The sequence below is a fragment of the Pantoea sp. VS1 genome, from assembly GCF_002207995.1.
Classification (GTDB): Bacteria; Pseudomonadota; Gammaproteobacteria; order Enterobacterales; family Enterobacteriaceae; genus Pantoea; species Pantoea dispersa.
The window spans coordinates 1-57,671 of sequence record NZ_NHZE01000008.1 but is presented as its reverse complement, the minus strand read 5'-3'; the positions used below and the strand labels follow the sequence as shown (position 1 = coordinate 57,671).

At 58.1% G+C, this 57,671-nt stretch carries 50 protein-coding genes, 4 tRNA genes and 2 rRNA genes (1 of these 56 running past the window's edge); 24 read left to right on the top strand and 32 right to left on the bottom strand.

All coding sequences use genetic code 11. The annotated features are described in order from the left end of the window. The 11 genes from CBW22_RS04265 to nnr all read right to left on the bottom strand — a co-directional run. Positions 1-1,114, bottom strand: the 5' portion of a protein-coding gene (locus CBW22_RS04265) for an adenylosuccinate synthase (RefSeq protein ID WP_058759868.1). The gene continues 185 nt to the left of window position 1, outside the view; only the first 1,114 of its 1,299 coding nucleotides appear in the window; the start codon lies at positions 1,112-1,114; its stop codon lies off the left edge, out of view. Between the two features lie 175 nt (positions 1,115-1,289). Continuing rightward, positions 1,290-1,490, bottom strand: a complete 201-nt coding sequence (locus CBW22_RS04260) for a DUF2065 domain-containing protein (protein ID WP_031280157.1) — start codon at positions 1,488-1,490, stop codon at positions 1,290-1,292. Positions 1,491-1,547: 57 nt separating this feature from the next. Next, positions 1,548-2,552 (bottom strand): protease modulator HflC, encoded by a 1,005-nt coding sequence (gene hflC / locus CBW22_RS04255; protein WP_021509761.1) that lies wholly within the window; start codon positions 2,550-2,552, stop codon positions 1,548-1,550. A gap of 3 nt (positions 2,553-2,555) precedes the next feature. After that, on the bottom strand, positions 2,556-3,791 hold the full coding sequence (gene hflK, locus CBW22_RS04250) for an FtsH protease activity modulator HflK (RefSeq protein WP_021509762.1): 1,236 nt from the start codon (positions 3,789-3,791) through the stop codon (positions 2,556-2,558). A gap of 79 nt (positions 3,792-3,870) precedes the next feature. Continuing rightward, entirely contained in the window at positions 3,871-5,151 is a 1,281-nt protein-coding gene (gene hflX / locus CBW22_RS04245; protein ID WP_021509763.1) for a ribosome rescue GTPase HflX, read from the bottom strand. An 80-nt stretch (positions 5,152-5,231) separates the two neighbouring features. Beyond that, entirely contained in the window at positions 5,232-5,546 is a 315-nt protein-coding gene (gene hfq / locus CBW22_RS04240) for an RNA chaperone Hfq (RefSeq protein ID WP_010618006.1), read from the bottom strand. 110 nt (positions 5,547-5,656) lie between these two features. Then, positions 5,657-6,598 (bottom strand): tRNA (adenosine(37)-N6)-dimethylallyltransferase MiaA, encoded by a 942-nt coding sequence (gene miaA / locus CBW22_RS04235; protein WP_031280158.1) that lies wholly within the window; start codon positions 6,596-6,598, stop codon positions 5,657-5,659. Next, the gene (gene mutL / locus CBW22_RS04230; protein WP_088516107.1) at positions 6,591-8,450 is read right to left on the bottom strand and encodes a DNA mismatch repair endonuclease MutL; all 1,860 of its coding nucleotides are present in this window, start codon (positions 8,448-8,450) and stop codon (positions 6,591-6,593) included. The genes miaA and mutL overlap by 8 nt, the downstream gene beginning before the upstream one ends. A gap of 42 nt (positions 8,451-8,492) precedes the next feature. After that, positions 8,493-10,148, bottom strand: a complete 1,656-nt coding sequence (amiB, locus tag CBW22_RS04225; protein WP_371824683.1) for an N-acetylmuramoyl-L-alanine amidase AmiB — start codon at positions 10,146-10,148, stop codon at positions 8,493-8,495. Continuing rightward, on the bottom strand, positions 10,148-10,624 hold the full coding sequence (tsaE, locus tag CBW22_RS04220) for a tRNA (adenosine(37)-N6)-threonylcarbamoyltransferase complex ATPase subunit type 1 TsaE (RefSeq protein WP_058771343.1): 477 nt from the start codon (positions 10,622-10,624) through the stop codon (positions 10,148-10,150). Before tsaE ends, amiB begins: the two co-directional genes overlap by 1 nt. 3 nt (positions 10,625-10,627) lie before the next feature. Next, a complete protein-coding gene (gene nnr, locus CBW22_RS04215) occupies positions 10,628-12,145 on the bottom strand; it encodes a bifunctional ADP-dependent NAD(P)H-hydrate dehydratase/NAD(P)H-hydrate epimerase (protein ID WP_031279820.1) in 1,518 nt (505 codons plus the stop codon). Here nnr and queG point away from each other — a divergent pair. After that, positions 12,144-13,283 (top strand): tRNA epoxyqueuosine(34) reductase QueG, encoded by a 1,140-nt coding sequence (gene queG, locus CBW22_RS04210; protein ID WP_088516106.1) that lies wholly within the window; start codon positions 12,144-12,146, stop codon positions 13,281-13,283. The two genes, nnr and queG, sit on opposite strands and share 2 nt — an antisense overlap. A 431-nt stretch (positions 13,284-13,714) precedes the next feature. Here queG and CBW22_RS04205 read toward each other — a convergent pair. The 4 genes from CBW22_RS04205 to orn all read right to left on the bottom strand — a co-directional run bounded on the left by CBW22_RS04205 (position 13,715) and on the right by orn (position 14,968). Then, positions 13,715-13,790: transfer RNA gene (locus CBW22_RS04205), tRNA-Gly, on the bottom strand. Positions 13,791-13,940: 150 nt separating this feature from the next. Further along, positions 13,941-14,016 (bottom strand) — tRNA-Gly (locus CBW22_RS04200). Between the two features lie 91 nt (positions 14,017-14,107). Next, a tRNA-Gly gene (locus CBW22_RS04195) sits at positions 14,108-14,183 on the bottom strand. Positions 14,184-14,419: 236 nt separating this feature from the next. After that, a complete protein-coding gene (gene orn / locus CBW22_RS04190; RefSeq protein WP_021508132.1) occupies positions 14,420-14,968 on the bottom strand; it encodes an oligoribonuclease in 549 nt (182 codons plus the stop codon). Between the two features lie 102 nt (positions 14,969-15,070). On the opposite strand from orn, the gene rsgA reads away from it, so the two are divergent. The 3 genes from rsgA to mscM all read left to right on the top strand — a co-directional run bounded on the left by rsgA (position 15,071) and on the right by mscM (position 20,463). Next, positions 15,071-16,120, top strand: a complete 1,050-nt coding sequence (gene rsgA / locus CBW22_RS04185) for a small ribosomal subunit biogenesis GTPase RsgA (protein WP_031279822.1) — start codon at positions 15,071-15,073, stop codon at positions 16,118-16,120. A gap of 93 nt (positions 16,121-16,213) precedes the next feature. Further along, positions 16,214-17,110 carry an archaetidylserine decarboxylase gene (asd, locus tag CBW22_RS04180; RefSeq protein ID WP_088516105.1) on the top strand — a complete coding sequence of 299 codons (897 nt, stop codon included), beginning with the start codon at positions 16,214-16,216 and terminating at the stop codon, positions 17,108-17,110. A gap of 17 nt (positions 17,111-17,127) precedes the next feature. After that, complete coding sequence (mscM, locus tag CBW22_RS04175) at positions 17,128-20,463, top strand: miniconductance mechanosensitive channel MscM (protein WP_088516104.1); 3,336 nt, start codon at positions 17,128-17,130, stop codon at positions 20,461-20,463. Between the two features lie 46 nt (positions 20,464-20,509). Here mscM and mdh read toward each other — a convergent pair whose 3' ends face one another. Beyond that, a complete protein-coding gene (gene mdh / locus CBW22_RS04170) occupies positions 20,510-21,445 on the bottom strand; it encodes a malate dehydrogenase (protein WP_021508136.1) in 936 nt (311 codons plus the stop codon). Between the two features lie 420 nt (positions 21,446-21,865). Here mdh and argR point away from each other — a divergent pair, with 420 nt between their 5' ends. The 4 genes from argR to yhcN (CBW22_RS04150) all read left to right on the top strand — a co-directional run bounded on the left by argR (position 21,866) and on the right by yhcN (CBW22_RS04150) (position 23,819). Then, complete coding sequence (gene argR / locus CBW22_RS04165; RefSeq protein WP_021508137.1) at positions 21,866-22,336, top strand: transcriptional regulator ArgR; 471 nt, start codon at positions 21,866-21,868, stop codon at positions 22,334-22,336. 492 nt (positions 22,337-22,828) lie between these two features. Then, positions 22,829-23,092, top strand: coding sequence for a peroxide/acid stress response protein YhcN (yhcN, locus tag CBW22_RS04160; protein ID WP_021508138.1), 264 nt, complete (start codon positions 22,829-22,831; stop codon positions 23,090-23,092). 90 nt (positions 23,093-23,182) lie between these two features. Beyond that, entirely contained in the window at positions 23,183-23,449 is a 267-nt protein-coding gene (locus tag CBW22_RS04155; protein WP_021508139.1) for a YdgH/BhsA/McbA-like domain containing protein, read from the top strand. 103 nt (positions 23,450-23,552) lie between these two features. Then, positions 23,553-23,819: a peroxide/acid stress response protein YhcN gene (gene yhcN / locus CBW22_RS04150; RefSeq protein ID WP_021508140.1), complete on the top strand. Its 267-nt coding sequence runs from the start codon at positions 23,553-23,555 to the stop codon at positions 23,817-23,819. A gap of 59 nt (positions 23,820-23,878) precedes the next feature. Here the strand turns inward: yhcN (CBW22_RS04150) and CBW22_RS04145 are convergent, their stop codons facing one another. From CBW22_RS04145 to aaeX, 5 genes are all read right to left on the bottom strand, one after another. Continuing rightward, the gene (locus CBW22_RS04145; protein ID WP_021508141.1) at positions 23,879-24,148 is read right to left on the bottom strand and encodes a barstar family protein; all 270 of its coding nucleotides are present in this window, start codon (positions 24,146-24,148) and stop codon (positions 23,879-23,881) included. A 15-nt stretch (positions 24,149-24,163) separates the two neighbouring features. Beyond that, the gene (locus CBW22_RS04140) at positions 24,164-25,618 is read right to left on the bottom strand and encodes an NAD-dependent succinate-semialdehyde dehydrogenase (RefSeq protein ID WP_088516103.1); all 1,455 of its coding nucleotides are present in this window, start codon (positions 25,616-25,618) and stop codon (positions 24,164-24,166) included. Between the two features lie 111 nt (positions 25,619-25,729). Beyond that, entirely contained in the window at positions 25,730-27,682 is a 1,953-nt protein-coding gene (gene aaeB / locus CBW22_RS04135; protein ID WP_088516102.1) for a p-hydroxybenzoic acid efflux pump subunit AaeB, read from the bottom strand. 11 nt (positions 27,683-27,693) lie between these two features. Further along, a complete protein-coding gene (aaeA, locus tag CBW22_RS04130) occupies positions 27,694-28,623 on the bottom strand; it encodes a p-hydroxybenzoic acid efflux pump subunit AaeA (RefSeq protein WP_058759877.1) in 930 nt (309 codons plus the stop codon). Between the two features lie 8 nt (positions 28,624-28,631). Next, positions 28,632-28,835, bottom strand: coding sequence for a p-hydroxybenzoic acid efflux pump operon protein AaeX (gene aaeX, locus CBW22_RS04125; RefSeq protein ID WP_021508145.1), 204 nt, complete (start codon positions 28,833-28,835; stop codon positions 28,632-28,634). A gap of 258 nt (positions 28,836-29,093) precedes the next feature. On the opposite strand from aaeX, the gene aaeR reads away from it, so the two are divergent. Next, the gene (aaeR, locus tag CBW22_RS04120) at positions 29,094-30,011 is read left to right on the top strand and encodes an HTH-type transcriptional activator AaeR (protein ID WP_058771467.1); all 918 of its coding nucleotides are present in this window, start codon (positions 29,094-29,096) and stop codon (positions 30,009-30,011) included. Positions 30,012-30,337: 326 nt separating this feature from the next. On the opposite strand, the gene tldD is transcribed toward aaeR, so the two are convergent. From tldD to csrD, 8 genes are all read right to left on the bottom strand, one after another. Further along, positions 30,338-31,783, bottom strand: coding sequence for a metalloprotease TldD (gene tldD, locus CBW22_RS04115; protein WP_021508147.1), 1,446 nt, complete (start codon positions 31,781-31,783; stop codon positions 30,338-30,340). A 64-nt stretch (positions 31,784-31,847) separates the two neighbouring features. Then, complete coding sequence (yhdP, locus tag CBW22_RS04110) at positions 31,848-35,666, bottom strand: AsmA2 domain-containing protein YhdP (protein ID WP_088516101.1); 3,819 nt, start codon at positions 35,664-35,666, stop codon at positions 31,848-31,850. A gap of 47 nt (positions 35,667-35,713) precedes the next feature. Continuing rightward, on the bottom strand, positions 35,714-37,183 hold the full coding sequence (rng, locus tag CBW22_RS04105) for a ribonuclease G (protein WP_021508149.1): 1,470 nt from the start codon (positions 37,181-37,183) through the stop codon (positions 35,714-35,716). Then, positions 37,173-37,766 carry a Maf family protein gene (locus CBW22_RS04100; protein ID WP_088516100.1) on the bottom strand — a complete coding sequence of 198 codons (594 nt, stop codon included), beginning with the start codon at positions 37,764-37,766 and terminating at the stop codon, positions 37,173-37,175. The genes rng and CBW22_RS04100 overlap by 11 nt, the downstream gene beginning before the upstream one ends. Positions 37,767-37,774: 8 nt before the next feature. After that, positions 37,775-38,263, bottom strand: coding sequence for a rod shape-determining protein MreD (mreD, locus tag CBW22_RS04095; RefSeq protein ID WP_031279826.1), 489 nt, complete (start codon positions 38,261-38,263; stop codon positions 37,775-37,777). Further along, entirely contained in the window at positions 38,260-39,294 is a 1,035-nt protein-coding gene (gene mreC / locus CBW22_RS04090; RefSeq protein ID WP_021508152.1) for a rod shape-determining protein MreC, read from the bottom strand. Before mreC ends, mreD begins: the two co-directional genes overlap by 4 nt. Positions 39,295-39,562: 268 nt before the next feature. Then, the gene (gene mreB / locus CBW22_RS04085; RefSeq protein WP_003855260.1) at positions 39,563-40,606 is read right to left on the bottom strand and encodes a rod shape-determining protein MreB; all 1,044 of its coding nucleotides are present in this window, start codon (positions 40,604-40,606) and stop codon (positions 39,563-39,565) included. A 311-nt stretch (positions 40,607-40,917) separates the two neighbouring features. After that, positions 40,918-42,864, bottom strand: coding sequence for an RNase E specificity factor CsrD (gene csrD, locus CBW22_RS04080; protein ID WP_088516099.1), 1,947 nt, complete (start codon positions 42,862-42,864; stop codon positions 40,918-40,920). A gap of 306 nt (positions 42,865-43,170) precedes the next feature. Here csrD and msrP point away from each other — a divergent pair, with 306 nt between their 5' ends. The 15 genes from msrP to CBW22_RS04005 all read left to right on the top strand — a co-directional run bounded on the left by msrP (position 43,171) and on the right by CBW22_RS04005 (position 57,169). After that, positions 43,171-44,175, top strand: coding sequence for a protein-methionine-sulfoxide reductase catalytic subunit MsrP (gene msrP / locus CBW22_RS04075; RefSeq protein WP_088516098.1), 1,005 nt, complete (start codon positions 43,171-43,173; stop codon positions 44,173-44,175). Then, on the top strand, positions 44,176-44,778 hold the full coding sequence (gene msrQ, locus CBW22_RS04070) for a protein-methionine-sulfoxide reductase heme-binding subunit MsrQ (RefSeq protein WP_088516097.1): 603 nt from the start codon (positions 44,176-44,178) through the stop codon (positions 44,776-44,778). A gap of 232 nt (positions 44,779-45,010) precedes the next feature. Next, positions 45,011-45,463 carry a type II 3-dehydroquinate dehydratase gene (gene aroQ, locus CBW22_RS04065; protein WP_021508156.1) on the top strand — a complete coding sequence of 151 codons (453 nt, stop codon included), beginning with the start codon at positions 45,011-45,013 and terminating at the stop codon, positions 45,461-45,463. 21 nt (positions 45,464-45,484) lie between these two features. Continuing rightward, positions 45,485-45,952 carry an acetyl-CoA carboxylase biotin carboxyl carrier protein gene (gene accB, locus CBW22_RS04060; RefSeq protein ID WP_058759883.1) on the top strand — a complete coding sequence of 156 codons (468 nt, stop codon included), beginning with the start codon at positions 45,485-45,487 and terminating at the stop codon, positions 45,950-45,952. Between the two features lie 11 nt (positions 45,953-45,963). Beyond that, positions 45,964-47,313 carry an acetyl-CoA carboxylase biotin carboxylase subunit gene (gene accC, locus CBW22_RS04055; protein ID WP_088516096.1) on the top strand — a complete coding sequence of 450 codons (1,350 nt, stop codon included), beginning with the start codon at positions 45,964-45,966 and terminating at the stop codon, positions 47,311-47,313. Between the two features lie 71 nt (positions 47,314-47,384). Further along, positions 47,385-47,627 (top strand): YhdT family protein, encoded by a 243-nt coding sequence (locus CBW22_RS04050; RefSeq protein ID WP_021508159.1) that lies wholly within the window; start codon positions 47,385-47,387, stop codon positions 47,625-47,627. Next, entirely contained in the window at positions 47,617-49,062 is a 1,446-nt protein-coding gene (gene panF / locus CBW22_RS04045; protein WP_088516095.1) for a sodium/pantothenate symporter, read from the top strand. The genes CBW22_RS04050 and panF overlap by 11 nt, the downstream gene beginning before the upstream one ends. A 12-nt stretch (positions 49,063-49,074) precedes the next feature. After that, positions 49,075-49,956 (top strand): 50S ribosomal protein L11 methyltransferase, encoded by an 882-nt coding sequence (prmA, locus tag CBW22_RS04040; RefSeq protein WP_021508161.1) that lies wholly within the window; start codon positions 49,075-49,077, stop codon positions 49,954-49,956. Between the two features lie 195 nt (positions 49,957-50,151). Then, positions 50,152-50,880, top strand: coding sequence for a carbonic anhydrase (locus tag CBW22_RS04035; RefSeq protein ID WP_031279827.1), 729 nt, complete (start codon positions 50,152-50,154; stop codon positions 50,878-50,880). A 308-nt stretch (positions 50,881-51,188) separates the two neighbouring features. Next, positions 51,189-52,154: a tRNA dihydrouridine synthase DusB gene (gene dusB / locus CBW22_RS04030; RefSeq protein WP_040679767.1), complete on the top strand. Its 966-nt coding sequence runs from the start codon at positions 51,189-51,191 to the stop codon at positions 52,152-52,154. 24 nt (positions 52,155-52,178) lie between these two features. After that, positions 52,179-52,475, top strand: coding sequence for a DNA-binding transcriptional regulator Fis (gene fis / locus CBW22_RS04025; RefSeq protein ID WP_003855228.1), 297 nt, complete (start codon positions 52,179-52,181; stop codon positions 52,473-52,475). Positions 52,476-53,012: 537 nt separating this feature from the next. Further along, a complete protein-coding gene (locus CBW22_RS04020) occupies positions 53,013-54,038 on the top strand; it encodes an amino acid ABC transporter substrate-binding protein (protein WP_058759887.1) in 1,026 nt (341 codons plus the stop codon). A 66-nt stretch (positions 54,039-54,104) separates the two neighbouring features. Continuing rightward, positions 54,105-55,283, top strand: a complete 1,179-nt coding sequence (locus CBW22_RS04015; RefSeq protein ID WP_088516094.1) for an amino acid ABC transporter permease — start codon at positions 54,105-54,107, stop codon at positions 55,281-55,283. A gap of 15 nt (positions 55,284-55,298) precedes the next feature. Then, a complete protein-coding gene (locus CBW22_RS04010) occupies positions 55,299-56,399 on the top strand; it encodes an amino acid ABC transporter permease (RefSeq protein ID WP_088516093.1) in 1,101 nt (366 codons plus the stop codon). A gap of 8 nt (positions 56,400-56,407) precedes the next feature. Beyond that, positions 56,408-57,169 (top strand): amino acid ABC transporter ATP-binding protein, encoded by a 762-nt coding sequence (locus tag CBW22_RS04005; protein WP_088516092.1) that lies wholly within the window; start codon positions 56,408-56,410, stop codon positions 57,167-57,169. Between the two features lie 151 nt (positions 57,170-57,320). Here the strand turns inward: CBW22_RS04005 and rrf (CBW22_RS04000) are convergent. The 3 genes from rrf (CBW22_RS04000) to rrf (CBW22_RS03990) all read right to left on the bottom strand — a co-directional run. Further along, positions 57,321-57,436: ribosomal RNA gene (rrf, locus tag CBW22_RS04000) — 5S ribosomal RNA — on the bottom strand. A gap of 32 nt (positions 57,437-57,468) precedes the next feature. Then, positions 57,469-57,544 (bottom strand) — tRNA-Thr (locus CBW22_RS03995). Between the two features lie 14 nt (positions 57,545-57,558). Continuing rightward, positions 57,559-57,671 (bottom strand): 5S ribosomal RNA (gene rrf, locus CBW22_RS03990); the annotation flags it as partial.

Below are 57,671 nucleotides of genomic sequence, written 5' to 3'. Positions count from 1 at the left end.
TCGGCTCGATGCCTTCCCAGCCTTCTGCCGCCAGCGGCGTGGTGGTCATCTCGCGGCCATCCGGCATACGGTAACCAACGCAGATTTTCACCTCTTTCAGGCCATCCAGCACGTCCAGTTTGGTCATGCAGAAGCCGGACAGGGAGTTGATCTGCACCGCGCGGCGCACAGCTACCGCATCCAGCCAGCCGGTACGACGACGACGGCCTGTGGTGGCACCGAACTCATTACCTTTCTCACACAGGAACTCGCCGGTTTCATCAAACAGTTCGGTCGGGAATGGACCGGCACCAACGCGGGTGGAGTAAGCTTTGACGATGCCCAGCACGTAATCCACGTAACGTGGACCGATACCTGAACCAGTCGCCACGCCACCGGCAGTGGTGTTGGACGAAGTCACGTACGGATATGTACCGTGGTCAATATCCAGCAGCGTACCCTGTGCGCCTTCGAACATGATCAGGTCGCCACGCTTACGCGCGCCGTCCAGCAGTTCAGACACGTCAACGACCATGCCAGTCAGGATGTCGGCCACCGCCAGCACATCGCTCAGCACTTTATCGTAGTCTACTGCATCTTCTTTGTAGTAATTCACCAGCTGGAAGTTGTAGAAATCAACGATCTCTTTCAGCTTCACGGCGAAGGTTTCTTTGTTGAACAGGTCGCTGACGCGCAGACCGCGACGGGCAACTTTATCTTCGTAGGCTGGGCCGATACCACGACCGGTGGTACCGATAGCTTTGGCACCGCGCGCTTTTTCACGCGCCAGGTCCATCGCTACATGGTATTGCAGAATCAGCGGACAAGCTTCAGAGATCAGCAGACGTTCACGTACCGGCACACCGCGCGCTTCCAGACCGTTCATCTCTTTCATCAGGGCTTCAGGCGACAGCACAACACCATTACCAATGATGCTGGTGACGTTTTCACGCAGGATGCCAGAGGGAATTAAGTGGAGGACGGTTTTCTCACCGTTGATGACAAGTGTATGGCCTGCATTGTGGCCACCCTGGTAACGCACAACATATTTCGCGCGTTCAGTCAGAAGGTCTACGATCTTACCTTTACCTTCATCACCCCATTGGGTGCCCAGTACGACGACGTTCTTACCCATTTTCTAAAATCACCGATTGCTTAAAAATGGATTCTACCATCGGATTTTCACTCTTTCAGCACTTTTAGCATACGATTGCGCTGTTTTTTGCCTGAGTTTTGATCACTACAACATGTTGGGGGCAATGCTCTGCAGCAGACACAATTTAGCCGTGCGGCAGCGCGCAGATTTTTGCTCAGCCATTCGCGTGCGTGCTCAGCATGGCGTAAATCACCACGCCCGCCACCACCAGCCCGCCGCCAAAACGGTGCAGTATACGGTCCGGTAACTGCGTCATCGCCAGAATCATGCGACGCCACAGGCGCGGCAGCAGCATCGGTCCTAACCCCTCCAGCACCAGCACCAAAGCCAGCGCCATCCAGACGGTTGTGTTCATTCTGTTTTCCCAAAAAAAAGGCCGACATCAGTGTCGGCCTCAAGGTTATAACAGTTATTAACGCGAGACGTTAGTTGGCGCCTTCATATAGCGGAAGAAATCGCTATCCGGGCTCAGCACCATCACGTCCTGATTGTCCGCGAAGCTGTTCTCATAGGCACGCAGGCTGCGGATAAAGGCGTAGAAATCAGGATCCTGGCTGAAGGCGTCAGCGAACAGCTTGGCCGCTTCACCATCCCCTTCACCACGGCTGATCAACGCCTGACGCTGCGCTTCTGCCAGCGTACGGGTTACCTGATAATCGGCCTGAGCGCGCAGTTTTTCCGCCTCTTCCTGACCCTGTGAACGCTGGCTACGTGCTACTGCTTCACGCTCGGCGCGCATACGGTTGTAGATCGCGTCCGAAACTTCGGTCGGCAGGTTGATCTGCTTGATGCGCACGTCGACCACCTGAATACCCAGCGCCGCCATACTGTTCGGGTTTGGCGCCGGCTCATTGCTGTTGGTCTCGCGCTCAACGCGGGCAGCCGCGCTGGCAATCGCATCGTCAGCGGCTGGCGTCTGCACTTCGTCGTCATTGCCGGCACTGCCGGTGTTCAGCGCATCGCGTACGTCGGTAGTCAGACGGCCACGCGAGTCGGTGACGATATCTTTCACATCAAGACGGCCCATTTCTGAACGCAGACGGTCGCTGAACTTACGTTTCAGCAGTACTTCCGCCTGAGATACATCGCCACCGCCGGTCGCGAGGTAGTAACGGCTGAAATCGCTGATGCGCCACTTGATGTAAGAGTCCACAATCAGGTCTTTCTTCTCTTTGGTGACGAAACGATCGGCCTGGTTATCCATGGTCTGGATGCGCGCATCCAGCGACTTCACGGTTTCGATAAACGGAATCTTGAAGTGCAGACCCGGTGCGTACACCTGCGGCTTGTTCTCATCATCACGCAGTACTTTACCAAAGCGCAGCACGATACCGCGCTGGCCTTCCTGCACCACGAACAGTGAGGCGTACAGCACCACCAGAACAACAATAATTACGGCGATGATTGGCTTACGCATCGATTACTCCCTCCCTTCGCGCTGGGTATCGTTACGCAGCGCATTGGCGCGACGCTGATCCATGATGCTGTCCGGACTATAGGATGAAGTGTCGCCGCGGCCGGCATTGCTGCCCGGTGACGACGGTAACTTCATCAGATTGGCATTGTTCTGACCGCTCTGGCCGCCTGCCTGGCCGCCACGCATCAGCTGATCCAGCGGCAGCACCATCAGGCTGTTGCCACGGTCGTTAACCAGCACTTTGCGGGTATGGCTGAGCACGCGCTCCATGCTTTCAATGTAGAGACGTTCTTTGGTGATCTGCGGTGCGGCTTTGTACTCCGGCAGCAGACGCGCGAACCGCGCCACTTCACCCTGCGCTTCCAGCACAGTACGCTCTTTATAGGCGCGCGCCTCTTCAAGAATACGCTGCGCCTGGCCGTTAGCACGCGGCTGCACTTCGTTGGCGTACGCTTCAGCTTCACGCACGTACTGCTCGCGGTTTTCGCGGGCGGCAATCGCATCGTCAAACGCGGCTTTGACCTCTTCCGGTGGACGCGCCGCCTGGAAGTTGACGTCAAGCAGCGTAATACCCATGTTGTAAGGACGAATGGTTTCGTCGATTTCACGCTGGGTATCGCTACGCACGACGGTACGGCCTTCGGTGAGGATACGGTCCATGGTCGAGCGGCCAATCACGCCGCGCAGCGCGCTGTCAGTGGCCTGACGCAGGCTGTCATCGGCACTGGTCACCGCATACAGGTAGCGCTCCGGATCGGTCACGCGGTACTGCACGTTCATCTCCACGCGCACCACGTTCTCGTCTGAAGTCAGCATCACGCCAGATGCCGCCAGCTCACGCACCGCTTCGACGTTGACGGCACGTACCTGATCGATAAAGGTCGGTTTCCAGTTGAGGCCAGGCTCAACCAGATGGCTGAATTTGCCGAAACGCGTCACGACCCCGCGCTCCGCTTCTTTAATGGTGTAGAAACCACTGGCTGCCCAGATGACCACTGCCGCCACGGCGACAATGCCAACCAGTTTGCCACCGCTGCCGCCGCTGCGCTGGCCGTTATCGCTCTGTTTGCCACCGCCCAGTCCGCCGAGTTTTTTACTCAGCTTACGGAAGATATCATCCAGATCAGGAGGTCCCTGATCGCGACCTCCTTTATTTCCCCCAGAGTTGCCGCCTTGGTTATTGCTGCTTCCCCACGGGTCGCGGTCCTGTCCGTTATTTCCGGGCTGATTCCACGCCATGTCTCTACTCCATTTATTGTATATAAGTTTACCCTGCCACGTGCCGGGCACGTCTTGGGGTAAATGAGTTGGGCAACGGTCAAACAATATAACTGGCGAGCTGCGGTTCCTGCTTGCACAAGCGGCGCCAGTCAACAATCGGCATTCGCACCTGCAAACCTACGCAGCCATCTTCTTCATTCCACTCTTTTTCAATCGCCTGCAGCTGATAGAAGCGGCTGCGCAGGCGGCCCGCTTCCGGCGGCAGACGTAAATCATACTGCGCCACTTCACCGGCTAAGCGCTCGGACAGCGCCTGCCACAGCAGCGGCAAACCGGCACCGCTCTGCGCCGACAGCCATACGCGCGTCGGCCGGTTCTCTTCGTCGCGATCGATACGCGGCTCAAAGCCATCCAGCATATCGATCTTGTTCATCACCAGCAGCACCGGAATCTCATCGGCTTCAATCTCTGCCAGCACTTCGTTTACGGCGTCGATGTTGTCATTGACGCGCAAATCCGCGGCATCAATCACGTGCAGCAGCAGCGACGCCTGACGGGTTTCCTGCAGGGTGGCTTTAAACGCCGCCACTAAGTCATGCGGCAGATGTCGGATAAAGCCTACCGTATCCGCCAGCACCACTTCGCCGACATCGGCCACATTCAGGCGGCGCAGCGTCGGGTCCAGCGTGGCGAACAGCTGGTCGGCAGCATACACGTTGGCTGAAGTGATGGCGTTGAACAGGGTGGATTTGCCGGCGTTGGTGTAGCCCACCAGGGAGACGGTCGGCACATCGGCTTTCGCGCGCGCCTGACGTCCCTGCTCACGCTGTTTTTCCACGCGTTCAAGGCGGGACAGAATCTGGCTGATGCGGCCGCGCAGTAAACGACGGTCGGTTTCCAGCTGGGTTTCACCCGGTCCACGCAGGCCGATACCGCCTTTCTGCCGCTCAAGGTGAGTCCATCCGCGCACCAGACGGGTGGCAAGATGGCGTAACTGTGCCAGCTCGACCTGCAATTTCCCTTCATGGGTGCGGGCGCGCTGGGCAAAAATATCGAGAATTAAGCCGGTGCGATCGATTACGCGACATTCGCACAGCCGCTCAAGATTACGTTCCTGAGCAGGGGATAAGGCATGATCGAATAAAACGACCGATGCTCCACTCGCTTTCACCGCATCGGCAATTTCAACTGCCTTTCCTTCACCGACAAAATATTTGGGATGTGGCGCTTTACGGCTGCCGGTAATCACTTGCAGCGCATCGACGCCCGCAGAAGAGACAAGAGTTTCAAACTCCTGCAAATCTTCCAGCTCTTTGTCTTGGGAGAACCAGATGTGTACCAGTACGGCCTGCTCACCGGCATCATAACGGTCAAACAAGCTATAACCTCGCTAAAATAAAATAACCAGGACGGGAAAACGCACTCGCTCCCCAGCCCTGGCTTTACGGCCGTGCAGAATTACTCTGCGTTATCGCCGTCTTGTTGTGGCTGCGACTGAGCGCCCTGGTTGCTTCCGCCATGGTGGTAGTTACTGCCACCGCTGCCGCCCGCGTTGTTGCTATGGTGCGAAACCGGACGAGAAGGAACCACTGTAGAGATGGCGTGCTTATACACCATCTGGCTTACCGTGTTTTTCAACAGAATGACGAACTGATCAAAGGATTCAATTTGTCCCTGCAGCTTAATACCATTCACCAAATAGATCGAAACCGGTACACGTTCACGACGCAATGCGTTCAAAAACGGGTCTTGTAATGATTGCCCCTTAGCCATTCTATCTTTTCCTTATATGCTTGTTGTTTGTTACTTTGTGAACCGTGGTTCAGAAAAACTGCGTAAAAATTTGCGCACGATAACGGACCAATTGTACACAATCATCCCTGCTACGCACTAACAACCTGAAGCACCGCATTACGCGCTAATTCTGGCGCGTCACTGTCTAACCAGTGGACGTCGGGCCAGCCACGTAACCAGGTCATCTGGCGTTTAGCGAGCTGCCGGGTGGCGCAAATTCCCCGATAAACCATTTCGTCGTAATCGATTTCGCCAGACAGATAAGACCACATCTGACGGTAACCAACACAGCGAATGGAAGGCATGTCCGTATGCAAATCACCTCGTGCAAACAGTGCCCGAGCCTCCGCTTCAAAACCTGACGCTAACATCTGGTCGTAACGCAACGCGATGCGCTGGTGTAACAATTCACGGCTCGCCGGAGCGATAGCAAACTGGTACACATCGTAGGGTAACGCTTCACCGGCCGTTTTTGTCAGTTCCGTTAAAGTTTTACCCGAAATAAAAAAAACTTCCAGTGCTCGCGAAAGTCTCTGCGGATCATTCGGATGAATACGACTACCGGCGACCGGATCGATTTCACACAGCTGGCGGTGCAGGGCTTCCCAGCCTTTTTCCGCCGCCATTTGCTCTATTCGCTGACGCACTTCCGGATCGGCCGAGGGCAGCGGAGACAATCCTTCCAGCAACGCTTTGAAGTAAAGCATGGTTCCACCAACAAGCAGCGGAATCTTACCTTTTTGGGTAATCTCCGCCATTTCTGCCAGCGCATCGCGACGAAACTCAGCAGCGGAATAGCTCTCCGCCGGGTCGCGAATGTCCAGCAAGCGATGGGGTGCCTGCGCCAACTCCTGTGCCGACGGTTTCGCCGTGCCAATATCCATCCCGCGATAGATTAAGGCAGAGTCAACGCTAATAAGTTCCACCGGAAGTTGCTGACGCAGCGCAATGGCTAATGCCGTCTTACCGGAGGCGGTCGGCCCCATCAAAAAAATTGCCTTTGGCCGGCTAGCCTGGTTCAGTTCACTCATGCTTCAACGCGTTTAGCGCGCTCTCAATCTCAAGGGTCTGTAACAGACCTGAAGGCGGCGATTTCAGCAGATGCGGACAGAGCCGTTCGAGCTCTGCCAGCAGCGTGATCGCCTGCGAGTGATTCCAGTGAGGTTCTGCCGCATCGTCGCGTCGCGCCAGCCACTGGGCCAGTGCGGAAGCAGAAACCTCTTGCTGCCGGGCGAGATAGCCTAACAGGTCTGGAATCAAGATTTGTAAATTTTGTGTTCGTAACGGTAAAGGGACAGCGCGCAGCGTCACATGCTGTCCTTCCCGTTGTAAATCAATGCCCATCTGGCTTAACAGCGCCGCCTGGGCATCAATCACGCTTAACTCTTCGTGAGCGATTTTCAGCCGTACCGGGATCAGCAGCGGCTGCGGTTTGAGCCCCTCATCGCCGGGTTGCAGCTGGGCCTGTTTGAGCCAGCGCGCCGCTACGCTTAATGACAGCAGCTGCAACGTCTCCCCGCGCTCCAGCAGCGCATAGCGCTCGCGTACCACGCTGAGCACCCGGCCAAAACTTTGCGTATGGGCGGCCAGCGGCGCTTCACGCGCGGGTGCCGGGCGTGGCGCGGGCGCGGGTTCAGCGGCCGGTACGCGTGGCGTCTCCGCCGCCGGTGTTTTTATCAGCTGCTGATAAACCGCCCCTTCACGCGCACGATAGCCCGGCTCTTTGTGCTGCCACTGGCCGCCCGTGCCGCCGGATGCCGCGCTGCCACCGCTGCGCGCGCCGGTTGCCGGCTGGGCAAAGTGATTCGCCCCGGCGGCCTGGCGGTTCTCTGGCTGCCACTGCGGCGGCGGCTCTTCGGCATGGGCCAGCGGCAACTCGGCGCTGCGACTGGCCTGCAGCACGCTCATCACGCCCTGCCAGATAAAGTCATGCACCAGACGCGACTGATGAAAACGCACCTCATGCTTCGCGGGATGCACGTTGACATCCACCTGGTGCGGGTCAATTTCCAGATACAGCACATAGGCTGGCTGCTGATCTTCACCGAGCTGGGTTTGATAGGCCTGGCGGATGGCGTGATTAATCAGCTTGTCGCGCATCATGCGACCGTTAACGTAGCAGTATTGCAGGTCGGTAACCTGACGCGACCCCGCCGGATCGGCCACCCAGCCGCGCAGCGCCAGATCGTCGTGCTGCCAGTCAATGCGCAGCGCGTGCTGCATGAAAGGTGTCCCGCAGATGGCGCCCAGACGCCGCTCGCGCTGCGCCTCCTGCGTCACGCCGCGATACTGACGCACCAGCTTGCCGTTGTGCGTCAGCGAAATGGCGACGTCGAAACGCGCCAGCGCGATGCGGCGAATCACCTCATCAATATGGGTGAACTCGGTCTTTTCGGTGCGCATGAATTTTCGGCGGGCAGGCGTGTTGTAGAACAGATCGAGCACTTCCAGCGAGGTTCCCACCGGGTGGGCGGCGGGTTTGACCGTCACCGCCATATCGCGCCCTTCGGCATAGGCCTGCCAGGCTTCCTGCTGATCGGCAGTGCGCGACGTTAGCGTCAGGCGCGACACCGAGCTGATACTCGCCAGCGCTTCGCCGCGAAAGCCGAGGCTGACAATCGCCTCCAGATCATCCAGCGAGGCGATTTTGCTGGTGGCGTGGCGGGCCAGCGCCATCGCCAGTTCATCTCTGGCAATGCCGCAGCCGTTGTCGCGGATGCGGATTAGCTTTGCCCCGCCCTTCTCAATATCCACCTCAATGCGCGTCGCTCCGGCATCAAGGCTGTTTTCCACCAGCTCTTTTACGACCGAGGCCGGGCGCTCAACCACTTCGCCAGCGGCAATCTGGTTCGCCAGCTGAGGCGGTAAAATCTGTATTGGCATGGTGGTGATCCTTATCAGGTATGGGCTGCGCGCAGCCCCTCATCAGGATTGTGGAATCTTTAAATTTTGCCCCAGCATCACGTTGCTCGACTTCATGTTATTCGCCTGCATGATGGCTTTCGGGCTGACGCCGTACTTCGCGGCAATCGCCGTCAGCGAATCACCGCGCACCACTTTGTGCCGCGCCGGACGGCTGGCCGCGCTGCTGACGCCGGAACCGGCCGGCACTTTCAGCCGCTGGCCGACCCACACCACATCGCGCTTCAGGTTATTCAGCTCGCGCAGCGTCGCCATGCTGACCCCGTATCGCGCGGCAATGCCGGACAGCGTCTCGCCGCGCGTCACGGTATGGCGCTGGGTAGCACCGGTGTACTGCACGGTGCCAGTGGCCGGGTTGCTGGCGACGCTAACCGCTGGTGCGCGATCCAGCGGCCGGTTTTCCTCCTTTGGGACCGATTGCAGCGGATGCGCAAGGAAATAGTTACGCAGTCCTTTGTAAATCGACTGGGCAATCTTTTCCTGATACGCGCTGCTGCCTAGCAGCCGCTCCTCCCCGGCGTTACTGATAAAGCCGGTTTCAACCAGTAAAGAAGGGATGTCCGGCGAACGCAGCACGCCGAGGCTGGCATGTTCCGGCAGACGCTTGTGCAACGGCGTCACGCCGCGCAGCTGCTGCAGCACTTTGACCGCCACGTCATAGCCGACGCGCTGTGAATGGCCAAACTGCAGATCCAGCACCGCCTGGCTCAGGTAGGGATCGGCCTGGCTGTTCGCCAGCAGATCGCCCGCGCCGCCCAGCAGCTCAGACTGTTTCTCTTTCTGCTCCAGCCAGTTAGCCATTTCGCTGTTGGCACGACGGTTGGACAGCACCCAAACCGAAGCCCCGGTGGCAGAGTGATTCGGTGCGGCGTCGGCGTGAATCGATACCAGCAGGTTAGCGTTCTCTTTACGCGCCACCTCGGAACGGCCCATTACCGAAATAAAGTAGTCGCCGTTACGCGTCAGCACCGGTTTAAACATTGGGTCCTGATCCATCAGCGCTTTGAGCTTCCGCGCGATGGCGATGGTGACATTCTTTTCATGTAAGCCGTGCTGGCCCGACGCGCCAGGATCCTGACCGCCGTGTCCGGCATCAATCGCCACGATCACCGCATCATTACGGCTGACAGCACCGCCCGGACGCACCGTGGTGTTGCTGCTGGTCACCGCCGTCACCGGATTGGCGTTGAACGGATTGCCCTGGCTGGTCGTAGCGCTGTCGCTCTGGCGCGCACGCGTCACCGGTGCCGCCGCGGTGCTGCGTCTGGCCGGCTGAGTGCCACTGATGGTGAAGACCACGCGATACTGATTGCCGTCGCGCTGCGTACTGGCGCGCGTTTTTGCCGCCTGGGTCAGCTCAAACACCAGCCGGATGCTCTGCTTATCCTTCGGCTGGCTATTACGAATCCGTTTAACGATGTTTTCGCCGCTAAAGTTGAGCGGCAGCCCCTGAATATTGCCGCTCTGGCGAATATCCAGCACCACCCGGTTCGGGTTGTGTAGCGGAAAGAAGCCATACACCGGCTGGCCGTTGAAGCTCAGGGTCACCGTCGCCTGGCTGTCGCCGTTATCGACTTTGATATCCGATAGTGTCGCGGCCAGCGCCGACGAGGAGAACAGACACAGCAGGGCGAGCATCATCCCGGTAACGCGTGACATCATGCCGGTTCCCTGCCCTGCTGAAACTGCTGCAGCAGCGTGTTGCCGAGCGGCGAATGTGCGCTGATTTCCGCTGCGCGCGCGCTGGCGACGTAGCTTAGCGTCAGTGCCAGATCCGGCTCTGGCAGCACACCCGCGCCCTGCTGCGGCCACTCAACCAGGCACAGCGCGTCGCCGCTGAAGTAGTCACGGATGCCCATAAACTCCAGCTCTTCCGGGTCGGCGAGGCGATAGAGATCGAAATGGTACAGGCTGCGGTCGCCCAGCTGATAGGGCTCAACCAGCGTATAGGTTGGACTTTTGACGTTGCCCTGATGGCCAAGCGCCTGCAAAAAGCCGCGGCTGAAGGTGGTTTTACCGGCACCCAGATCGCCATACAGATAGATCACCACCGCGCTGCTGCAAACGCGGGCCAGTTGCGCACCCAGATTCAGGGTTGCCGCCTCATCGGGCAAAGGAATAACACAGGTCTTCATGCTTTATTGTTGGATCATCTCTGGATTAACAAACTGCCACAGCAGTGCGAACAAATCAGTGGCTAACATGCCGCGCGTCCCGCGCTGTCGCGCTACCGCATCCGCCGCGGCACCGTGCGCGACACAGCCCGCACAGGCGGCGTCAAACAGGGTGGCCTGCTGGCCCAGCAGGGCGGCGATCATACCGCTCAGCACATCGCCCATACCGCCGGACGCCATGCCCGCATTGCCGACATCCGCAATCGCCATGTCGCCCGTCGCGCTGGCAATTACCGTACCGGCACCTTTCAGCACCACCACGCCGCCGTAGCGGTTTGCCAGGGTCTGCGCGGCGTGTAAGCGGTCACTCTCAATCTCTGCGGTTTTCACCCCGAGCAGGCGTGCTGCCTCGCCGGGATGCGGCGTAATGATGCGATTCTGACGGTTATCTGCATTGATTGCCAGCAGGTTAAGCGCATCAGCATCCCAAAGCATCGGCTTTTCACTCAGTGCCACCTTTTTCAGTGCCTTCTGAGCCCATTCCCGCTGGCCAAGACCGGGGCCGATGGCGATGACATCCGCCCACGCCAGCGCGTCGTCCAGCCGCGCGTCGCTCAGGGCATCCACCATCAGCTCCGGTCGTGCGCTGAGAATCGGACCAATATTATCTTCATGCGTTAACACCCGCACAAGCCCGGCACCGCTGCGCAGCGCCGCTTCGCCGGTCATGCGGATCGCGCCGGCCGTGCCGCTGTCGCCACCGACCACCAGCAAACGGCCGTGATCGCCCTTATGCGAGGTGGCTTTGCGCGGCTTCAGCCAGCGCGGTAAATCCGCTGCAGCGTAGCGATGAATCGGCGCCGGCTCGCCAGCCAGAAACGCGTCCAGGCCAAGCGTCGCGCAATGCAGCACGCCGACGTGGTCACGCGCTTTGCCGGTGAGCTGACCGGGCTTCAGCGCAATCATACTTAACGTGCAGTCCGCCACGACCGCCGCCCCTGGCGTGGTGCCGGTCGCCGCCACCAGCCCGGAAGGGATATCGACGGCAAACACCGGCGCGGCGTGCGCGTTGATCTGTTCGATCAGCGACTGATAAGGCGCGGCAGGCGCGCGATTCAGCCCGGTGCCCAGCAGCGCATCAACAATCACGTCGATGTGTTCCGGCCAGGCAGCGTCGGCGGCATGAATCACGCCGCCCGCCGCCAGCCAGCCGTCGCGCGCCTGCTGTGCTTCTTCCGGCAGCGGACGTTCGCTGTCACAGGCCAGCAGCGTCACGCTTAGCCCGGCGGCCTGCGCCAGCCGCGCCACCACGTAGCCATCGCCGCCGTTATTACCGTGGCCGCATAAAATCAGCCAGTGCTGCGCCTGCGGCCACTGCTGGCGAATCCGTTCATAACTGGCCTGCCCGGCGCGCTGCATCAGTTCATACAGCGTCAGGCCCAGGCTATCGGCGGCGTCGCACTCCAGTTGCGGCATGGCCTGCGCAGGCCAGACAGAGTGTGGTAAACTGCGTGCGTTTGCTTCAATTGCCTGGTCTCTCATGTCATACCCTCTCGATCTTCAACAGCTCGCTCAACAGATTAAACAGTGGGGGCGCGAACTCGGCTTTCAGCAGGTGGGTATTTGCGATACCGACCTGAGCGCCGAAGAGCCGAAACTGCAGCAGTGGCTGGAGAAACAGTATCACGGCGAGATGGACTGGATGGCGCGTCACGGCATGATGCGCGCCCGTCCGCATGAACTGCTGCCCGGCACGCTGCGCGTGATCAGCGTACGCATGAACTATCTTCCGGCCAAAGCCGCGTTTGCCAGCACGCTAAAAAACCCGCAGCTGGGTTATGTCAGCCGCTACGCGCTGGGCCGCGATTACCACAAAGTATTGCGCAATCGACTGAAAAAGCTCGGAGAAAAAATCCAGGCCCACTGCGGCGAACTCAATTTTCGTCCGTTTGTCGACTCCGCGCCGATTCTGGAGCGGCCGATTGCCGTCAAAGCCGGACTTGGCTGGACCGGCAAACATTCGCTGGTGCTGAATCGCGAAGCCGGCTCGTGGTTTTTCCTCGGCGAACTGCTGATTGATCTCCCGCTGCCGGTGGATGAGCCGCAGCAAGAGCAGTGCGGCCGCTGCGTCGCCTGCATGACCATCTGCCCGACCGGCGCCATCGTCGAACCTTATGTCGTCGATGCGCGCCGCTGCATCTCCTATCTCACCATTGAACTGGAAGGCGCCATTCCCGAAGCGCTGCGCCCGCTGATCGGCAACCGCATTTACGGCTGTGACGACTGCCAGCTGATCTGCCCGTGGAACCGCTATGGTCAGCTGACCGATGAAGAGGATTTTTCGCCGCGCGCGGTGCTGCACGCGCCGCAGCTGGTCGAACTGTTCGGCTGGGATGAAGCCCGTTTTCTGCGCGTCACGGAAGGCTCTGCCATTCGCCGCATCGGCCATCTGCGCTGGCTGCGTAACGTAGCGGTGGCGCTGGGTAATGCGCCCTGGGCACCCGAGAATCTCACGGCATTAGAACAGCGGCGCGGTCAACATCCGCTGCTGGATGAGCACATTGACTGGGCGATAGCGCAGCAGCGGCAAAAGCGCGCGGCGCAGGCGGTAGAGGTGCAATCAGCACAGCAGCAGCGGCTGGTGCGCGCCGTCGAGAAAGGGTTACCGCGTGATGCATGATTGAGCAATCGCGCAGGATATTATGCTTTTCCACATGCTGTGAATAAAATTATTTCCCCGAATAGTGACGTGGATCGTTATTTCGTCTAAAAGGGGCATTCACAGTCTGAAATATCATTTACCCAATAAAAAACATAGAGTTAGATAATTACTGTAAACATTTACGTCGGGTTTTGCGCGCAGGGGCTTGTCCAGAGCTTGTGGATAACTCTGTTCAAAACGGTTTTGCAGATAGGGTAAAACGCCGTCAGCACGTTGCGGGCGCATTGTGGATAACCTGTAAGATTACTGCAACAGACGCAGACATCCTGGGCACTCACGCGGCGTGCAAAATTTCCAGATAACAAACGGAACCGCACAGGTAAAACGACTGCAGCAGTTGTATGTCTGATTGTGCCCGGGGGCAAATAACTTTAGTGAATATGAAAATCTGGAGCGGGAAACGAGACTCGAACTCGCGACCCCGACCTTGGCAAGGTCGTGCTCTACCAACTGAGCTATTCCCGCATAATCGTCGTCTTTCAATTTGCTACTGCGTTGGCTGCTTTCGCTCACCCAGGTCACTTACTCGTGTAAGCTCCCAGGGATTCGCTCAGTTGCCGCCTTGTTGCAAACTGAAATCCTTGATTCTGATGTATGGCTATCTACTGCACATTTTGGAGCGGGAAACGAGACTCGAACTCGCGACCCCGACCTTGGCAAGGTCGTGCTCTACCAACTGAGCTATTCCCGCATAATCGTCGTCTTTCATTGCGCTGCGGCGTTAACGGCCTGGACGCGGCTGAAATCCTTGATTCTGATGCATTACTTTTTACTGCACGTTCTGGAGCGGGAAACGAGACTCGAACTCGCGACCCCGACCTTGGCAAGGTCGTGCTCTACCAACTGAGCTATTCCCGCATCATTGTCTTTCAATCTGCTGCGGCGTTGACCGCCTTAGCGCAACTGAACTACCTGATTCAGAACATTTGTTACTTTTACTGCTCCGTACCTGTTGTAAATTCTTCACCGGTACGGGGTGCGCATTATACGAGAAATCCTTCCCGCCGCAAGCGTTGCAAAGCAAAATTTTGCGCTTTGCGCGCGTTTGCTGTTTTAATCGGCAAACTGCTGCTTTCCTGCGCACCCGCGTTGATTTACAGCTGCAGGAAGTGCTCGCGGTAGTAGGCCAGCTCGGCAATGGACTCGCGAATGTCGTCCAGCGCCTGATGCGTACCGGCCTTTTTAAAGCCTGGCAGAATCTCTGGCTTCCAGCGGCGCGCCAGCTCTTTCAGCGTGCTGACATCCAGATAGCGGTAGTGGAAATAGGCTTCCAGCTCCGGCATGTACTTAAACAGGAAGCGGCGATCCTGGCCAATGCTGTTGCCGCAAATCGGTGAGGTGTTGGCCGGAACCCACTGCTGCAGAAACGCAATCGTCGCCTGCTCCGCTGCACGATCGTCATGCTGGCTGGCCTTCACGCGCGCAACCAGCCCGCTATTGGTGTGGGTGCGTACATTCCAGTCATCCATCAGCGCCAGCTGCGCATCGGACTGATGCACCGCCAGTACCGGACCTTCGGCCAGAATGTTGAGGTTGGCGTCCGTTACAATGGTGGCGATCTCAATAATGCGATCGCGCTCCGGATCCAGTCCGGTCATTTCCAGGTCGATCCAAATCAGATTGTTTTCATTTCCCGCTGTCATGCATTTCCCGCCTGTTGCCAAAGTCGTCATTAGCCTGAATTAAGGTGTATCATAGACGTTTTGCCCAGCGGGGCGAAGCCTGGCGAAAGCGTGAGAGGATGCGTGAGCAAAAATAAATTGTCGAAGGGTCAACAACGTCGCGTCAGCGCCAACCATCAGCGTCGTCTGCAGCAACGGAACGAAAAGCCGGAACCGGACGACAGCCTGTTTGGTGAAGCCTCTGAGGGCGTAGTGATCAGCCGCTTTGGCATGCACGCGGATGTGGAAGATAGCGCCGGCGAGGTGCATCGCTGTAATATCCGCCGCACCATTCGCTCGCTGGTCACCGGTGACCGCGTGGTGTGGCGCGCCGCCGGCGAAAACGGTGGCAAAGGAATTGTTGAAGCCGTGCACCCGCGCCAGACGGTGCTGACGCGCCCGGACTTCTATGACGGCGTGAAACCGATCGCCGCCAACATTGATCAGATCATAATTGTGTCGGCGATCCTGCCAGAGCTGTCGCTGAACATTATCGATCGCTATCTGGTGGCCAGCGAAACGCTCGGCGTGGAGCCGCTGCTGGTACTGAATAAAACCGATCTGCTGGATGACGACGCGCGGGCGTTTGTCGATGAGCAGATGGATATCTATCGCCACATTGGCTATCGCGTACTGATGGTGTCGAGCCGCGCCAAAGATGGACTGAAGGATCTGGAAGCGGCGCTCACCGGCCGGGTCAGCATTTTTGCCGGCCAGTCTGGCGTGGGTAAATCCAGCCTGCTGAACAACCTGCTCGGCCTCGACCTGGCAGGCGATGAGATCCTGACCAATGATGTGTCGGACGTGTCCGGCCTCGGCCAGCACACCACCACCGCCTCACGGCTGTATCACTTCCCGCACGGCGGCGATGTCATCGATTCGCCTGGCGTGCGCGAGTTCGGTTTGTGGCATCTGGAGCCGGAACAAATTACCCAGGGATTTGTCGAATTTCGTGAATTTCTCGGCGGTTGCAAGTTCCGTGACTGCAAGCACGACAACGACCCTGGCTGCGCCATCCGCGAAGCGGTGGAGAACGGGATCATCGACATTTCACGCTTCGATAACTACCACCGTATTCTGGAGAGCATGGCGCAGGTAAAAACGCGTAAAAACTTTTCCGCCAGCGAAGATTAACGGGTACAACGGCACATTCGCCAACTGACCGGGGCGCTGCTACAATCCGCCCCCTTTTGTGTAAACCAAACGTTATTAAGCCAGGAGGCAACGGTGTTTGATCGTTTTAAACTCGGCCTGAATCACATTCTGCCTAAAAAAGCGCTGACCGAACTCGCCGGTTGGGGCGCCAGCCGCCGCGCTGGCTGGCTGACCAAAGCGGTCATCGACATTTTTGTCTGGTTCTACAAAGTGGACATGGCGGAAGCCAGCAAGCCGCACACCGGCAGCTACCGCACCTTTAATGACTTCTTTGTACGCCCGTTAAAAGAGGGTGCGCGCCCTATCGATCCGGACGCTTCGCTGCTGGCCTTGCCAGCGGATGGCGCCATCAGCCAGCTGGGCCGTATTGCTGGCGATCAGATCTTCCAGGCCAAAGGCCACACCTACTCGCTGCAGGCGCTGCTGGCCGGCAATGACGATCTGGCGGAAAAATTTGTCGACGGTGAGTTCGTTACCATTTACCTCGCGCCGCGTGACTACCACCGCGTGCACATGCCGTGTAACGGCATCCTGCGCGAAATGATCTACGTGCCGGGCGATCTCTACTCGGTTAACCCGCTGACCGCGCGCAACATCCCGAACCTGTTTGCCCGTAACGAACGCGTGATCTGCGTATTTGATACCGATCACGGCCCGATGGTGCAGATCCTCGTGGGTGCCACCATCGTCGGCAGCATCGAAACCGTCTGGGCCGGCACCGTGACGCCGCCGCGCGAAGGGGTGATCAAACGCTGGCGCTACCCATCGGCCGATCATGATGGCGCGGTCGTGCTGCTGAAAGGTCAGGAGATGGGCCGCTTTAAGCTGGGCTCGACGGTGATCAACCTGTTCGCGCCGAACCGCGTCAAGCTGGCTGAAAGCCTTGAAGCCGAAAGCAAAACCCGCCTGGGTCAGCCGCTGGCTATCGCCCTGCCGCAGCCCGGCGACAGCGCTCCGCTCATCGACTAATTCCGGGAAACACCGCCGTGCGCGCCTCTCTTTTTCTGCTGCTGAGCCTGGTGCTCAGCAGCACCGTCTTTGCCGCCACCGTTCCACCCGCCAGCCAGCTGAAACAGGATCTGGAAACGGCGAAATCCGCGAAAAGCTCGCCCAGCCAGGCCGAACAGGTGCAGGCGCTGGAAGCAGCAATTAATTTCCTGTCCGAACGCGACGACTCGCTGGAACGGGCGAAACAGTATCAGCAGGTAATCGATGATTTCCCGCGGCTGGCGCGCGAACTGCGTCAGCAAATCGCCACGCTGACCGATAGCAGCAAGCCAGTGCGCAGCAACATGAGCAATGCCGAGCTGGATCAGGAGATCCTGCAGGTTAGCAGCCAGCTGCTGGAGGAGAGCCGCCAGGCGCAGCAGGAGCAGGATCGCGCCCGCGAAATCAGCGATTCTCTGTCGCAGCTGCCGCAGCAGCAGACCGACGCGCGGCGCGCCATGACCGAAAGTGAACGGCGCGCACAGGGCGTGGCGGCTGCCGCTACCCCGCTGGCACAGGCGCAGATTTATGCGCGTCAGACCGAGAGCGCAGCCAGTAAAGCGCGGGTAGATGAACTGGAGCTGGCGCAGCTGTCGGCCAATAACCGTCAGGAGCTGGCGCGCATGCGCGCGGAAGTGCATCAGCGCAAAGCGACCCAGCTGGATAACTATCTGCAGGCGCTGCGCAATCAGCTCAACAACCAGCGTCAGCGCGAAGCCGAACTGGCGCTGGAGCGCACCGAACAGCTGGCGGAAAACAGCGGCGATCTGCCGGCCTCCATCAGCGATCAGTTCCGCGTTAACCGCGAGCTCTCCGCCGATCTGAATCAGCAGGCGCAGCGTATGGATCTGGTGGCCTCGCAGCAGCGTCTCGCCACCAATCAGACATTGCAGGTGCGCCAGGCGCTGAGCACGCTGCGCGAGCAGTCACAGTGGCTGGGCGTGTCGAACCTGCTGGGTGAAGCGCTGCGCGCGCAGGTGGCGCGCCTGCCGGAGATGCCGAAATCCCAGCAGATCGACAGTGAAATGGGCCAGCTGCGCGTGCAGCGGCTGCATTATGAAGACCTGCTGGAGCGCCAGCAGGCGCTGCGCAAAGAGAAACAGGCGGACGGCACGCCGTTCACCAGTGAACAGACGCGCATTCTGGATGCCCAGCTGAAAACCCAGCGTGAACTGCTGAACTCACTGATTTCCGGCTGCGACACGCTGATTCTGGAAATTACCAAGCTGAAGGTTTCCAATACGCAGCTGCAGGACGCGCTGAGTGAAGTCAAAGAGGCGACGCACCGCTATCTGTTCTGGACCGCCGACGTCAGCCCGGTTGGCCTGAAATATCCGCTGGATGTGGCCACCGACCTGACGCGCCTGCTGTCGCTGGACACGCTGGGCCAGCTGGGCAAAGCGCTGGCGATGATGTTCACTAACCGCGAAACGGTGTTGCCGATTATTGGTGCCATTCTGCTGGTGGGCTTTAGCATCAGCACGCGTCGTCACTACAACGCCTTTATGGCGCGCGCGGCCAGCCGCGTGGGGAAAGTAACGCAGGACCGCTTCAGCCTGACGCTGCGCACCGTCTTCTGGTCGATTCTGGTCGCGGTGCCGCTGCCGGTACTGTGGGCCGCGCTCGGCTTTGGCCTGCAGCACGCCTGGCCTTACCCGTTTGCCGTAGCGATTGGCGATGGCATCACTGCCACCCTGCCGCTGCTGTGGGCGTTCATGATCAGCGCGGCGTTTGCCCGTCCTGACGGCCTGTTTGTCGTGCACTTCCGCTGGCCGCAGGCGCGGGTCGCGCGCGCCATGCGTTATTACTCGCTGACGGTCGGCCTGATCGTACCGCTGATTATGCTGCTGATTGCTTTCGCCAATCTCGACGATCCGCAGTTCTCCGCCACGCTGGGGCGCCTGTGCTTTATTCTGATCTGCGGGGCGCTGAGCATTGTCACCGTCAGTCTGAAACGCGCCGGTATCCCGCTCTATTTGGATAAAGAGGGCAACGGCGACAACTTCGTTAACCGGATTCTGTGGAACCTGATGATCGCCATTCCGCTGGTGGCGGCGCTGGCCTCCTGCATTGGCTATCTGGCCACCGCGCAGGCGCTGCTGGCGCGTCTGGAAACCTCGGTCGGCATCTGGTTCTTCCTGCTGGTGATTTACCACATCATTCGCCGCTGGATGCTGATTCAGCGCCGCCGCATCGCTTTTGACCGCGCGCGCCAGCGTCGTGCCGATATGCTGGCCAACCGCGCGCGCAGCGAAGAGGAAAAAGAGCAGCAGTCTGCCGTCAGCACCGATACCGTGGAAGTCGAAGAGCCGATTATCGATCTGGATGCGATCAGCGCGCAGTCGCTGCGGCTGGTCCGCTCGATTCTGACGCTGATTGCACTGGTGTCAGTGATTGTGCTGTGGTCTGAGATTCACTCCGCGTTCAGCTTCCTCGACAACATTCCGCTGTGGGATGCCAGCACCACGGTGCAGGGCGTCGAGAGCGTACAGCCCATTACGCTGGGTGCCGTGCTGATCGCCATCCTGATCTTTATCATTACCACCCAGCTGGTGCGCAATATGCCGGCGCTGCTGGAGCTGGCGCTGCTGCAACACCTCAGCCTGTCGCCCGGTACCGGTTACGCCATTACCACCCTGACCAAATACGCGCTGATGCTGGTCGGCGGTCTGATTGGCTTTTCGATTATTGGCGTGGAGTGGTCAAAACTGCAGTGGCTGGTAGCGGCGCTGGGTCTGGGGCTGGGCTTCGGGATGCAGGAGATCTTTGCCAACTTTATCTCCGGTCTGATCATCCTGTTTGAGAAACCCATTCGTATCGGCGATACCGTGACCATTCGCGATTTGACCGGCAGCATCACCCGCATCAATACGCGCGCCACCACCATTACCGACTGGGACCGCAAAGAGATTATCGTGCCGAACAAGGCCTTTATCACCGAGCAGTTCGTCAACTGGTCGCTGTCGGATTCGGTGACGCGCGTGGTGCTGACCATTCCGGCACCGGCCCACGTTAACAGCGAAGAGGTGACGACCATCCTGAAGCAGGCGGCCGATCGCTGCACCTATGTGCTGGATATGCCAGCGCCGGATGTGTTCCTGGTGGACCTGCAGCAGGGCATTCAGCTGTTTGAGCTGCGCGTGCACGCGGCGGAGATGGGCCATCGTATGCCGCTGCGTCATGAGCTGCATCAGCTTATTCTGCGCGGCTTTGAAGAGCATGGCATTGAGATGCCGTTCCCGCCGTTCCAGGTTCGCATGGAAACGCTGGGGCGCAAAACGCCGGCCAGCAACGGTTCGGCTGCCAGCCGGACCTTCAAATCCGGTGGCCTGTAAAACAAAACGCCCGGTATGCGCCGGGCGTTTTTTCTTTACGCGCGGGTTACTTCACAAACTCTTCGCCCTGCGCGATATCTTTTTTCAGCGTCTCCAGCATGCCGTTGAGCGCCTGCTGTTCGAAATCACTGAGCGGCCCGAGCGGACGGCGTTCGGCGATACCGTTTTTGCCCAGCAGCAGCGGCTGCGAGAAGAAGCGCGCGTACTCGCCGTCGCCTTCCACATAGGCGCACTCTACGACATTGGCTTCGCCCTGCAGTGCACGAATCAGCGACAGACCAAAGCGCGCCGCCGCCTGGCCCATCGACAGCGTCGCCGAGCCGCCACCGGCTTTGGCTTCCACCACTTCGGTACCGGCATTCTGAATACGTTTCGTCAGGTCGGCGATCTCCTGCTCGCTGAAGCTGACGCCTTTAACCTGCGACAGCAGCGGCAGAATGGTCACGCCTGAATGCCCGCCGACCACCGGCACTTCAATCTCCGTAGGCTGTTTGCCCTTCAGGGCAGCGACAAAGGTATTGGCGCGAATCACATCCAGCGTCGAGACGCCAAACAGCCGGTTTTTATCGTACACACCGGCTTTTTTCAGCACTTCGGCGGCAATCGCCACCGTGGTATTTACCGGGTTAGTGATGACGCCAATCAGCGCTTTTGGCGCGGTGGTCGCCACCTGTTCAATCAGGTTACGCACGATACCGGCGTTGACGTTAAACAGATCGGCGCGGTCCATGCCAGGTTTGCGTGCCACACCGGCCGAGATCAGCACCACATCGGCGCCGTGCAGAGCCGGCGTCGCATCTTCGCCACTGAACCCTTCAACTTTCACGGCGGTAGGAATGTGACTGAGATCAACCGCGACGCCTGGTGTCACCGGGGCAATGTCATACAGTGAGAGGGCTGAACCTGCGGGTAATTGGGTCTTGAGCAGCAGAGCGAGTGCCTGGCCAATACCACCAGCTGCACCGAGAACGGCAACTTTCATCCTGAACTCCTTATTAAGGTGGGGCAGAGATATGCCGGAAATCCATCAGGTTACGAGTTTAATCAACTTCTCAGGCGATAGCGACACACCTGTCGCGCAATAACATTACGCCGCAATCGGCTCCCGAGACATCTCCACTTCAGAAGTCGCCTGAATGATCCAGTCGCAGCCAGAAGACTATGGACGGCAATGATCATCGTTTTGTTGTTACCACTTCAATAATATAACAACTTTGCAACCTTCGCTTTGCGCGCCAGCGCGCGATTTTGGTGCAGGATAAAACTCTGTTATCATGCCCGCCCCACACGCGCATGCCGTGAATTCACGCATCCGCTTATTGCATAAAAATTCATCTAAATGCATAATAATTTATCTGCGACGGGCCTGTTGCCTGCTGCAACCCTCTTTTATTGGTAGCTTATGCGAAACCCATCTAAACAAGACGATCTGATAAAGGCGTTCAAAGCCTTACTGAAAGAAGAAAAGTTCAGCTCTCAGGGCGAAATTGTCCAGGCGCTGCAGGAAGACGGCTTCGGCAACATCAACCAGTCAAAAGTTTCTCGTATGCTGACCAAGTTTGGCGCGGTGCGCACGCGTAACGCCAAAATGGAGATGGTGTACTGCCTGCCAGCCGAACTGGGCGTGCCTACCACCACCAGTCCGCTGAAGAATCTGGTGCTAGATATCGACTATAACGATGCGCTGGTAGTGATTCATACCAGCCCGGGCGCGGCCCAGCTGATCGCCCGCCTGCTCGACTCCCTCGGCAAAGCCGAAGGCATTCTCGGCACCATCGCCGGTGACGACACCATCTTTATTACGCCAGCGCGCGCCTTTACGGTGAAGCAGCTGTATGACGCCGTGCTGGTGTTATTCGAACAGGAACTATAAAACCCTGTCTGTTACCGGCGGTTCACCTGCCGGTAACCTTGCCTGCCCGCCCGTGTTTCTCCCGCTGTTTTATCGCCAACACCTTACAAAATAACCGCTTAGCCATATTCCGCCGGGTTCTCAATGCGGGGAACTATTGGTACGACCTTTTCGCCTGCTTAACCCTTTGCGCTATTTTACGCTGCTTTACAATTAGTGCTTAGCGGTTATCTCTTGCTTTTAGCGCGCAGCCAGCTTGATCAACCACATTGTTTCGCACAAAAAGATAATTTGATGCAGATCATTGTTTTTGCATGAAAATACACCCTCCTGGTTAAGATCCAGGCGGTTTTAATAACTTTGCGTTATAAAAATGTGCCATAAGGATAAAGAATTACAACCAATCATTATTAGCGGGATATTAATTTCATGGGTGATTAGATCTATACTTCTTTTCGTGATGCAAATCACACGAAATCAAAAAGAGAAAAACAGAAGACGAGGAAAAATACCATGAACGTTAAAACTACTATCGCCACCCTGAGTGTTCTATCTGCCCTGTCATTTGGTGCTTTCGCCGCAGATTCTATTAACGCCGAACAGGCAGCGAACCTGCAGCCGGTCGGCACCATCAGCGTCAGCGGCATTGGCGGCTCACCGATGGATATCCATCAGCAGCTGAACGCCAAAGCTGAAGCGCAAGGTGCTAAAGCCTATCGCGTTGTTGAGGCTTATAACGACAACAGCTACCACGCAACCGCGGAACTTTATAAATAAGTTTGCCGGAACAAGATGCAGTGTGAACGGCGACCCGTTTGAGAGGCGTTTGCCTCTCAGGTTGCCCACCCCATTTCAGGAGAGTGAATCATGAAAACCAAATTATCTATTGCTGTACTGAGTCTGGCTTCCGTTCTGTCTTTTGGCGCCAGTGCTGCCACCCTGGTAACCAACACCCAGGCAGAAAATCTGCAGCCGCTGAATCAGACCATTAGCGTGAGCGGCGTCGATGGCGACCAGACCAATATCCGTCAGGAACTGTCCCAGAAAGCCGATGCTCAGGGTGCCAGCCATTACCGCATCATTGAGAACAATCAGGACAACACCTTCCACGTGACGGCTGAACTGTACAAATAAACTTTAACTATCGATCCGGCGTTATGCAGTCGCCGGGAGAAGATCGACGACCCGCTTACCCTCTTCGTGCCGCAGGTTGTTGATTCTAATGAGGAGACGAATTATGAAAATCAAAACAACCATCGCAACCGCTACGCTGCTTTCTCTGTTCGCTTTTGGCGCTTCGGCTGCCCAACTGGTAACGGATGAATCCGCGCAGAATCTGCAATCTACCGGCCAGACTATTACCGTTAGCGGAACAGGCGGCTCACCTATGGATTACCGCGCTCAGCTTTCTCAGAAAGCCGATGAGCAGGGTGCCAGCGCGTATAAAGTGATTGAAGCGCGCACCGGTGACAGCTATCACCTGACTGCAGAGCTGTACAAATAATTCCTCGTCAATTCTGACGAACCCTTTGGCCCCGCCTGCCGGGGCCCTTTTTGGTTGTGCTACTGAACATTAAAGCGGAGCTGGCCTTCCAGCTCCTCTTCTGCCTCATCGAATAGCAATATCAGCGCACCATAGCGGCGTTTCTGCCCTTTCCCCAGATTGATGAACGCAATTTCCAGCGGCAGCGGGATCTGCTCGCCGATGATCATTTCCCACAGATCGTCCAGATCGTGAATGGTGCGATCCGCCAGCGCGAAACGTTCGCAAAACTGACGGTAGAAATGAGCCTGATCGACGATTTCATTGAAGTCGAAACGCTCGGTTCTCATGGTGACATCCTCTCGCTACGCCAGACCGCCGAGGTGCAGCGCTTTGACTTCCAGATACTCTTCCATGCCCAGCACCGATCCTTCGCGTCCCAGTCCGGACTCTTTCACGCCGCCAAACGGCGCCAGCTCGGTCGAGACCGCACACTCGTTGATCCCAATCATGCCGGCTTCCAGCGCCGCCGAAACGCGGAACACGCGCTGCAGATTCTGCGTATAGAAGTAAGCCGCCAGACCGTATTCGGTGTTGTTGGCGCGCGCGATCACCTCAGCTTCATCGTCAAAGCGGAAGCAGGCGGCCACCGGACCGAAGGTCTCTTCCTGCGCCAGCTGCATCTCTTCATGCGCATCGGCAATCACCGTCGGCTGCCAGAAGTTGCCGCCCAGCGGATGGCGCTCGCCGCCCACCAGCAGTTTCCCGCCTTTGCTCAGCGCATCTTTGACATGCTCCGCCACTTTCTCCACCGCAGACGGCTCAATCAGCGGCCCGACCACTACGCCCGGCTCCACGCCGTTGCCCACTTTCAGTTTGCCCACCGCCTCAGCCAGCTGATGCACAAAGCGGTCGTATATTGCGTTGTGGATATAGAAGCGGTTAACGCTGACGCACACCTGGCCGGCGTTGCGGAATTTATTGGCGATAGCCCCCTGCACCGCCGCGTCGATATTGGCATCGTCAAATACGATATAGGGCGCGTTGCCGCCCAGCTCCATCGAGACTTTCTTCATGGTTTCGGCCGCGTTCCGCATCAGCGTTTTCCCCACTGCGGTGGAACCGGTAAAAGAGATTTTACGCACCGCGCGGGAAGCCATAATGGCGTCGCTGATGGCGTGCGTGTCGCCGGCTACCGCGTTCAGCACGCCGTCCGGCACGCCCGCTTTTTGTGCCAGCGCCACCAGCGCAAAGGCGCTGAGCGGGGTGTTATTGGCCGGCTTGATGATGCCGGTGCAGCCGGCCGCCAGCGCCGGGCCGAGTTTGCGCGTCAGCATCGCCATCGGGAAATTCCACGGCGTGATGGCCGCGACCACGCCAATCGGCTCGCGCGTCGCCAGAATGCGTGAACCGGCTTTGGCCGGCGGGATAATTTCGCCGTTGGCGCGCTTCGCCTGCTCGGCAAACCATTGAATAAAGCTGGCGGCGTATTCTACTTCACCCTCGGCTTCCTGCAGCGGTTTGCCCTGCTCGGCGGTCATCAGCTGGCCCAGCCAGCTTTTGTGCTCAATGATCAGCTGGTACCAGCGATAAAGGATTTCGCTGCGCTGTTTGGCGGTTTTGTCGCGCCACGCCGGAAAAGCGCGCTGTGCGGCGGCAATCGCCTGTTCGGTTTCAGCCTTGCCGGCTTTCGCCACCTGCGCCAGTACCTCGCCGGTGGCCGGATTGGTGACATCAAAGGTGCTGCTGGCGGTGTGCCACTGGCCGTCCGCGAAGTAGCCAGTGTTGAACAGTTCGTGTTGTTGCAGGGAAGTGGACATCGTTATTCTCCTGTCAGTGAGCATCCTGTCAGGAAAGTATAGATGGCAATAATCGGGCAATGAGGGTCAGCGTGGCATCAGGCCAGCCGCTGCGCCAGGCAGCGGCCAGTTTCAGATTTGGATGAGGGTGTTCTGGTACTTATCCAGCATCATCGACAGCCGTTTCACCGGTTCCGTCACGCTGGCCGGGGCGGCATAGTGCTGCAGCTTCTGCTGATAAACGTCCAGCTCCTGCAGCAGGCGCTCAAAGTAGTAGCGCCGTTTATCATCGCTGCTGGCCGCAATAATGCGGTCGGCGGTGGCGCGCAGCTGGCGGTGATACGCCGACAGATCGGCATTGACCGGTACCTCCGCGTTGCGCAGGCGCTGATGACCAATAATCAGCGTGAGCGCAATCCGGTATTTGTCTATATCGCCTGGGAACAGGTTAAGCAGCAGGAACAGCTGCTGATAAAGCGCCGGTAAATGGTTTTCACGCCGGCGCGCCTGATTGGTGGTCAGCGCTGCCACCGCAGCATACATAAAGCGATTCAGCAGCTTGCGTCCGGTGCGGGCTTTGGATTTGTCACGAATCAGCAAAATCACCATCATCGCTACAAAGCTGCCAATCCACTGGCCGAGCGCGTTGTCGAGAAACACGTTGAACTCAAACTTCATCGGGTTATCCAGCACCAGCACGTTGATGGTGCCGATCAGCGCGCCCAGCGTACCAATCTGCCGCCGCTGTACAAAGATGCCGCCGATAAAGCCGAGTGCGCCAATCGCGATACACAACAGCAAGGCACTTTGCTGGGTGCCCGGCAATACCCAGATGAAGTAGAGCATGCCCAGCGGCACCGCAAAGGCCATGCCGTAGAAGAAGTCTTTCGCCATCATCAGCGGATTCGGCATACGCATCGCCAGCGCGGTAATCACCGCCAGCATCACCATGCAGCCGCTGCCGGAGGTCCAGCCGGTATACAGCCAGAACAGCGAACCGAGCGCGGTGGCGACAAAGGTGCGCACACCATTGATCATCGCATGATGCGTTTCCGCTGAGCGCGCCTGGATCACCACCTCACGCTGCAGAATGCTCTCCTCCAGCGTGGTGATACGGCTGTTACTTTTGACGCCATTGATCAGCAGCAGATATTCGGTCGCTGCGCCGACCCAGCTGGCCAGGGTAAACGGCACGCTTTTACTGCTGACGCCAATAACGCGGCGCATCAGCTTCATGCGCTTATGTACGTCACCGACGCTGGTTACCTCTTTTTCAATCAGCAGGCGATACTGCGGCGGGATGTAATCCGGGCGCGAATTCTGAATCAGGAAGGTCTCAGCGGCCTGAGTAATCAGCGTCAGCGATAGCGTGTTGAGCATTTGCAGCCGGCGGCTGGTGTTGCTCCAGCGCGACGACTCCATCAGCAGCTGGCTACGCATGCCGTTGAGCGCGGTCGTGCGGCGCACCAGCGCGCTCCAGGCTTTGTCGACTTCCTCTTTATCCTCGTGCGCCACGCACAGCTGCAGCAGGCGGTAGTGCGCCACCAGCAGCGCATCCACTTCCGCATCAATCACTTTCTTGATCGAGCGCGGAGAGAACAGCATGTCGGCGAGAATGGCGCACAGGATACCGAGCACAATTTCGCTGCAGCGCTCCACGGCGAACTGCGGCGCCAGCGTCAGGCCGCCGCTGGCATCCGCGGTCACCACGATGATCAGCGCGGTGTAGCCAGCGAGGCCCAGCGCGTAGGAGTTTTCGACTTTAATCAGCGATGAGAGCCAGACGCACATACCGGCCCACAGGCAGCACAGCAGCAGCATCACCACCGGCGCGCGCACCGTCGCAATCATGATGGTGAGTGCCGCGATACAGCCGATAAAGGTGCCGATAATACGCAGAACGCCACGGTAGCGCAGCGCGCCAGAGTAAGGATCGCCGCCCGCGGCAAAGGCGGTGCCGCCAGCCACGATGCCGGCGGTCATCACCGCCCAGCGCGGCGTTTCCAGATTGAAGTGAAAGCCAATCATCAGCGCCGCCACCAGCGCGAAGGTCAGCTTTACCGGGAAACGCAAAAACTCAATCATATCGCCCCCGCTTAACCAAACTCACGCAGGCGGTTGAACAGCTGCGCCATCGGCGACACTTTGGTCTGGCGGTCTTTGTCACCGGTGATCACCACGGTGGCGGTGGTCCCCGCCGGGAAGCGGTTGCCGGGCTGATCGTCAAGGCGAATACGCACCGGCACGCGCTGCGCCAGACGCACCCACTCGAGGTTGGAGTCCACGGTGGCCATGCCTTTGCTGTCGACGCTGCTGCTGCTGTTGGTCACGCCAGCCGCGATGCTGTCAACCGTGCCGCGCAGCACCGTGTTGCTGCCCAGCGGGGTAATTTCCGCGCGGAAGCCGGGACGCACGCCATCCAGCTTGGTCTCTTCCATGTAGGCCAGCACGTAGAACGAGTGCTGCTGCACCAGCGCCACGGCCACCGAGCCGCGCGTGATGAATTCACCCTGATAGACGTTGAGGTTGGTGACCCAGCCGTCGGACGGCGCTTTGATGGTGGTGCGATCGAGGTCGATCACCGCCAGATCGCGCGTCGCCACCGCTTTGGCCAGCTGATGTTCGCTGGTCTGCAGGTCGCTGTTCGACTGCTCAATGGCTTCACGCGACATCGCGCTGGTACCGAGCTGGTTACGGCGCGCCGCTTCACGGCGTTTTTCACTAACCAGCGCCTGGTAATATTCGACATCCGCCTGCGCCTCATCCAGCGCTTTCTGGTAGCGCGGACGGTCGACGATAAACAGCGTATCGCCTTTTTTCACCAGCTGGTTGTCGTGTACCGGGACGTCGGTGATCAGTCCGGTCACGTCCGGGGAGATCGCCACCACGTCGGCGGAGAATTTGGCGTCACGCGTCCACGGCGACTCGGTATAGAACACCCAGGCGCGGAAGATGATGACAACAGCGATGATAACCAGCAGGAGCGTAATGGCGTAACGCGCGATTTTTCTTATAAGCGCTTTCACTTAAAACCTCAGACGAATAGACGGGATACAAGGTAAAACACACAGCAATACAGCGCTGTGTTAAAAAGTGCCGGATGCCACACCAGATCGTAAATCCCGCTGGGCGTCAGCACGCGTTTCACCAGCCAGAACAGCGCCAGCGAAACCAGTAGTTCAATGAAGATGGGCGGAAAAGACAGCCCGAATACGACAAATACCGGAAGCACACTCATTTCGGTTCCTTAGTTCGACCTTGCCGGATTGCACCGATACCTGCCCTCATGCCCTCTGGCACGTCGGGTTGATGATAGTGGGGTGACGGATAATCTGATGACAACATTCAGGCCGCGTTGAGCTAATCATAGCGTATCATCGGGTAAACACTGCCGTGTTCAGGTGCGGTGAAGAGACCCAGCGTGCGTATAGTAACGCGCTTGACTATACGTTTTCTACATATTGTGAGCTAAATCACTTTTTAGCCAGAGTAAACAATGGAACGACTCAAAGGCATGTCCATTTTCGCCAAAGTGGTTGAATTGGGCTCATTTACCGCCGCCGCACGCCAGCTGCAGCTCAGCGTCTCGTCAATCAGCCAGATTGTTGCCAGACTGGAAGATGAGCTGCAGGTGAAACTGCTTAACCGCAGCACCCGCAGTCTGGGCCTGACCGAAGCCGGTAAGATTTATTATCAGGGCTGCCGCCGCATGCTGGCAGAGGCCTCGCAGGTGCACGAACAGCTGTACGCCTTCAACAACACGCCGATCGGGATTTTACGCATCGGCTGCTCAACCACCATGGCGCAAAATGTCCTCTCCGCCATGACCAGCGAGATGCTGCACGAATACCCGGGACTGAGCGTCAACCTGATGACCGGCATACCGGCGCCGGACCTGATTGCTAACGGGCTGGATGTGGTGATACGCGTCGGTGAGCTGCAGGATTCCAACCTGTTCTCGCGCCGGCTGGGCGCCATGCCGATGGTGGTATGCGCGGCGAAGAGCTACCTGGCCCAGCACGGCACGCCGGAAAAGCCGGCTGAAATCGACAACTTTTCCTGGCTGGAGTACAGCGTGCGCCCGGATAACACCTTCGAGCTGGTGGCGCCGGAAGGTCTGGTGACGCGCCTGACGCCGCAGGGACGTTTTGTCACCAATGATTCTCAGACGCTGATTCGCTGGCTGAAAGCCGGCTGCGGTATCGCCTATGTGCCGCTGATGTGGGTGATTGATGAGATTAACGCCGGTGAGATCGATATTTTGTTTCCGCAGTATCACTCGGAGCCGCGCCCGGTGTATGCCGTCTATACCGAGAAGGATAAGCTGCCGCTCAAGGTGCAAGTGTGTATCAATTATCTGACCGAGTATTTCAGGCAGGTGGCAAGGCAGTATCAGCAGCACCGCAAAAGTTAGCCGCCGTCTGGCGCTGGTGTGGCCGGCCTGAAGGGCGCATACGGGAAAATGCGGGGCAGTTATGCATGCAAGGTCACCCTGAAAGGTGACCTTGCAAAACAATTGCGTAATGCCGATCAGTTAAGTACCAAATTCAATTACCGCATATTTCGTAGCGGCGCGATTAATCGCGCGTACTACTGGCAGCACCGTTCCCATCCATGCTTCGCGCAATAAATTGCGCCGCTACCAAAGTGTGCGTGCTGTTTACTCATAACTAACAAGCATTGTACAAACCCATTGCGCGGTTTTGACAGGGTGCGCACTGATGCGCACCAGCATGATCATTAAGCCGTTCCGCCCACGGTAATTTTATCCAGCTTCAGCGTGGGCTGACCTACGCCGACCGGCACGCTCTGGCCCTCTTTACCGCACACGCCAACGCCCTTATCCAGCGCCAGATCGTTACCGACCATGGAAATCTGCTGCATCGCCTCAATGCCGGAGCCGATCAGCGTCGCGCCTTTCACCGGTTTGGTGACTTTGCCGTTCTCGATCAGATAAGCCTCGGAAGTCGAAAACACAAACTTGCCGGAGGTGATATCGACCTGGCCGCCGCCAAAGTTAGGGGCATACAGACCATACTCCACACTCTCAATGATCTCCTGCGGCGTCGATTTGCCCGCCAGCATATAGGTGTTGGTCATGCGCGGCATCGGCAGGTGCGCATAGGATTCACGACGACCGTTACCGGTAGGCGGCACGCCCATCAGACGCGCATTGAGCTTGTCCTGCATATAGCCTTTCAGCACGCCGTTTTCGATCAGCACGTTGTACTGTCCCGGCACGCCTTCATCATCCACCGCCAGCGAACCGCGCAGCCCTTGCAGGGTACCGTCGTCAACCACGGTGCAGAGTTCGGACGCCACCAGCTGGCCCATCTTACCGCTGAAGACGGAGGTCTCGCGGCGGTTGAAATCCCCTTCCAGACCGTGGCCCACCGCTTCGTGCAGCAGCACGCCTGGCCAGCCCGCACCCAGCACCACCGGCAGCGTACCGGCTGGCGCCGCGACGGCAGACAGGTTAACCAGCGCCATGCGCACCGCTTCGCGCGCCCAGACATCGGCCCGTACGTCGCCGCTCTCATCGGCGAGGAAAAATTCGTAGCCGGTACGCGCACCGCCGCCGCTGGCGCCGCGCTCGCGTTTACCCTGATCTTCCACCTGAACGCTAATGGACAGGCGCACCAGCGGACGAATATCCGCCGCCAGCGTACCGTCAGTGGCGGCGACCAGCACCTGCTCGTAGACGCCGCTCAGGCTGGCATTCACTTCCTGCACACGCGGATCGGCGGCGCGTGCCACTTTATCAACCCGGTGCAGCAGCGCGATTTTGTCTTCGCGCGTCAGGCTGTCCAGCGGATTGACCGGCGCGTACAGCGAACGGTTAAGCACCGCGGAGAGCGCGTGCGCTTTGCCGTTGCCCTGCTCGCGCACAATACTGCGCGCCGCTTCGGACGACTGGCGCAGGGCATTGAGGCTGATTTGATCGGCGTAGGCAAAACCGGTTTTCTCCCCGCTTACCGCGCGGACGCCCACGCCCTGGTCGATGTGATAAGAGCCATCTTTAATGATTTTGTCTTCCAGCACCCAGGATTCATGGAAGCTGGACTGAAAATAGAGATCGGCATAGTCCAGACGACGTTCTGAAAGCTGCCCTAACAGGGAAAAAAGGTCCTGCTGATTAATGCTGTTCGCAGCTAGTAACTGCTCACTTACCAGATTCAGAGTCATCGTTTCTCACTCATTATGTGCTCGGATAGTCATAGCCTGCGGCAATTCCCCGACGGCGTCAAATTCACTTCTTATCGGCTTCGCGCGGTTTGCGCAGCACTTCATTGATTTCCGGCTTATCCAGCGGTCCGCTAATGTGATAGCGCAGCAGCGAAATCTTATTCCATAACGGTGCCAGCACCTTGCTGGCGGCAAATACCGCCGCGCCGACCACCGGGTTAATCACAAACGCGGTGGCCACGCCAACCGAGGCGCCGATCTCCGGTGCCACCACCGCTTCCATGTCGATTTGCCGCTGCACCAGATCTATTTTGCCCTGCATGGCGATATCCGCTTCGAGGCCATCCACCAGCAGGTTATCGGTGCGCATCACGCCGTTTTCAATCCACGCCGTGCCGTTAATCGAATCAAACCAGAAACCTTCATTAAAGGTATCGCTAAAATCGAAGCGCAGCTTACGCAGCAGGGCATCGAAGCTCACCAGCCGCAACAACTGTCCGGCACGACCGGTGTTCACATCCGCAATCTGCCCTTTGCCGAAATGGGTTTTCAGCGTGCCGCTCAGCGTCTTTTCTGAAGGCTGCCACGGTGCGGAGCGCCAGTGCAGGTCATAATCAATTTTGAACGGCGCATCGCGCAGCGGCGTGTTCATGCCAAACCAGTTGGTGGCATCATTGATATTTTTGCCGCTCAGGCTGCCTTTTAGCGAGGTGCGCTGCTCGCCCGCTTTGTTCACCCATTCACCCGCGACATTGAGCTTCGAGCTGCCGGTGTCGACGCTGCCGTTAGTGAGTGCTAACGTCTCTCCCTGCGGCTGGAGCCTGGCCTGAATGTGGCCGAACTTCTGGCCGCGCAGCCAGCACTCAGCGCAGTTGAGCTGCAGCGCTGGCCAGCTGCGGAAATCAATGCCACTGTCCCCGCTGAACGGCGAGGAGGCCTTGCCCGCTTCACCGTCACTCCATTGCGGATTGTAATAAAGATAGCTCAGGTCGATTTGCCACGGCGCGTGTTGTGCGGTTCGCAGGCTGCCGCGCGCTTCGCGGCTCTCCAGTTGCAGCTGCGTACTGCCGCCCGCGCCCTGGGTCACCGTGGCAGTAACATCGTGCCACTGCTGGCCGCCGAGCGTCAGGGCCGGAGTGCGCAACGTCACATCGCCCGGCAGCAGTGCGCCGCCGATGTCCGTCTCGCCCTGCGCATTGCGTGAACCCGTCGTGCCGGTCATCAGCCCCAGCCAGGCTTCGCCGTCCAGCGCCGGCAGATTAAGCACCATCCCGCGCCGATCCGGTAGCGCCGGCGTGCTTTTGGCATCATTCAGCCAGATACCGCGATCGACGCGCAGCTGCGGCTCCAGCAGCCAGCGGCTGTTAAAGCGATGGTGCTCACGCACGCTGCCGCTGAGGTTAAAACTGTGCAAATCGCCGCTGGCATTAATGGCGATGGGCAGTGCCTCACCGGCCTCTTTATCCAGTGGTGGAGGTAAGTGACTGCTCACTGTCTTGCCGTCACCGTTGATATCAACCTTGTAGCGCGCCCCACCCTGATGCGGCAGCGTGATGTCGACATTGCCCTGCCACGCCAGACTGCCGCCCAGCTTACTGCTTACGCTGGCAGGCAGCATGGCCAGTTTTGCCGGCTGCCAGTCGCCCAGCAGTTTGACGTTAACGCCAAAATCATCGGGATTTTCCGTGGTGCTGAAACGCACGCCGGTGGGCTGACCGAACCAGTTGGCCTGCAGCTCTTCACTCTCCAGGTTCCCGTTGTTGTAGCGGAAACGTCCGGTCAGGTTTTTCAGCGTGGTGTTGAGCGGCTTAATGTGCAGGCTGTTGTTATTCAGCACCACGTTACCGCTGGCGTGCACCAGTTCCCCATCCAGCGGAATATCCAGGTTGAGCGAACCACGCACGTTGCCGCCAATCTGCAGCTGCTCCAGCGCCGCACCCAGCGTGGATTTGAGCGGCGTGCGGGCGAAATAGTCGGCGATATCTTTACCTTCGCCGCTCAAATCACCGTCAATGATCAGCTTCTCTTTCAGGTAATCCGGGATTACCGCACTGACGTTGCGCGCGTCCACCGCGCCCAGCCGGGTTTGCGCCGCCTTCATCCACAGACCATCGTTGATAAAATCGAGGTCAATATCGAGGTTTTGCAGCGCCGGCCAGCCTGGCTGGAACTGGAAGGTAGCATTGCGCACCGGCACGGCCACTTCAAACATGCCGTCGTGGTGCTTGAACGGGAACAGACGCGGATCGCCGGCAAACAGCAGCGTGGCATTCTCCACCTGGCCGCCTTTGACCGCTTCGCTGAGATACTGCGTCAGATCGTGGCCCATCAGCGGCTCGGGGAAGTAGCGCCACGCATCACCGGCGTCTGTGACGCGAATCCCGGCAAGAATGTCGAGGCGCGGCGCTTTACCGACATTTTGCTGATAGCGAAAATCGCCGCGCGCCCATAGCGAACGTGCCTGCACGTCCAGCTGCTGGCCATCCAGCGTCAGGCCGTTAGCATCGCGCAGCCAGTTAATCCTGCCGGTGACCTGCTGAATCTGTAACGGCGCCTGGAACATATCGCCGTACGGCACTTCGGCCTGGCCCATCTGCACATCCAGCTGGCCGTGGTTAAGACTGCCGCTGGCGCTGCCGCTCAGATTGCTGATGCCCGGCAAAAGCTGCCAGTGCTGCCACGCCAGATCGCGCCAGCGCGCCTGCAAACGCGTCTGCTCCGGCTGCGCCAGCGGAATATCCAGCGCCAGCGCGTCGATATAGCCGCGCGGCTGCAGCGCCCGCCAGTTGTCCAGCAGCGTGGGCGAGAGCGGCGCAAACAGCGGCACCAGCGGTGCCAGACGCTGCAGATCGAGCCGGGTGGCGCGCACCCGCACTTCCGCTGCACTGTTCGCGCCGATCATCTGTTTATCTTCCGGCTTCCACAGCAGGGCGATATGGCCGGCATCCCAGGCCACGCCGTCAGTCATCAGCCGGGTTTGCGGCACCGTCAGGCTCCAGCCATTCTGGTAGCGCGCCAGATGCGCGGTCAGGCCATCTACCTGCAGCTGATGATCACCCTGCTCGCCGCGCCAGCGTGCGCCGCCTTTGCTCAGCAGCAGATCGCCCGCGTACACCTCACCGTCGCGCAGGTTGACCCACGCGGCCAGGCTGAAACGCGCGCTTTGCAGGCTGGTATTATCTCGCAGCCAGCGGCCAATCCACGGGCGCACGTCCACGTCATCGGCCTGCATCCAGATGCGGCCGTCGTTAAGTAACCCGTTGGTATCGTTAAGATCGAGCCGTACCTGCACCACGCCATGCTGGCCGGTGAAGCTGGACAGGCTCACTTCGCCTTCGGCGCGATGGCGGTTGTCCTCGTTCAGCCAGGTAAGGCGGGGAATCGCCAGTTCGGCATGCTGGCCGGAAGGCGTGAGAAAACGGATGCTGCTGTCGCGCAGATCGAAATGGTCAAACTGGCGTAAGAACAGATCGTTGATTTGGGCCGGTTTGAAGCTGTTTTTTTGCTCGTCGCTGGTGAGCAACGGACGGTTGGTTGCCAGCCGCAGCTGCCAGAAGGTGAGATCGCGAAACTGCCAGCGCCAGTGCAGCAGCGACTGCCACACATTGAGCGCCAGCGTAACGCGGCCAATCTGCAGCTCGCCATCTTTATCCATGTCGATACGCAGATCGCGCACCTGCAGGGTCGGGCCAAAATTCTCCCATTTTCCCTGAATTTCACTGGCATCGATGGTGACGCCGCTGACGCGCGAAAGTGTGTGCAGCACCTCGCCGCGATAGCTGTTGAGATGCGGCATCACAAGGCGCAGCCCGCTGACCAGCAGCGCCACAATGACGATGATTGCGGCGAGCAGCAGTAACAAAATCCCCGGCAACCGCCTCACACACCTCTCCTTGCTTTCCGTTGGGTTACGGCGTTCAACCTCACGACTTACATCATGACGACGTCAAACTGCTCCTGCGTGTAGAGCGGTTCAACCTGTACTTTGACCTGCTTGCCGACAAAAATTTCCACTTCGGCCAGCGCGTGCGACTCATCGCTTTTCAGCGCTTCACCCACTGCGGGTGACACGTACACCAGGAAGCTGTCGGAGTCGTAAGCGTGATGGACGCGGACGATTTCACGCATGATTTCATAGCACACGGTTTCTACCGTCTTCAGCGAACCGCGTCCCTGGCAGACCGGGCAATCGGCACACAGCACGTGCTCAATGCTTTCGCGCGTGCGTTTGCGCGTCATCTCGACCAGCCCCAGCGCAGAGAAGCCGTTGATGCTGGTCTTGACGCGATCTTTGCTCAGCGCGCTCTCCAGCGAGTGCAGCACGCGCCGGCGATGATCGTCATTATTCATGTCGATAAAGTCGATGATGATAATGCCGCCGAGATTACGCAGCCGCAGCTGGCGCGCAATCGCCTGCGTGGCTTCGATATTAGTATTAAAAATGGTTTCGTCGAGGTTGCGGTGGCCGACAAACGCACCGGTGTTAATGTCCACCGTGGTCATGGCTTCGGTCTGGTCGATAATCAGGTAACCGCCAGATTTCAGTTCCACCTTGCGCTCCAGCGAGCGCTGAATCTCGTTCTCCACATCATAGAGATCGAAAATCGGCTGCTTGCCGTTGTACAGCTCCAGCTTGCTGGCCATCTCCGGAATATATTCGCTGGTAAATTCCACCAGCAGATCGCAGGTCAGGCGCGAATCGACGCGAATGCGATCCAGCGCTGCGCCGGCGAAATCGCGCAGCACGCGCTGCGCCAGCGCCAGCTCGCCGTACAGCAGGCAGCGCGTCTGGTTGCGCTTCTTACGCTCGCTGACTTTGGTCCACAGGCGCTTTAAAAATGCCGCGTCCTGCGCCAGCTCTTCTGCGCCAATGCCTTCTGCGGCGGTACGAATAATAAAGCCGCCGAGATCGTCACAGTAAGCGGCAACCACCGCTTTCAGCCGCTCACGTTCGGCCTCGCTTTCAATGCGCTGTGAGACGCCCACGTGTGAAGCCCCCGGCATAAAGACCAGGTAGCGCGACGGCAGCGTAATATCGGTGGTGAGGCGGGCGCCTTTGGTGCCGAGCGGATCTTTCACCACCTGCACCATTAAATCCTGTCCCTGCCGCACCAGCTCGGCGATATCGCGCACGATAAAGTTCTTCTTCTCATCACCCGCCACGCATTCGGTGTGCGGCATGATGTCCGAGGCGTGCAGAAAGGCCGCTTTGTCCATCCCGATATCGACAAATGCCGCCTGCATGCCCGGCAGTACCCGACTGACGCGCCCTTTGTAGATATTGCCGACAATACCGCGCCGCGCTTCGCGCTCAATATGGATTTCCTGCAGAATGCCGCCGTCAATATAGGCAACACGGGTTTCAGAAGGTGTCACATTTACCAGCAGTTCAGCCGTCATCTTGTCCCCTTAACGCACGCAGCGACTGAAAATGGCTCAGCAGTTCGCTGGTTTCCACCAGCGGCAATCCCACTACGGCGTGATAACTTCCATTGATGCGGCGCACAAAGTTGCCGCCCAGGCCCTGAATACCGTACGCGCCGGCTTTATCCATCGGCTCGCCGCTGGCGATATAGTGCGAAATTTCCTCTGCCGTGATAGTGCGGAATGTCACGTCTGTGGTCACCAGGCAATCCAGTTCACCCTGCGCATCGGCCAGCGCCACGGCCGTCATGACCTGATGGGTTTGCCCGGCCAGTTTACCCAGCATCTGCGCGGCATGCGCCGCATCGCGCGGTTTCTCCAGCACTTCGCCATTCAGCACCACAATGGTATCAGCGCCCAGCACCGGCAGGTTCTGCGGCGCTATCCGCACGCCGGCTCGCGCCTTATCGCTGGCCAGACGCCGCACATAAGACTCCGCCGCTTCGCCCGGCTGACGCTGTTCTTCAACATCGGTAATCAGGCGCTCAAACTGCAGGCCAAGCTGCGTTAACAGCTCGCGCCGACGCGGTGAGCCGGAAGCCAGGTAGAGGGTTATCATTGTATTCCTTATTGCACAGCAAACTGACGGCGAATCTTTCTCATCAGTAAGAATAGCCAGGGCCACAGGATACCGTCGACCACGCTACTCCAGAAGATTTCCGGGCGGAAGGAGACGTTGATGACCAGAAATTCTGCCCAGAAAACAATCACATCAACCGCCAGCGACAGCACCATAACCATTAATGCCTGCTGCCACAACGCCAGATTGCGGAATAGCTGAAATTTAAAGGCCACCAGATAGGCGATAATGCTGAACGCCAGCGCACGCACGCCCAGCGTTGAGCCGGCGACCAGATCCATAATGGCGCCGAGGAAAAAGCCGGTGCCTACGTTGACCCGGTGCGGCAGCGCCAGCACCCAGTAGATCAGGATCAGCAATAGCCACGATGGCCGGAACATGTAAATCTGATCCGGCCACGGCATGATTTGCAGGATAAGCGCAACAAGGAAGGACAGCCAGATCACCCAACGCCCCTGGCTGCGATATCGACTCAAGGCTGGCCTCCGCGCGAGTTCGCCGGATTACCCTGCGAACGGCTGCTGGCGGCGGGCTGTGGCGGCCCCATCTGCTGATTTTGTTGCATCATGGCGGGTGCCGGCGGCCCCATTTCGCCCGCAGGCGGCAGCACCTGCGGCATCATCTGCATCAGGCGTTCGTTGGCCACGCGATGCACTTCGTCCGGTGCCATCGGCATGTCGCCGTTCTTATCCGCACCCCACAGCAGCAGCAGGTAGCGCAGACGCTGCAGACCGGCGGTCGGACGCGCCTGAATCACGGTATAGGCACGCTGCGTATCCACTTTCACTGACGACACCACGCCGACCGGATACCCTTCCGGGAAGCGTCCGCCCAGGCCCGACGTCACCAGCACATCACCGACGCGAATATCCGTATTGCCCGGCAGATGCTCCAGCTGCAGATCTTCGCTGCAGCCGTTACCGGCGGCGATGACGCGAATATCGTTACGCAGCACCTGAATCGGCAGGGCGTGCGAGGCATCGCAGATCAGCAGCACGCGGCTGGTCATCTGCCCTACCGCCACCACCTGGCCGACCACGCCTTTATCGCTGATCACCGGCTGGCCTTCATACACGCCGTTGACGCTGCCTTTATCGATGATCACCTGATCGGTGTAAGGATCGGTGCCGGTGGAGATCACCTGGGTCACCATTTTGTGCTCATCCTGACGCAGCGGCGAGCCGAGCAGCTCGCGCAGACGCGCGTTTTCCTGCTTGTATTGCCCCAGCATCAGCAGGTCACTGTTTTTCAGGAAGAGCTCACGGCGCAGCGCTTTGTTTTCCAGCTCCAGCTGCTGGCGCGAGGCCAGCGTTTCGGAAACGCCGTCAAGAAGCTGTCGTGGCCCGTTGGCCAGGAAGTAAAATGGACTGACCGACGTGTCCAGGTAGTTGCGGATCTGGGAGAACGTGCTGATCCGGCTGTCGGCGACAATAATCGCGATAGCCACAATCACGGCCAGAAACAGGCGCAACTGCAGGGAAGGTCCCCTGCTAAAAATCGGCTTCATAAATTCTGCGAATTCCTCGACATCAGGGAAGAAGCGTGAGTGTCAGCACTCACGCCTCCAGGGCTGGACGCTATACGCCGTCGTGCGCAGCGTCGCCAGTTACCCCGCATCCTGCAAACCGCAGTGACGACGTTGTGCCGCTGCTGCCCGGTGCCTGCTGCTGAGGCTGCCGTGCGGCATGCGATGGCCATCGTCCTGCCGTTGTGCTGATTTTGGGTATCGTCGCTATTCCCTGCGCAATTTGACCACGGTCTCAGCCGGAGAGGAATTACTCCTCGCTGAACAAATCGCCGCCATGCATGTCGATCATTTCCAGTGCTTTACCGCCGCCGCGCGCTACGCAGGTCAGCGGATCTTCTGCGACTACCACCGGAATACCGGTCTCTTCCATCAGCAGACGATCCAGGTTACGCAGCAGCGCGCCGCCACCGGTCAGCACCATACCGCGCTCGGAGATGTCAGACGCCAGCTCCGGCGGGCACTGCTCCAGCGCGACCATCACGGCACTGACGATACCGGTCAGTGGCTCCTGCAGCGCTTCCAGGATTTCATTCGAGTTCAGCGTAAAGCCACGCGGCACGCCCTCAGCCAGGTTACGGCCGCGCACTTCGATCTCGCGCACTTCGTCACCCGGATAAGCAGAACCGATCTCATGCTTGATACGCTCAGCGGTGGCTTCACCAATCAGCGAGCCGTAATTACGGCGCACGTAGTTAATGATAGCTTCATCGAAGCGATCGCCACCAATACGCACAGAAGAAGAGTAAACCACGCCGTTCAGGGAGATAACCGCGACTTCGGTCGTACCGCCACCGATATCAACCACCATCGAGCCGGTCGCTTCTGACACTGGCAGACCCGCGCCGATTGCCGCGGCCATGGGTTCTTCAATCAGGAACACTTCACGGGCACCGGCGCCCTGCGCCGATTCGCGGATGGCACGGCGCTCAACCTGGGTTGCGCCGACCGGCACGCACACCAGCACGCGTGGGCTGGGGCGCATAAAGCTGTTGCTGTGCACTTGCTTGATGAAGTGCTGGAGCATTTTTTCAGTCACGAAGAAGTCGGCGATAACGCCATCTTTCATCGGACGGATAGCTGCGATGTTACCCGGCGTACGGCCAAGCATCTGCTTTGCATCATGACCAACAGCCGCTACGCTCTTTGGGGAGCCGGCGCGATCCTGACGAATGGCAACCACAGAAGGCTCGTTCAGCACGATGCCTTGTCCTTTTACGTAAATCAGGGTATTCGCGGTACCCAGGTCAATGGACAAGTCATTGGAAAACATGCCACGAAATTTTTTAAACATACTAAGGGATAATCCTGCAAGCTGGGGGCGGAAAATAAAATCCGCCTACTTTACCAACCACGCGAAGCCGCTACAAGGCGCAAAAACGTTCTGCTTCGGTGAAAAACCAGGCTGAATAATTTTTCGCGGCGGTGCTGCCGTCCGACACCGGCGTTAAACGGCGCTAAGCTGCCGCTCTAAACGCAAATTCACCCGCCGGTCGCGGGTGAATTCCGACATAAAATCTAACATTTCCCGCCGCCGATCGCGCCGGCTGCGCACGGCATAAAGGCGAAAAATAGCCGCCTGCTGCCGTATCTGTGGCTGACGCGCTAAATCCGGTAACGTTGCGAGTGTTTCTTCACGTTACTGTTCACCGGCAGCGAAGGAGCAAAAAAGTCGCCCTGGCCGCCCGCGACGCCCAGCCCGGCCAGCGTTTGCCACTCCGCGCGCGTGCGTACACCGGCGGCAAAGACTTTGGTGGGCGTGGATTTACACACTTCCAGCAAACTTTGCACGAACAGCTGATTTTCTGTACGGCGCTCAATGTTGCGAATCAGACCCGGGTCGAGCTTGATCAGCTCAATCGGGAACTGCTTGATGTAAGCGCTACTCACCACCGTTAATCCGGCCTGATCTACCGCAATCCGACAGCCAAATGCGGTCAGCATACGGAAAACCGGCACTAAACGATTGATGTGTTGACAAACATCCGCCTCAGCAAGTTCAAATAAAAATCGTTTTCTTTGCGATTTACTGCACTGCAGCAGCAATTTTTGCAGCCAGCGCTGGAACGGCCGTTGCAGCAGCGAATCGATATTCACCGGCAGCGCCAGCGTTTCATCCGGCCAGACCTCCGACAGCGCCGCAATACGCATGACCAGCTGGCGATCCCAGCTGTCGGCCATGCCGAGCTGCAGCACCAGCGGCATGAACTCTGCCGACACTACCTCTTTATCGCCGTCGAACACGCGCGCCAGCATTTCACGGTGATGCACTTTGCCGTCCAGCAGCACCGCCGGTTTCTGGTACAGACGCGGGCCGCCGCGGTTCACGGTGTTTTCCAGCAGGGTGCGCCAGCGCACGCTGCCGCGCCCCATCTCCAGCGTATTGCCCTCGCCCACCGACCAGTTGTTGCCGCCCTGCAGCGCCGCCCGGCGCGTGGCCAGTTCGACATTCTCCATCACCTGCGACACCGACTCGCCACTGCGCCAGGCGCTGATGCCAATGTGGATCAGATCATCGCGATCCACCATGCGCATCGGCGGCAGCGAATCCACCGCGTTGATTAGCTGGTCGGCAATGCTGTTGGCCTCTTTCAAAGTGCGGTGCGGCAGCAGTACGGCAAAGTCGCTGCGGAAATAGCGCGCCAGCAGCGCACCCGGATAGCGCAGCACGAAGGTGGAGAGCATATTCACCAGGTCGAACAGGTATTCATCGACCAGCGTCGGCCCGAGGGTTTCATGCAGGGTGTCGAGGTCCGGCAGCCGCACCATCATCACCACACCGTGCGTGCCAACGTCTTCCTGGTCTTCCAGCAACGTGGCCAGCTGGTTATCGAAAAACAGGCGATTATTCAGGCCGGTACGCGAATCCTGCGCGGCAAAGGTGCGGATTAAGGTGTCGATACGCAGACGCTGCTCGCCGGCTTCCTGTAAATCCCCCAGCAGCAGATCGATAGCGCGGCTGGCTTTCGGCGGCCATTCGGCGATGGTATCGCTGCGCGGCGCGCGCTCGCCAGCCAGAATGCGCTCCGCGCGCGCCTCCAGCCGCTCCATATGCTGCCAGCGGCGGTTAAGCCAGCGGTGCGTCATCACCAGCAGCGCCGACATGATCGCCACCACCGTCAGCAGGATAATCAGCGTGTAGGCACCGGTGAACGAGCGGAACCAGGTTTTGGCGGGATCGAGCACCACCACGCGCAGCGCCATGCCCGGCGCGTGCACCAGCGGCACATCCAGTTGAATGAAACGGTTGGGCTCGTCTTCCAGCATCGGATTTTCATGGCGCGCGAGGCGGAACAGCACGGTATCATCGTGATGCAGTTCCAGCTGTTCGGCATTGATGACGGGCATCAGGCGCGTCAGCCACTGCGTCAGTTCCTGCGGTGACTGGCTGGCCAGCGCTTTATCGACTTCCGTCGCCAGCGTCTCCACGCGGTTCTCTACGCGCTGCTGCGACAGCCAGATAAAACTAAAAGCGCAGCCTACCAGCATCAGTAACATCGCCAGTAAGCTTAATAAGGTAATAAACGCAGAAAACTTGGTTGTTAATCGCATCCCTGTGCCTGTATCACTGCGGTTTATGAACGCCAGCCCACGGTTCGCGCCAGCCGCGCTGGTGCAAACCTGAGCAAATTATCACAATTACCGATCCAAATCAGCGCCCGCCCGGCGCCGGGTTTCGCCACCCTGCGGCGCGAGTATAACGTCAAAGTGTGAAGCGCTGGCTTCCGGGGCGGCTTTTTCGTCCTATTCTCAACAGAACGCACCGGCCAGGAAATTTCACATTTTGCCAGCGAAAGTGGCGCGCCGGGCAGCGTTTGATCATGCTAGCTGCAGTTAATCGATTTGCCGGAGAACGCCATGAAGCGCACGCACATCCTTACCGAAGCCGATGTTACGCCGGAAAGCATTTTTAATCTGCGCCGCCGCCAGGTGCTGAAAGCGCTGGGGCTAGGCGCTGCCGCGGCCAGTCTGCCCGGCGGCGCAAAGGCCGATGTGCTGAGCTGGTTTAAGGGCAATGACAGGCCGCCGGCGCCTGCCGGACGCGATCTGCAGTTCAGTAAACCGGCCCAGTGGCAGGCGGACCTGCCGCTGACGCCGTTTGATAAAGTCGCTGGCTACAACAACTTCTACGAATTTGGTCTCGACAAAGCCGATCCCGCCGCCAATGCCGGCACGCTGAAAACCGACCCGTGGCAATTGCGCATTGAGGGCGAAGTGGCGAAGCCGATGACGCTGGATATGGACGACATCTTCAAACGCTTCGCCATGGAGCAGCGTATCTATCGCATGCGCTGCGTTGAAGCCTGGTCGATGGTGATTCCCTGGGTAGGCTTTGAACTCAACAAGCTGCTGAAGCTGGCTGAACCCACCAGCAATGCCCGCTATGTCGCCTTCCAGACGCTATACGCGCCCGATCAGATGCCGGGACAAAAGGACCGCTTTATCGGCGGCGGGCTGGATTATCCCTATGTTGAAGGCTTGCGGCTGGACGAAGCGATGCATCCGCTGACGCTGCTCAGCACCGGCGTTTACGGCAAAGCGCTGCCGCCGCAAAACGGCGCGCCGATTCGCCTGACGGTGCCGTGGAAATATGGCTTCAAAGGGATTAAGTCGATCGTCAAAATTACCCTGACGCACGATCGTCCGCCCACCACCTGGAGCCAGATCGCCGCTAACGAGTATGGCTTCTACGCTAACGTGAATCCGCACGTCAACCACCCGCGCTGGTCGCAGGCGACTGAGCGCTTTATCGGTGCGGGCGGCATTCTCAAGGTGGAACGCCAGCCGACGCTGCTGTTCAACGGTTATGCTAAAGAGGTGGCCTCGCTGTATCGCGGTCTCGATTTACGGGAGAACTACTGAGTGCGCCTGACATTACGCCACGTTACGCTGCTGAAAGTGGTGCTGCATCTGGCGGCGTTTCTGCCGCTGGTGTACCTGTTTCTGGCGGCAAATCAGGGCTGGCTGAGCGCCGATCCGGCGAAAGATATCCAGCATTTTACCGGCCGCATGGCGCTGAAGCTGCTGCTGGCGACGCTGCTGGTGAGCCCGCTGACGCGTTATCTGAAGCAGCCGCTGCTGATTCGTACCCGCCGGCTGCTCGGCCTGTGGTGCTTTGCCTGGGCCTGTCTGCATCTCACCAGCTACTATCTGCTGGAACTGGGTTACGATCATCTGCGATTACTCGGCAGTGAGATTGTTTCGCGCCCCTATTTGTTACTGGGCATGATCAGCTGGATTATTCTGTTTGCTCTCGCCGTCACCTCTTTTCAGCGCGCCCAGCGCAAACTGGGACGCCGCTGGCAAACGCTGCACAACGGCATCTATCTGGTCGCGATCCTCGCGCCTGTCCACTATCTTTGGTCTGTGAAAGTGCTGTCACCGCAGCCGTGGATTTATGCACTACTGGCGCTGGCGCTGTTAGGCTGGCGTTACAATAAGTTGCGTAAACTTCTGCACCGATAATCCCCGCAAGGTTGTTTTCCTGCTGCGAGATCTGTTAAAAGGTGTGGCCTTCGGGCCTCGCCGGATCAACTTCGCAGATAAGACCAGTATTTTGCTGCGAATTGCCTCGAAACGGATATAATGCCCGGCTTTATTGCAAGCGAAGTCTTCTTTTTCACTCTGAAGAGTGACAAATGAAGGATGTCGCGGTATTTTACGCGATGCCTCACTGATTGCAGGAGATAGCCGCAAGATGGCGCATAAATTTCACATACTGCTGTTAAACGGACCCAACCTGAACCTGTTGGGAACGCGCGAGCCTGACAAGTATGGTCACACGACGCTGGCGCAGATTGTCAGCGATCTGACGCAACAGGCCGACCAGCACCATGTGAAATTGAGTCATTTGCAATCGAATGCGGAATACCAGCTGATTGATCGTATTCACGAAGCCCGCGGCAACGTCGATTACATCATCATCAACCCGGCTGCGTTTACGCACACCAGCGTTGCCCTGCGCGATGCGCTGTTGGCGGTTAGCATTCCTTTTATTGAGGTGCATCTCTCAAATGTGCATGCACGCGAACCGTTCCGACATCACTCCTATCTTTCCGATGTATCTGCCGGCGTCATTTGCGGACTGGGCGCCGACGGCTACTCGTGGGCTTTACAAACGGCCGTAAAACGCCTGTCACATTCCAATTAAACAGAGTACGGAACCACACTCATGGATATTCGTAAAATTAAGAAACTGATCGAACTGGTTGAAGAGTCCGGCATCGCTGAGCTGGAAATCTCTGAAGGCGAAGAGTCGGTTCGCATCAGCCGTTCACCTGCCAATGTCGGTTACCCTATGATGCAGCAGGCTTATGCTGTTCCGGCTCCACAGCCTGCGCTGGCTGCTGCGGTTGCACCTGCTGCTGCGCCTGTCGCTGCAGAAGCGGCTAAACCTGAAGTCAGCGGCCACATCGTGCGTTCGCCGATGGTCGGTACCTTCTATCGCACCCCAAGCCCGGACGCCAAAGCGTTTGTGGAAGTGGGTCAGAAAGTGAACGCTGGCGACACCCTGTGCATCGTTGAAGCGATGAAAATGATGAACCAGATCGAAGCCGATAAATCCGGCGTTGTGAAGGCGATCCTGGTGGAAAGCGGCCAGCCGGTAGAATTCGACGAGCCGCTGGTCGTCATCGAATAACGAGGCGAAGCATGCTGGATAAAATTGTCATTGCTAACCGTGGTGAGATTGCGCTGCGCATTCTGCGTGCCTGTAAAGAACTGGGCATCAAGACTGTGGCGGTACACTCCACGGCAGACCGCGATCTGAAGCACGTGCTGCTGGCGGACGAAACCGTCTGCATCGGCCCGGCGCAGTCGGTCAAAAGTTATCTTAATATCCCGGCGCTGATCTCCGCCGCCGAAATCACCGGCGCGGTTGCGATCCACCCGGGCTACGGCTTCCTTTCTGAGAACGCCGATTTCGCCGAGCAGGTTGAGCGCTCTGGCTTTATCTTCATCGGTCCGAAAGCCGACACCATTCGCCTGATGGGCGACAAAGTGTCAGCGATCAACGCGATGAAAAAAGCCGGCGTACCGACCGTACCAGGCTCTGACGGTTCGCTGACCGACGACATGGAGAAAAACCGTGCCATCGCTAAGCGCATCGGCTATCCGGTCATCATCAAAGCCTCTGGCGGCGGCGGCGGTCGCGGTATGCGCGTTGTGCGCAGCGACAAGGATCTTGAGCAGTCCATCAACATGACGAAAGCGGAAGCCAAAGCGGCTTTCAACAACGACATGGTGTACATGGAGAAATTCCTCGAGAATCCACGCCACATCGAGATTCAGGTTCTGGCCGACGGTCAGGGCAACGCCATCTATCTGGCCGAACGTGACTGCTCCATGCAGCGCCGCCACCAGAAAGTGGTCGAAGAAGCACCAGCACCCGGCATCACGCCGGAACTGCGTCGCTACATCGGCGAGCGCTGCTCTAACGCCTGCGTGGAGATCGGCTATCGCGGGGCCGGTACGTTCGAGTTCCTGTATGAAAACGGTGAGTTCTACTTCATCGAGATGAACACCCGTATTCAGGTGGAACATCCGGTCACCGAGATGATCACCGGCGTCGACCTGATCAAAGAGCAGCTGCGTATTGCTGCCGGTCAGCCGCTGTCAATCAAACAGGAAGATGTGGTGGTGCGCGGTCATGCGGTCGAGTGCCGTATCAACGCCGAAGACCCGAACACCTTCCTGCCGAGCCCGGGCAAGATCACCCGTTTCCACGCGCCAGGCGGTTTTGGCGTGCGCTGGGAATCGCACATCTATGCCGGCTACAGCGTGCCGCCGTACTACGACTCAATGATTGGTAAGCTGATCACCTACGGCGAAAACCGTGACGTGGCTATCGCGCGCATGAAAAATGCGCTGGCGGAACTGATCATCGATGGCATCAAGACTAACGTCGAGCTGCAGATGCGCATCATGACCGACGAAAACTTCCAGCAGGGTGGTACTAACATCCACTATCTGGAGAAAAAACTCGGCCTGCACGAGAAGTAAGCGCAGCGCAGAGCAATGCAGAGGCCGGTTAAACCGGCCTTTTTCATTTTTGTTGCCTTTGAGGTTGCATGATGGATGGGCGTTTTTTGCAAGCTAACAAAGAGGCGCGCTGGTCGCTGTACCTGACGCTGGCGTACCTCGCCGTCTGGGGCGTGTCCGCATGGCTCGGCGGCACACAAAGCGGTTTCACCGGTTTACCGCGCTGGTTTGAGTTCTCCTGCGTGTTCGCGCCCGTGCTGTTCATTGGCCTGTGCTGGCTGATGGTGCGCGTGGTGTTCCGCGATATGTCTCTGGAGGACCACGATGGAAACTGAAATCATTCTGCCACTGCTGGCCTATCTGGTGCTGATTGCCGGGCTGTCGGTGTTTGCCATGCGCAAACAGCGCCACGGCAACTTCCTGAGTGAGTATTTCCTCGGCAGTCGCTCGATGGGCGGTTTTGTGCTGGCGATGACCATCACCACCACTTACATCAGCGCCAGCTCATTTATTGGCGGGCCAGGCGCGGCGTATAAATACGGGCTGGGCTGGGTACTGCTGGCGATGATCCAGGTGCCGGCGGTCTGGCTGTCGCTCGGCGTGCTGGGCAAAAAATTCGCGATTCTGGCACGACGCTACAACGCGGTGACGCTCAATGACATGCTGTATGGCCGCTACCGCAGCCCGCTGCTTATCTGGCTGGCCAGTATCAGCCTGCTGGTGGCGTTTATTGGTGCCATGACGGTACAGTTCATCGGCGGCGCGCGCCTGCTGGAGACGGCAGCCGGTATTCCTTATGACACCGGGCTGCTGATTTTTGGCGGCACCATCGCGCTGTATACCGCGTTCGGCGGCTTTCGCGCCAGCGTGCTTAACGATGCCATGCAAGGGCTGGTGATGCTGATTGGCACCTTCCTGCTGCTGTTTGCCGTCATCCACCAGGCGGGCGGTCTGGCAACGGCGGTCACCAAACTGCGTAGCATCGATCCGCAGCTGGTGTCACCGGAAGGCGTCGGCAACGTCATCAATCCAACCTTCCTCAGTTCGTTTGCCGTACTGGTGTGCTTTGGCGTGATTGGGCTGCCGCATACCGCCGTGCGCTGCATCTCCTACAAAGACAGCAAAGCGATGCATCGCGGTATCATCCTCGGCACCATCGTGGTGGTGATACTGATGCTCGGTATGCATCTGGCCGGCGCACTCGGTCGCGCGGTACTGCCGGATCTGGCGATTCCGGATCGCGTGATCCCGACACTGATGATCACCGTGCTGCCACCGATGGCGGCTGGCGTGTTCCTCGCGGCGCCAATGGCGGCGATCATGTCGACGATTAACGCGCAGCTGCTGCAATCGTCCGCTACGCTGATCAAAGATCTTTATCTGCGTATCGCGCCGCAGCACAGCGAGAACGAGGCGCGTCTGCGGCTGCTCTCCGGCACCATCACCTTTGTGCTCGGCCTGCTGCTGCTGCTGGCGGCCTGGAATCCGCCAGATATGATTATCTGGCTCAACCTGCTGGCGTTCGGTGGCCTTGAAGCGGTCTTTCTGTGGCCGCTGGTGCTGGGACTGTACTGGGAGCGCGCCAATGCGGCGGGCGCCATCAGTGGCATGGTGGTGGGAGCCGGATGCTATACGCTGCTTGCCAGCCTGAAAATCGAACTGTGGGGCTTTCACCCTATCGTGCCATCGTTGACATTAAGCCTGCTGGCCTTCCTGGTGGGTAATCTGTTCGGCAGCGCGCCTGACACTCGCGATGCTGCCCTGGAATAAAAGAGAAACGCTATGCCATGGATTCAAATCAAAATTAACAGCACCGGCGAGCACGCCGAAACCCTCAGCGACGCGCTGATGGATGCCGGTGCGGTGTCAGTCACCTTTCAGGACACGCACGACAACCCGGTGTATGAGCCGCTGCCCGGTGAAACCCGCCTGTGGGGCGATACCGATGTGACTGGCCTGTTCGACGCGGAAACCGCCATGGACGACGTAGTGGCTGAACTGAGCCAGCATCCGCTGCTGGGATCGGGTTTCCGCCATAAGATCGAACAGATCGAGGATAAAGACTGGGAGCGCGAATGGATGGATAACTTCCATCCGATGCGCTTCGGTGAACGCCTGTGGATCTGCCCCAGCTGGCGCGACGTGCCGGATCCGGATGCAGTCAACGTGATGCTTGATCCCGGTCTGGCCTTTGGTACCGGCACCCATCCCACCACGTCGCTGTGCCTGAGCTGGCTGGATGGTCTCGATCTGCAGGGCAAAACGGTGATCGATTTTGGCTGTGGCTCCGGCATTCTGGCTATCGCCGCGCTGAAACTCGGTGCAGCTCAGGCGATCGGCATTGATATCGATCCGCAGGCGATCCAGGCCAGCCGCGATAACGCGGAGCGCAACGGCGTGGCCGACCGCCTGTCGCTGTATCTGCCGCACCAGCAGCCGGAAAACCTGCAGGCGGATGTGGTGGTCGCCAATATCCTCGCCGGTCCGCTGCGCGAACTGGCGCCGCTGATTGGCGTGCTGCCGAAAGCCGGCGGCCATCTCGGTCTGTCCGGCGTGCTGGCCAGCCAGGCGGAAAGCGTGTGTGAAGCCTATGCGGAGCGCTTTGCGCTGGACGCCGTGGCGGAAAAAGAAGAGTGGTGTCGCATCACTGGCGTGCGCCGCTAACCGACGCATGGGCCAGCAACTGCTGGCCCGATTTCGCCCGCCTGAGACCTGTCTCAAATCCCCGCCAGCCCCGTTTTCCTGCCGTTTCTTTACATTGAAATCAGTAGACTGCTGCACCAGGCGATAGCGCTATCCCTGTTAACCGTGCCGTGCGCGGCACATAACATTGATATATCGCTTAGTGAATAAATGATGATGAAAAGCAAACACACACTGATCGCTCTGCTGCTGGCAGCAGCGCCTTTTGCTCACGTTCAGGCTGCCGCCTGGGATTATGCTCAGCCACAGCAGTGGGGCGACCTGTCCCCTGATTTTCACGTCTGCAAGCAGGGCGTGAATCAGTCGCCGATTGATATTCGCCAGGCGCTGCATGCCAGTCTGCCGGCGCTGACGCTGGAACTGCAGGCGCGCCAGGCCGCCATTGTTAACAACGGCCATACCGTGCAGATCAACCTGCAGCAGGGTGATACGCTGACGCTGGACGGCGAGACCTTCACACTGAAGCAGTTCCACTTCCATACCCCGAGCGAAAACCTGATCGACGGCAAACGCTATCCGCTTGAGGGCCACTTTGTATTCAGTGACGAGCAGCAGCAGCTGGCGGTGATCGGGGTGATGTTCGAAGCCGGTGCGGCAAATCCGGTACTGACGACGCTGCTGGATACGCTGCCGGCGCAGGTCAATCAGCCAGCTACGCTGCAGCAGGATGTCGATATTACGCCACTGCTGCCCGCCGATCGCCGTTACTACCGCTTCAGCGGTTCACTCACCACGCCACCGTGCAGTGAAGGCGTGCGCTGGCTGGTGATGAAGCAACCGGTAACGGCTTCCGCACAGCAGCTGCAGGCCTTCAGCGCGGTGCTGGGTGAACACGGTAACAGCCGCCCGGTGCAGCCGCTCAATGGCCGGCTGGTGGTTGAGTAACGAAATACTCACCAAACGTAAATAAAGCGTTCACTTTTCAATCAAATCACCGCCATTTCTCTTGCCGATTCGCGGAAGTGGCGGTTTTTATGTTGTGATTCAGCGCATATTTTTGGAAAAACTTTTGCTCACAATTTCAGCGTATTTTTGTAATGCACTGAATTTAAACAAGTAATGATGAATACCCCGCTGCTAAGCCCCATTTCCCTGATCTTAAACGGCGAATTGTTCAAAGTTTGGCCTTTCATCTTCCGGAAAAAATGCGTAATATACGCCGCCTTGCGAACAGTTAGGGTCACTTCTTTTTCATGCGCATTGGACATCACCAGCTACGTAATCGACTCATCGCTGCGCCTATGGCCGGAGTATCCGACAAGCCATTTCGCACCCTGTGTTATGACAACGGCGCCGGTATGACTGTCTCCGAGATGCTGTCATCGAACCCGGAAGTCTGGGCCAGTGACAAATCGCGTTTGCGTATGGTGCATAGTGACGAGCCCGGTATTCGCGCCGTGCAAATTGCAGGTTGCGATCCCGATGAGATGGCCGCCGCCGCGCGCATTAATGTTGCGTCCGGTGCACAGGTTATCGACATCAACATGGGCTGCCCGGCTAAAAAAGTGAATCGTAAGATGGCAGGTTCAGCGCTGCTGCAGCATCCGCAACTGGTGGAATCAATCCTCCGTGCGGTGGTGAACGCAGTCGATGTACCGGTTACGCTGAAGATTCGCACCGGCTGGGACAAAGAAAATCGTAATTGTGTAGAGATTGCCCAATTGGCTGAACGCTGTGGTATTCAGGCCCTGACCATTCATGGCCGCACGCGCGCCTGTTTGTTTGAAGGGCAAGCTGAATACGACAGCATTCGGACAGTTAAGCAGAGCGTCGCTATTCCGATTATCGCGAATGGTGACATTACTGACCCGCACAAAGCCAGGGCAGTGCTCGACTACACCGGAGCCGATGCTCTGATGGTGGGACGCGCTGCTCAGGGAAGACCGTGGATCTTCCGGGAAATCCAGCATTATCTGGACACAGGGGAGCTGCTGGCACCGAAGCCGCTGGCTGAAGTGAAGCATATGCTGATTGGACACATACGGGAGCTGCACGACTTTTACGGTCAGCGCAAGGGATACCGTATTGCCCGAAAACACGTTTCCTGGTATTTGCAGGAAAGTGCCCCTGACGACCAGTTTCGGCGCACATTCAACGCCATAGAGGATGCCAGCGAACAGCTGGAGGCGTTGGAGGCATACTTCGAAAATCTTGCGTAAACGAAATAAAGAGCTGAAAGAACTATGTTCGAACAACGCGTAAATTCTGACGTACTGACCGTTTCTACCGTTAACTCACAGGATCAGGTGACGCAAAAGCCTCTGCGTGATTCGGTTAAACAGGCACTGAAGAACTATTTTGCTCAACTGAACGGTCAGGATGTAAGTGACCTGTATGAGCTGGTACTGGCTGAAGTCGAGCAGCCTCTGTTGGACATGGTGATGCAGTATACCCGTGGCAACCAGACCCGCGCTGCCCTGATGATGGGCATCAACCGCGGTACGCTGCGTAAGAAGCTGAAAAAATACGGCATGAACTAAGCGTTCTGGTTCCTTGCTGCGATAACGCCAGCCTTTGGGCTGGCGTTTTTGTTGCTGCTGTTTGTGCGTTAACACCGCGTGAAACGATTATCGTCAAAATGGTAACGATAGTTGCAATCGCCGGCGTGATAGCTCATCTCTCTCAGGGCCGCTGCCCTGCCCTGTTTTTGCGCAGAAAAGATCCTTCTGATCGCCCCTCAGCCCGCTTTGTTTGTGATCCTGAACCGCTTCAGCGGTAATTCCACTTTGCCGTACACCTGTTCATGAGCGTTAGCTCACACTGCTTCCATATAGTGAAACTTTTTGCACTATTTGTGATCGTGGCGACTCGTCATGCTGCCTTTTGGTGCGCGATAGTAGCGACAACTTTCCGGATACGTCCGTTTATTAAAAGATCTTTCCAGTGAATTCAGGATTCTGCAAACCTGGCATCAGCTTTGCAGTGTCGTGGATGGCTAAACGCCACAGAAAGAAATAAGCGCACAGTAAAGTGCGCGCAAACATAACAACACACGATCTCGCCACACAGGATGCTTTATGAAAAAGATGATGCTTTCCACCCTGATTGCTGCCGCCTCGCTGTTCGCCGTGACCCAGCAGGCGCACGCAGGCACCACGCTGGACGCCATTAAGAAGAAAGGGTTTATACAGTGCGGTATCAGCGATGGTCTGCCCGGGTTCTCCTACGCTGACGCCAGCGGCAAATTCACCGGTATCGATGTTGACGTGTGTCGCGCTGCTGCTGCTGCGGTCTTCGGCGATGCCAGCAAAGTAAAATACACCCCGCTGACCGCCAAAGAGCGCTTCACTGCGCTGCAGTCAGGCGAGGTGGATATCCTGTCGCGTAACACCACCTGGACCTCATCACGTGATGGCGGCATGGGCTTCCTGTTCGCCGGCGTAAACTATTATGACGGCATCGGCTTCCTGACCCACAAGAAAGCCGGTCTGAAAAGCGCCAAAGAGCTGGATGGTGCCACCGTGTGTATCCAGGCCGGTACCGATACCGAGCTGAACGTGGCCGACTACTTTAAAGCCAACAAAATGCAGTACACGCCGGTCACCTTCGACCGCTCTGATGAGTCCGCTAAAGCGCTGGATAGCGGCCGCTGCGATACCCTCTCTTCTGACCAGTCACAGCTGTATGCGCTGCGCATCAAGCTGGGCAAGCCGGATGACTTTATCGTACTGCCAGAAGTGATTTCAAAAGAGCCGCTGGGCCCGGTCGTGCGTCGCGGTGATGATGACTGGTTCACCATCGTGAAATGGTCGCTGTTCGCCATGCTGAATGCGGAAGAGATGGGCATCAGCTCGAAGAACGTTGATGAGATGGCGGCGAAGCCAACCACGCCAGATATGGCACACCTGCTGGGCGCAGAGGGTGATTTCGGTAAAGACCTGAAGCTCGACAACAAGTGGGCGTACAACATCATCAAGCAGGTTGGTAACTATCAGGAAGTGTTCGATCGTAACGTTGGTAAAGACAGCGCGCTGAAAATTGCACGCGGCCAGAATGCGCTCTGGAACCAGGGCGGCATCCAGTACGCTCCCCCAGTGCGTTAATTGTCTCCTGCCAGTCGGGCACCGCATCCTGCGGTGCCCACGCGTATTCTTCACTGAGGTTTTAACATGTCGCAACGCCCAACCGTGAAAAGGGATTTTTCGTTCGGTAATCCTACGGTTCGCGCCTGGCTTTACCAGATTGTCGCGATTGTGGCGGTGTTTGCTGTGGTGGGTTATCTGATCCACAACACGGTGATCAACCTTGCCAATCGCGGTATCACCTCCGGCTTTGGCTTTCTTGAGCGCAACGCCGGTTTCGGCATCGTCCAGCATCTGATCGATTACAGCGAAGGCGATACCTACGCGCGCGTGTTTATGGTCGGGTTAACCAACACCCTGCTGGTCTCCGCGCTCTGTATTGTCTTCGCCTCCATCCTCGGCTTCGCCATCGGTCTGGCGCGCCTGTCGGATAACTGGCTGCTGCGCAAGCTGTCGACCATTTATATCGAGACGTTCCGTAATATCCCGCCGCTGCTGCAAATCTTCTTCTGGTATTTTGCCGTGCTGCGCAATCTCCCGGGCCCGCGTCAGGCGCTGAACGCGTTCGATCTGGCTTTTGTCAGCAACCGCGGTCTGTATATACCGTGGCCAGAGTATGCACCCGGCACCTGGCCATTCCTGATCGCGCTGGCGATTGCCATCGCCGCCAGCGCCGCGCTGTTCCGCTTCAACCGCAAGCATCAGCTGAAAACCGGTCAGCTGCGCCGCACCTGGCCCGCTGCGGCCGGTTTAATTGTGCTGCTGCCGCTGATCGCCCATACGCTGTTTGGTGCCGCCACGCACTGGGATGTGCCCGAGCTGCGCGGTTTCAACTTCCGCGGTGGCTTTGCCATGATTCCGGAACTGGCAGCGCTGACGCTGGCACTGTCGATCTACACCTCTTCCTTTATTGCTGAGGTGATTCGCGCCGGGATTCAGTCAGTACCGCATGGTCAGAGCGAAGCGGCACGTTCGCTCGGGCTGCCCAACCCGGTTACGCTGCGTCAGGTGATCATTCCGCAGGCGATGCGCGTGATTATCCCGCCGCTCACCAGCCAGTACCTTAACATCGTAAAAAACTCCTCGCTGGCCGCCGCGATCGGCTATCCGGATATGGTGTCGCTGTTTGCCGGCACCGTACTGAATCAGACCGGCCAGGCAATTGAAACCATTGCCATCACCATGGCGGTTTATCTGATTATCAGTCTGCTCATTTCGCTGCTGATGAACATCTATAACCGCAAAATTGCGCTGGTTGAGCGTTAAGAGAACGGAACCATTATGTCTGTGACCACACACGAAACGCCGCCGGTGTCGGGCAATCCACTGGGTAAAGCCTGGCTCTGGGCACGTAAAAACCTGTTCTCCAGCTGGCTGAATACGCTGCTCACGTTACTCAGCCTGTGGATTATCTGGAGCGTTATCCCGCCGGCGCTGAACTGGTTGATCTTCCAGGCTAACTGGATTGGCGAAACCCGTGCGGACTGTACGAAAGCGGGCGCCTGCTGGGTCTTTATCCACGCGCGCTTTGGCCAGTTCATGTACGGGCTCTATCCGCATGAGCTGCGCTGGCGCATCAATCTGGCGCTGGTGATTGGCCTGCTGTCGATTGTGCCGATGTTTATCAAATCCATGCCGCGCCGCAGCCGCTATATCGCCTGCTGGGCGGTGATCTATCCGGTCGTCGTCTGGCTGCTGCTGTATGGCGGCTATTTCGGGCTGGACCGCGTGGAAACGCGCCAGTGGGGCGGCCTGACGCTGACGCTGATTATCGCATCTGTCGGCATTGCCGGGGCGTTGCCGCTCGGCATTCTGCTGGCGCTGGGCCGTCGCTCTAAAATGCCGGTGGTGCGCACCCTGTCGGTGATTTTCATTGAGTTCTGGCGTGGCGTACCGCTGATTACTGTGCTGTTCATGTCTTCAGTGATGCTGCCGCTGTTTATGGCGGAAGGTACCACGATAGACAAACTGGTGCGTGCGCTGGTTGGCGTGATCCTGTTCCAGTCGGCGTATGTCGCCGAAGTGGTACGTGGCGGGCTGCAGGCCCTGCCTAAAGGCCAGTACGAAGCGGCAGAGTCGCTGGCGCTCGGCTACTGGAAAACCCAGGCGCTGGTGATTTTACCGCAGGCGCTCAAGCTGACCATTCCCGGTCTGGTGAACACCATCATCGCGCTGTTTAAAGATACCAGCCTGGTGATCATCATCGGTCTGTTCGATCTGTTCAGTAGCGTGCAGCAGGCAACCGTCGACCCTACATGGCTGGGTATGTCGACCGAAGGCTATGTCTTCGCTGCACTGGTTTACTGGATTTTCTGTTTTAGCATGTCGCGCTATAGCCAGTATCTGGAGAAGCGCTTCCACACCGGGCGTAAATCGCACTGAGGTTTTACATGACACAAACAATGACAACGGTGGCTAACGCCATGATGATTACGCTCGAAAACGTGAACAAATGGTACGGGCAATTCCACGTGCTGAAAGATATCAACCTGCAGGTGAAACCGCGCGAGCGTATCGTGCTGTGTGGTCCTTCGGGTTCCGGTAAATCCACCACCATTCGCTGCATCAACCATCTGGAAGAGCATCAGCAGGGACGGATTGTCGTAGACGGCATTCACCTGAATGATGACGTACGCAATATTGAACGCGTGCGCACTGAAGTCGGCATGGTATTTCAGCACTTTAATCTTTTCCCGCATCTGACCGTTCTGCAGAACTGCACGCTGGCACCGATGTGGGTACGCAAGATGCCAAAGAAAGAGGCCGAAGAGCTGGCGATGCACTATCTGCAGCGCGTGCGCATTGCTGAACATGCCCATAAGTTTCCCGGGCAGCTCTCTGGTGGACAGCAGCAGCGCGTGGCCATCGCCCGTTCGCTGTGTATGAAGCCGAAGATTATGTTATTCGATGAGCCCACCTCCGCGCTCGATCCTGAGATGGTTAAAGAGGTGCTGGATACCATGATCGGTCTGGCAGAAGACGGGATGACGATGCTGTGTGTGACGCATGAGATGGGCTTTGCGCGTACGGTTGCCGATCGGGTGATCTTCATGGATCGCGATGAAATCGTGGAGATGGCACCGCCGGAAGAGTTCTTTGCGAATCCGAAATCCGAGCGGACCCGGGCGTTTCTGTCGCAGGTTATCCACTAAGCGAACACAATTCGCCGCATCATTCAGCCCTTGCCAGCATGGCAGGGGCTTTTTTATGCCTGTGGATTTTATTGAGCGTTTTTATTGAGATAAAGGTCACCGCGGAAAACAAAAAAGCCCTGAACAAATGTTCAGGGCTTTCGTGTTTGATGCCTGGCAGTTCCCTACTCTCGCATGGGGAGACCCCACACTACCATCGGCGCTACGGCGTTTCACTTCTGAGTTCGGCATGGGGTCAGGTGGGACCACCGCGCTGTTGCCGCCAGGCAAATTCTTTTAAACCGAACTCATGCCATAACTGGTGCTGATACCCAGAGTCGAACTGGGGACCTCACCCTTACCAAGGGTGCGCTCTACCAACTGAGCCATATCAGCACACTAAATTTGATGCCTGGCAGTTCCCTACTCTCGCATGGGGAGGCCCCACACTACCATCGGCGCTACGGCGTTTCACTTCTGAGTTCGGCATGGGGTCAGGTGGGACCACCGCGCTGTTGCCGCC

What these genes read in the sequence shown, in the direction of transcription:
- aaeR (WP_058771467.1), top strand. Translation starts at nt 29,094, where the DNA reads ATGGAACGACTCAAAGGCATGTCCATTTTCGCCAAAGTGGTTGAATTG.
- amiB (WP_371824683.1), bottom strand. Translation starts at nt 10,148, where the DNA reads ATGTCACGCGTTACCGGGATGATGCTCGCCCTGCTGTGTCTGTTCTCC.
- CBW22_RS04010 (WP_088516093.1), top strand. Translation starts at nt 55,299, where the DNA reads ATGTCTGTGACCACACACGAAACGCCGCCGGTGTCGGGCAATCCACTG.
- accB (WP_058759883.1), top strand. Translation starts at nt 45,485, where the DNA reads ATGGATATTCGTAAAATTAAGAAACTGATCGAACTGGTTGAAGAGTCC.
- miaA (WP_031280158.1), bottom strand. Translation starts at nt 6,598, where the DNA reads ATGAGTGAACTGAACCAGGCTAGCCGGCCAAAGGCAATTTTTTTGATG.
- msrP (WP_088516098.1), top strand. Translation starts at nt 43,171, where the DNA reads ATGAAGCGCACGCACATCCTTACCGAAGCCGATGTTACGCCGGAAAGC.
- orn (WP_021508132.1), bottom strand. Translation starts at nt 14,968, where the DNA reads ATGACAGCGGGAAATGAAAACAATCTGATTTGGATCGACCTGGAAATG.
- tsaE (WP_058771343.1), bottom strand. Translation starts at nt 10,624, where the DNA reads ATGAAGACCTGTGTTATTCCTTTGCCCGATGAGGCGGCAACCCTGAAT.
- fis (WP_003855228.1), top strand. Translation starts at nt 52,179, where the DNA reads ATGTTCGAACAACGCGTAAATTCTGACGTACTGACCGTTTCTACCGTT.
- panF (WP_088516095.1), top strand. Translation starts at nt 47,617, where the DNA reads ATGGAAACTGAAATCATTCTGCCACTGCTGGCCTATCTGGTGCTGATT.
- aaeX (WP_021508145.1), bottom strand. Translation starts at nt 28,835, where the DNA reads ATGAGTGTGCTTCCGGTATTTGTCGTATTCGGGCTGTCTTTTCCGCCC.
- CBW22_RS04035 (WP_031279827.1), top strand. Translation starts at nt 50,152, where the DNA reads ATGAAAAGCAAACACACACTGATCGCTCTGCTGCTGGCAGCAGCGCCT.
- hfq (WP_010618006.1), bottom strand. Translation starts at nt 5,546, where the DNA reads ATGGCTAAGGGGCAATCATTACAAGACCCGTTTTTGAACGCATTGCGT.
- mreB (WP_003855260.1), bottom strand. Translation starts at nt 40,606, where the DNA reads ATGTTTAAAAAATTTCGTGGCATGTTTTCCAATGACTTGTCCATTGAC.
- yhcN (WP_021508138.1), top strand. Translation starts at nt 22,829, where the DNA reads ATGAACGTTAAAACTACTATCGCCACCCTGAGTGTTCTATCTGCCCTG.
- hflC (WP_021509761.1), bottom strand. Translation starts at nt 2,552, where the DNA reads ATGCGTAAGCCAATCATCGCCGTAATTATTGTTGTTCTGGTGGTGCTG.
- hflK (WP_021509762.1), bottom strand. Translation starts at nt 3,791, where the DNA reads ATGGCGTGGAATCAGCCCGGAAATAACGGACAGGACCGCGACCCGTGG.
- queG (WP_088516106.1), top strand. Translation starts at nt 12,144, where the DNA reads ATGTCATACCCTCTCGATCTTCAACAGCTCGCTCAACAGATTAAACAG.
- aroQ (WP_021508156.1), top strand. Translation starts at nt 45,011, where the DNA reads ATGGCGCATAAATTTCACATACTGCTGTTAAACGGACCCAACCTGAAC.
- argR (WP_021508137.1), top strand. Translation starts at nt 21,866, where the DNA reads ATGCGAAACCCATCTAAACAAGACGATCTGATAAAGGCGTTCAAAGCC.
- CBW22_RS04155 (WP_021508139.1), top strand. Translation starts at nt 23,183, where the DNA reads ATGAAAACCAAATTATCTATTGCTGTACTGAGTCTGGCTTCCGTTCTG.
- CBW22_RS04260 (WP_031280157.1), bottom strand. Translation starts at nt 1,490, where the DNA reads ATGAACACAACCGTCTGGATGGCGCTGGCTTTGGTGCTGGTGCTGGAG.
- prmA (WP_021508161.1), top strand. Translation starts at nt 49,075, where the DNA reads ATGCCATGGATTCAAATCAAAATTAACAGCACCGGCGAGCACGCCGAA.
- CBW22_RS04015 (WP_088516094.1), top strand. Translation starts at nt 54,105, where the DNA reads ATGTCGCAACGCCCAACCGTGAAAAGGGATTTTTCGTTCGGTAATCCT.
- CBW22_RS04140 (WP_088516103.1), bottom strand. Translation starts at nt 25,618, where the DNA reads ATGTCCACTTCCCTGCAACAACACGAACTGTTCAACACTGGCTACTTC.
- nnr (WP_031279820.1), bottom strand. Translation starts at nt 12,145, where the DNA reads ATGAGAGACCAGGCAATTGAAGCAAACGCACGCAGTTTACCACACTCT.
- dusB (WP_040679767.1), top strand. Translation starts at nt 51,189, where the DNA reads ATGCGCATTGGACATCACCAGCTACGTAATCGACTCATCGCTGCGCCT.
- aaeB (WP_088516102.1), bottom strand. Translation starts at nt 27,682, where the DNA reads ATGATTGAGTTTTTGCGTTTCCCGGTAAAGCTGACCTTCGCGCTGGTG.
- mreC (WP_021508152.1), bottom strand. Translation starts at nt 39,294, where the DNA reads ATGAAGCCGATTTTTAGCAGGGGACCTTCCCTGCAGTTGCGCCTGTTT.
- yhcN (WP_021508140.1), top strand. Translation starts at nt 23,553, where the DNA reads ATGAAAATCAAAACAACCATCGCAACCGCTACGCTGCTTTCTCTGTTC.
- CBW22_RS04050 (WP_021508159.1), top strand. Translation starts at nt 47,385, where the DNA reads ATGGATGGGCGTTTTTTGCAAGCTAACAAAGAGGCGCGCTGGTCGCTG.
- mutL (WP_088516107.1), bottom strand. Translation starts at nt 8,450, where the DNA reads ATGCCAATACAGATTTTACCGCCTCAGCTGGCGAACCAGATTGCCGCT.
- CBW22_RS04145 (WP_021508141.1), bottom strand. Translation starts at nt 24,148, where the DNA reads ATGAGAACCGAGCGTTTCGACTTCAATGAAATCGTCGATCAGGCTCAT.
- accC (WP_088516096.1), top strand. Translation starts at nt 45,964, where the DNA reads ATGCTGGATAAAATTGTCATTGCTAACCGTGGTGAGATTGCGCTGCGC.
- tldD (WP_021508147.1), bottom strand. Translation starts at nt 31,783, where the DNA reads ATGACTCTGAATCTGGTAAGTGAGCAGTTACTAGCTGCGAACAGCATT.
- csrD (WP_088516099.1), bottom strand. Translation starts at nt 42,864, where the DNA reads ATGCGATTAACAACCAAGTTTTCTGCGTTTATTACCTTATTAAGCTTA.
- CBW22_RS04005 (WP_088516092.1), top strand. Translation starts at nt 56,408, where the DNA reads ATGACACAAACAATGACAACGGTGGCTAACGCCATGATGATTACGCTC.
- rng (WP_021508149.1), bottom strand. Translation starts at nt 37,183, where the DNA reads ATGACGGCTGAACTGCTGGTAAATGTGACACCTTCTGAAACCCGTGTT.
- CBW22_RS04100 (WP_088516100.1), bottom strand. Translation starts at nt 37,766, where the DNA reads ATGATAACCCTCTACCTGGCTTCCGGCTCACCGCGTCGGCGCGAGCTG.
- mdh (WP_021508136.1), bottom strand. Translation starts at nt 21,445, where the DNA reads ATGAAAGTTGCCGTTCTCGGTGCAGCTGGTGGTATTGGCCAGGCACTC.
- CBW22_RS04020 (WP_058759887.1), top strand. Translation starts at nt 53,013, where the DNA reads ATGAAAAAGATGATGCTTTCCACCCTGATTGCTGCCGCCTCGCTGTTC.